At 71.3% G+C, this 56,300-nt stretch carries 47 protein-coding genes (2 of these 47 running past the window's edge); 24 read left to right on the top strand and 23 right to left on the bottom strand.

The annotated features are described in order from the left end of the window. A protein-coding gene (locus tag ACPCJR_RS10120; protein ID WP_391512040.1) for a sulfite reductase subunit alpha crosses the window boundary here: on the top strand, positions 1-1,012 show its 3' portion. The gene continues 593 nt to the left of window position 1, outside the view; the window shows 1,012 of its 1,605 coding nt (coding positions 594-1,605); the start codon falls outside the window, past its left edge; the stop codon is at positions 1,010-1,012. A gap of 133 nt (positions 1,013-1,145) precedes the next feature. Here ACPCJR_RS10120 and ACPCJR_RS10125 read toward each other — a convergent pair whose 3' ends face one another. Beyond that, positions 1,146-2,051, bottom strand: a complete 906-nt coding sequence (locus ACPCJR_RS10125; RefSeq protein WP_391512041.1) for a LysR family transcriptional regulator — start codon at positions 2,049-2,051, stop codon at positions 1,146-1,148. A 141-nt stretch (positions 2,052-2,192) separates the two neighbouring features. Between ACPCJR_RS10125 and ACPCJR_RS10130 the strand changes: the two genes are divergently transcribed. Beyond that, positions 2,193-2,807 (top strand): glutathione S-transferase family protein, encoded by a 615-nt coding sequence (locus tag ACPCJR_RS10130; RefSeq protein WP_391512042.1) that lies wholly within the window; start codon positions 2,193-2,195, stop codon positions 2,805-2,807. Positions 2,808-2,816: 9 nt separating this feature from the next. Continuing rightward, complete coding sequence (locus ACPCJR_RS10135; protein WP_391512043.1) at positions 2,817-3,737, top strand: pyridoxamine 5'-phosphate oxidase family protein; 921 nt, start codon at positions 2,817-2,819, stop codon at positions 3,735-3,737. Positions 3,738-3,759: 22 nt separating this feature from the next. Here ACPCJR_RS10135 and ACPCJR_RS10140 read toward each other — a convergent pair whose 3' ends face one another. Both ACPCJR_RS10140 and ACPCJR_RS10145 read right to left on the bottom strand, forming a co-directional pair. Beyond that, complete coding sequence (locus ACPCJR_RS10140; RefSeq protein ID WP_391512044.1) at positions 3,760-4,431, bottom strand: hypothetical protein; 672 nt, start codon at positions 4,429-4,431, stop codon at positions 3,760-3,762. A gap of 35 nt (positions 4,432-4,466) precedes the next feature. Next, positions 4,467-5,057, bottom strand: a complete 591-nt coding sequence (locus tag ACPCJR_RS10145; RefSeq protein ID WP_391512045.1) for a 2OG-Fe(II) oxygenase — start codon at positions 5,055-5,057, stop codon at positions 4,467-4,469. Positions 5,058-5,264: 207 nt separating this feature from the next. Between ACPCJR_RS10145 and ACPCJR_RS10150 the strand changes: the two genes are divergently transcribed. From ACPCJR_RS10150 to ACPCJR_RS10160, 3 genes are all read left to right on the top strand, one after another. Next, positions 5,265-5,582, top strand: coding sequence for a hypothetical protein (locus ACPCJR_RS10150; RefSeq protein ID WP_391512046.1), 318 nt, complete (start codon positions 5,265-5,267; stop codon positions 5,580-5,582). A 260-nt stretch (positions 5,583-5,842) separates the two neighbouring features. Then, a complete protein-coding gene (locus tag ACPCJR_RS10155; protein WP_391512047.1) occupies positions 5,843-7,957 on the top strand; it encodes an ABC transporter ATP-binding protein/permease in 2,115 nt (704 codons plus the stop codon). 88 nt (positions 7,958-8,045) lie between these two features. Next, positions 8,046-8,429, top strand: a complete 384-nt coding sequence (locus ACPCJR_RS10160; protein WP_391512048.1) for a nuclear transport factor 2 family protein — start codon at positions 8,046-8,048, stop codon at positions 8,427-8,429. A gap of 159 nt (positions 8,430-8,588) precedes the next feature. On the opposite strand, the gene ACPCJR_RS10165 is transcribed toward ACPCJR_RS10160, so the two are convergent. The 4 genes from ACPCJR_RS10165 to ACPCJR_RS10180 are packed head-to-tail and all read right to left on the bottom strand — an operon-like array spanning position 8,589 to position 12,696. Continuing rightward, complete coding sequence (locus tag ACPCJR_RS10165; protein ID WP_391512049.1) at positions 8,589-9,395, bottom strand: fructosamine kinase family protein; 807 nt, start codon at positions 9,393-9,395, stop codon at positions 8,589-8,591. Continuing rightward, a complete protein-coding gene (locus ACPCJR_RS10170) occupies positions 9,392-9,871 on the bottom strand; it encodes a low molecular weight protein-tyrosine-phosphatase (RefSeq protein WP_391512050.1) in 480 nt (159 codons plus the stop codon). Before ACPCJR_RS10170 ends, ACPCJR_RS10165 begins: the two co-directional genes overlap by 4 nt. After that, positions 9,868-11,736, bottom strand: coding sequence for a M24 family metallopeptidase (locus ACPCJR_RS10175; RefSeq protein WP_391512051.1), 1,869 nt, complete (start codon positions 11,734-11,736; stop codon positions 9,868-9,870). Before ACPCJR_RS10175 ends, ACPCJR_RS10170 begins: the two co-directional genes overlap by 4 nt. A 42-nt stretch (positions 11,737-11,778) precedes the next feature. Further along, a complete protein-coding gene (locus tag ACPCJR_RS10180) occupies positions 11,779-12,696 on the bottom strand; it encodes a 50S ribosomal protein L11 methyltransferase (protein WP_391512052.1) in 918 nt (305 codons plus the stop codon). Between the two features lie 329 nt (positions 12,697-13,025). Here ACPCJR_RS10180 and ACPCJR_RS10185 point away from each other — a divergent pair, with 329 nt between their 5' ends. Both ACPCJR_RS10185 and ACPCJR_RS10190 read left to right on the top strand, forming a co-directional pair. Beyond that, entirely contained in the window at positions 13,026-13,226 is a 201-nt protein-coding gene (locus ACPCJR_RS10185) for a hypothetical protein (protein ID WP_391512053.1), read from the top strand. 96 nt (positions 13,227-13,322) lie between these two features. Beyond that, on the top strand, positions 13,323-13,493 hold the full coding sequence (locus tag ACPCJR_RS10190; RefSeq protein WP_391512054.1) for a hypothetical protein: 171 nt from the start codon (positions 13,323-13,325) through the stop codon (positions 13,491-13,493). Between the two features lie 363 nt (positions 13,494-13,856). On the opposite strand, the gene ACPCJR_RS10195 is transcribed toward ACPCJR_RS10190, so the two are convergent. Then, positions 13,857-14,405 (bottom strand): hypothetical protein, encoded by a 549-nt coding sequence (locus ACPCJR_RS10195; RefSeq protein ID WP_391512055.1) that lies wholly within the window; start codon positions 14,403-14,405, stop codon positions 13,857-13,859. Positions 14,406-14,587: 182 nt separating this feature from the next. On the opposite strand from ACPCJR_RS10195, the gene argC reads away from it, so the two are divergent. The 3 genes from argC (at position 14,588) to ACPCJR_RS10210 (ending at position 17,436) form a co-directional block, all read left to right on the top strand. Beyond that, complete coding sequence (gene argC, locus ACPCJR_RS10200) at positions 14,588-15,538, top strand: N-acetyl-gamma-glutamyl-phosphate reductase (protein WP_391512056.1); 951 nt, start codon at positions 14,588-14,590, stop codon at positions 15,536-15,538. Between the two features lie 761 nt (positions 15,539-16,299). After that, complete coding sequence (locus ACPCJR_RS10205; RefSeq protein WP_391512057.1) at positions 16,300-16,827, top strand: MucR family transcriptional regulator; 528 nt, start codon at positions 16,300-16,302, stop codon at positions 16,825-16,827. A gap of 333 nt (positions 16,828-17,160) precedes the next feature. Further along, positions 17,161-17,436, top strand: a complete 276-nt coding sequence (locus tag ACPCJR_RS10210; protein WP_391512058.1) for a hypothetical protein — start codon at positions 17,161-17,163, stop codon at positions 17,434-17,436. A 176-nt stretch (positions 17,437-17,612) separates the two neighbouring features. Here ACPCJR_RS10210 and ACPCJR_RS10215 read toward each other — a convergent pair whose 3' ends face one another. After that, positions 17,613-18,617, bottom strand: a complete 1,005-nt coding sequence (locus ACPCJR_RS10215; protein WP_391512059.1) for an NUDIX hydrolase — start codon at positions 18,615-18,617, stop codon at positions 17,613-17,615. Between the two features lie 274 nt (positions 18,618-18,891). Here ACPCJR_RS10215 and ACPCJR_RS10220 point away from each other — a divergent pair, with 274 nt between their 5' ends. The 3 genes from ACPCJR_RS10220 to ACPCJR_RS10230 all read left to right on the top strand — a co-directional run bounded on the left by ACPCJR_RS10220 (position 18,892) and on the right by ACPCJR_RS10230 (position 21,278). Further along, positions 18,892-19,617, top strand: coding sequence for a thiamine phosphate synthase (locus tag ACPCJR_RS10220; protein WP_391512060.1), 726 nt, complete (start codon positions 18,892-18,894; stop codon positions 19,615-19,617). A 51-nt stretch (positions 19,618-19,668) separates the two neighbouring features. Continuing rightward, positions 19,669-20,475 (top strand): bifunctional hydroxymethylpyrimidine kinase/phosphomethylpyrimidine kinase, encoded by an 807-nt coding sequence (thiD, locus tag ACPCJR_RS10225; RefSeq protein WP_391512061.1) that lies wholly within the window; start codon positions 19,669-19,671, stop codon positions 20,473-20,475. 173 nt (positions 20,476-20,648) lie between these two features. Then, positions 20,649-21,278 carry an XRE family transcriptional regulator gene (locus ACPCJR_RS10230; RefSeq protein WP_331285687.1) on the top strand — a complete coding sequence of 210 codons (630 nt, stop codon included), beginning with the start codon at positions 20,649-20,651 and terminating at the stop codon, positions 21,276-21,278. Positions 21,279-21,386: 108 nt separating this feature from the next. Here ACPCJR_RS10230 and ACPCJR_RS10235 read toward each other — a convergent pair whose 3' ends face one another. The 5 genes from ACPCJR_RS10235 to ACPCJR_RS10255 form a co-directional block, all read right to left on the bottom strand. Continuing rightward, positions 21,387-21,998 carry an ABC-type transport auxiliary lipoprotein family protein gene (locus ACPCJR_RS10235; RefSeq protein ID WP_391512062.1) on the bottom strand — a complete coding sequence of 204 codons (612 nt, stop codon included), beginning with the start codon at positions 21,996-21,998 and terminating at the stop codon, positions 21,387-21,389. A 120-nt stretch (positions 21,999-22,118) separates the two neighbouring features. Continuing rightward, positions 22,119-23,201: an MlaD family protein gene (locus ACPCJR_RS10240; protein WP_391512063.1), complete on the bottom strand. Its 1,083-nt coding sequence runs from the start codon at positions 23,199-23,201 to the stop codon at positions 22,119-22,121. A gap of 77 nt (positions 23,202-23,278) precedes the next feature. Continuing rightward, on the bottom strand, positions 23,279-24,013 hold the full coding sequence (locus tag ACPCJR_RS10245; protein WP_391512104.1) for an ABC transporter ATP-binding protein: 735 nt from the start codon (positions 24,011-24,013) through the stop codon (positions 23,279-23,281). A 118-nt stretch (positions 24,014-24,131) separates the two neighbouring features. Next, positions 24,132-25,280 carry an ABC transporter permease gene (locus ACPCJR_RS10250; RefSeq protein WP_391512064.1) on the bottom strand — a complete coding sequence of 383 codons (1,149 nt, stop codon included), beginning with the start codon at positions 25,278-25,280 and terminating at the stop codon, positions 24,132-24,134. 48 nt (positions 25,281-25,328) lie between these two features. Beyond that, positions 25,329-26,498 (bottom strand): MFS transporter, encoded by a 1,170-nt coding sequence (locus tag ACPCJR_RS10255; RefSeq protein ID WP_391512065.1) that lies wholly within the window; start codon positions 26,496-26,498, stop codon positions 25,329-25,331. A gap of 213 nt (positions 26,499-26,711) precedes the next feature. Between ACPCJR_RS10255 and ACPCJR_RS10260 the strand changes: the two genes are divergently transcribed. Together ACPCJR_RS10260 and ACPCJR_RS10265 are read left to right on the top strand one after the other, a co-directional pair. Continuing rightward, positions 26,712-27,779, top strand: coding sequence for a hypothetical protein (locus tag ACPCJR_RS10260; protein WP_391512066.1), 1,068 nt, complete (start codon positions 26,712-26,714; stop codon positions 27,777-27,779). Positions 27,780-27,886: 107 nt separating this feature from the next. Further along, positions 27,887-28,327, top strand: a complete 441-nt coding sequence (locus ACPCJR_RS10265; protein ID WP_391512067.1) for a DUF1489 family protein — start codon at positions 27,887-27,889, stop codon at positions 28,325-28,327. A gap of 110 nt (positions 28,328-28,437) precedes the next feature. Here ACPCJR_RS10265 and ACPCJR_RS10270 read toward each other — a convergent pair whose 3' ends face one another. Further along, positions 28,438-36,339, bottom strand: a complete 7,902-nt coding sequence (locus tag ACPCJR_RS10270) for a hypothetical protein (protein WP_391512068.1) — start codon at positions 36,337-36,339, stop codon at positions 28,438-28,440. A 352-nt stretch (positions 36,340-36,691) separates the two neighbouring features. Between ACPCJR_RS10270 and ACPCJR_RS10275 the strand changes: the two genes are divergently transcribed. After that, a complete protein-coding gene (locus ACPCJR_RS10275; protein WP_391512069.1) occupies positions 36,692-37,057 on the top strand; it encodes an Hpt domain-containing protein in 366 nt (121 codons plus the stop codon). A gap of 219 nt (positions 37,058-37,276) precedes the next feature. After that, positions 37,277-37,597 carry a 2Fe-2S iron-sulfur cluster-binding protein gene (locus ACPCJR_RS10280; RefSeq protein ID WP_110351053.1) on the top strand — a complete coding sequence of 107 codons (321 nt, stop codon included), beginning with the start codon at positions 37,277-37,279 and terminating at the stop codon, positions 37,595-37,597. A 66-nt stretch (positions 37,598-37,663) separates the two neighbouring features. On the opposite strand, the gene ACPCJR_RS10285 is transcribed toward ACPCJR_RS10280, so the two are convergent. Continuing rightward, positions 37,664-38,839, bottom strand: coding sequence for a vWA domain-containing protein (locus ACPCJR_RS10285; protein ID WP_391512070.1), 1,176 nt, complete (start codon positions 38,837-38,839; stop codon positions 37,664-37,666). A 226-nt stretch (positions 38,840-39,065) separates the two neighbouring features. Between ACPCJR_RS10285 and ACPCJR_RS10290 the strand changes: the two genes are divergently transcribed. Both ACPCJR_RS10290 and ACPCJR_RS10295 read left to right on the top strand, forming a co-directional pair. Next, entirely contained in the window at positions 39,066-39,473 is a 408-nt protein-coding gene (locus ACPCJR_RS10290) for a hypothetical protein (RefSeq protein WP_391512071.1), read from the top strand. 339 nt (positions 39,474-39,812) lie between these two features. After that, complete coding sequence (locus ACPCJR_RS10295) at positions 39,813-40,349, top strand: MucR family transcriptional regulator (protein WP_391512072.1); 537 nt, start codon at positions 39,813-39,815, stop codon at positions 40,347-40,349. 707 nt (positions 40,350-41,056) lie between these two features. On the opposite strand, the gene ACPCJR_RS10300 is transcribed toward ACPCJR_RS10295, so the two are convergent. From ACPCJR_RS10300 to ACPCJR_RS10315, 4 genes are all read right to left on the bottom strand, one after another. After that, a complete protein-coding gene (locus ACPCJR_RS10300; RefSeq protein ID WP_350632040.1) occupies positions 41,057-41,791 on the bottom strand; it encodes a sigma-70 family RNA polymerase sigma factor in 735 nt (244 codons plus the stop codon). A gap of 234 nt (positions 41,792-42,025) precedes the next feature. Further along, positions 42,026-42,835, bottom strand: a complete 810-nt coding sequence (locus ACPCJR_RS10305; RefSeq protein WP_110351048.1) for a class II glutamine amidotransferase — start codon at positions 42,833-42,835, stop codon at positions 42,026-42,028. A gap of 45 nt (positions 42,836-42,880) precedes the next feature. Next, the gene (locus ACPCJR_RS10310; RefSeq protein WP_391512073.1) at positions 42,881-44,125 is read right to left on the bottom strand and encodes a hypothetical protein; all 1,245 of its coding nucleotides are present in this window, start codon (positions 44,123-44,125) and stop codon (positions 42,881-42,883) included. Continuing rightward, on the bottom strand, positions 44,122-45,963 hold the full coding sequence (locus tag ACPCJR_RS10315) for a DUF3341 domain-containing protein (protein WP_391512074.1): 1,842 nt from the start codon (positions 45,961-45,963) through the stop codon (positions 44,122-44,124). Before ACPCJR_RS10315 ends, ACPCJR_RS10310 begins: the two co-directional genes overlap by 4 nt. 467 nt (positions 45,964-46,430) lie before the next feature. On the opposite strand from ACPCJR_RS10315, the gene ACPCJR_RS10320 reads away from it, so the two are divergent. From ACPCJR_RS10320 to ACPCJR_RS10330, 3 genes are all read left to right on the top strand, one after another. Next, positions 46,431-49,034 carry an ATP-binding cassette domain-containing protein gene (locus ACPCJR_RS10320; RefSeq protein WP_391512075.1) on the top strand — a complete coding sequence of 868 codons (2,604 nt, stop codon included), beginning with the start codon at positions 46,431-46,433 and terminating at the stop codon, positions 49,032-49,034. Between the two features lie 198 nt (positions 49,035-49,232). Next, positions 49,233-50,420 carry a L,D-transpeptidase family protein gene (locus ACPCJR_RS10325; protein ID WP_391512076.1) on the top strand — a complete coding sequence of 396 codons (1,188 nt, stop codon included), beginning with the start codon at positions 49,233-49,235 and terminating at the stop codon, positions 50,418-50,420. 178 nt (positions 50,421-50,598) lie between these two features. Beyond that, positions 50,599-51,504, top strand: coding sequence for an MBL fold metallo-hydrolase (locus ACPCJR_RS10330; protein WP_391512077.1), 906 nt, complete (start codon positions 50,599-50,601; stop codon positions 51,502-51,504). Positions 51,505-51,945: 441 nt separating this feature from the next. On the opposite strand, the gene ACPCJR_RS10335 is transcribed toward ACPCJR_RS10330, so the two are convergent. After that, positions 51,946-53,436, bottom strand: coding sequence for an amino acid permease (locus ACPCJR_RS10335; protein WP_391512078.1), 1,491 nt, complete (start codon positions 53,434-53,436; stop codon positions 51,946-51,948). A gap of 246 nt (positions 53,437-53,682) precedes the next feature. On the opposite strand from ACPCJR_RS10335, the gene ACPCJR_RS10340 reads away from it, so the two are divergent. After that, positions 53,683-54,843, top strand: a complete 1,161-nt coding sequence (locus ACPCJR_RS10340) for a DUF6161 domain-containing protein (protein ID WP_391512079.1) — start codon at positions 53,683-53,685, stop codon at positions 54,841-54,843. A gap of 78 nt (positions 54,844-54,921) precedes the next feature. Here the strand turns inward: ACPCJR_RS10340 and ACPCJR_RS10345 are convergent, their stop codons facing one another. Both ACPCJR_RS10345 and ACPCJR_RS10350 read right to left on the bottom strand, forming a co-directional pair. Further along, a complete protein-coding gene (locus ACPCJR_RS10345; RefSeq protein ID WP_391512080.1) occupies positions 54,922-55,605 on the bottom strand; it encodes a TenA family protein in 684 nt (227 codons plus the stop codon). A gap of 28 nt (positions 55,606-55,633) precedes the next feature. Continuing rightward, positions 55,634-56,300 carry the 3' portion of a response regulator transcription factor gene (locus ACPCJR_RS10350; RefSeq protein ID WP_391512081.1) on the bottom strand. 23 nt of this gene lie beyond the right edge of the window, so 667 of the gene's 690 nt are visible here — the last part of the coding sequence; the start codon falls outside the window, past its right edge — the gene reads right to left on this strand; its stop codon occupies positions 55,634-55,636.

The raw sequence follows: 56,300 nt of genomic DNA on the forward strand, positions 1-56,300 counted from the left end.
CTTGGCGGACACGCCGATCACCTACGAGGCGGGGGACTCCCTCGGCCTGTTCCCCGCCAACGCCCCGGCGCTGGTGGATGCGGTGATCGCCGAACTCGGCACCCGGCCCGAGCGGATGATCGCCGGCAAGACCCTGCGCGACCGGCTGCTGACCGAGTATTCGCTCGGTGCGGCGCCGGACAACCTCTACCAGCTCCTCTCGCTGCTGACCTCGGGCGCGGCCCGCAAGAAGGCTCAGGCGCTCGCCGCCGGCGAGGACCCGGACGGCGATGCGGCCTATCTCGACGTGCTCGGCGCGCTCCACAAGTTCCCCGGTGCGCGCCCCGACGCCGAGGTCTTCCTCGAAGCGCTCGACGAGTTGCAGCCGCGGCTCTACTCGATCTCCTCCTCGCCCAAGATGGATGCCGGCCGGGTTTCGCTCACCGTCGACGCGGTGCGCTACAACCACCGCTCGCGGCTGCGTCTGGGCGTCGCCTCGACGCATCTGGGCGAGCGGCTCGCGGAGCAAACCAAGGTCCGGATCTACCTGCAGAAGGCACACGGCTTCGGCCTGCCACAGGACCCGTCCAAGGACGTGATCATGTGCGGCCCCGGCACCGGCGTCGCTCCATTCCGCTCCTTCCTGCGCGAGCGCGCGGCGACGAAGGCTCCCGGCCGCAACTGGCTGTTCTACGGCCACCAGCGGCAGGCGACCGACTTCTTCTACAGGGAGGAGCTGAACGGCCTGAAGGACGAGAAGGTGCTGACCCGCCTCTCGCTCGCTTGGTCGCGCGACGGCACGGAGAAGACCTACGTGCAGGACCGGATGCGCGAGAACGGCGCCGAGCTGTGGAAGTGGCTGGAGGGCGGCGCCCATTTCTACGTCTGCGGCGACGCCAAGCGCATGGCCAAGGACGTGGAGCGGGCGATCATCGACGTCGCCGCCCAGTTCGGCGGCAAGAACCCCGACGAGGCCGTGGCCTACCTCGCCGCCCTGAAAAAGACCGGACGCTATCAGGCGGACGTGTACTGAGGGGAGGGGCCTCTCCTCCTTCGTCATCGCGAGCGACGGCGAAGCGATCCAAGGGCGCCGCCTTCTCCGGAGGGGGCGGCGGGCTGGATGGCTTCGCCTCGCGTAACGGCGCGGGCGCGGCCTGCGGCCCGTCTCAAGCCACCGGGTTCACCCGCGGGTCGGCCCGCAACCGCGCCGCCGCCAGATCGACGAAGGCGCGGGTCTTGGCCGGCGCCCGGCGCCCCTCGGGGCTCACGACATGGATCGGCAGCGGCGCCTCCTCATGCTCGGCGAGGAGGATGCGCAGGCGTCCCTCCGCCACGGCCGCCGCGACCTGATAGGACAGGAGCCGGGTCACGCCCCATCCGTCGAGCGCCGCCGCGAGCGCCGCGTCGACCGTGCTGCAGGCGAGCCGGGGATGGAGCGTGACGCTCGTGCGCCGCTCGGGGCCGAAGCGCCAGTCCGGCAGCGCCCCGAGGCTCGTCGAGCCGATCACCGCGTGGTTGCGCAGGTCGCCGGGGGACTCCGGCACGCCGTGCCGCTCCAGATAGGCCGGCGCGGCGCAGACCACCCGCCGCACGCTGCCGACGCGCAGCGCGGTGAGGCCGGAATCGGCGAGATGGCCGATCCGCACGCCGACATCCACGCCCTCCTCGACGAGGTTGGCCACGCGGTCGAGGAACAGGGCGCGGGCCGAGACGGCGGGGTGGCGTGCCAGATACTCCGTCAGCACCGGCAGGACGTAGAGCCGGCCGAACTGCACCGGTGCGGTCAGCGTGAGCGTTCCCGTGGGCGTGGCGGTCGAGCCCGCGGCAGCGGCCTCGGCCTCCTCGAGATCGGCGAGGATGCGGCGGCAATCCTCGAGATAGCGCGCGCCCGCCTCCGTCAGCTTCACCGAGCGCGTCGTGCGGATGAACAGCCGCGCTCCAATCGCGTCTTCGAGCGCGGCCACGGCCCGCGTCACCGCCGGCGGGCTCATGGCGAGGTTTCGCGCGGCCCCGGCGAAGCCGCCGCTCTCGGCCACCCGCACGAACACCCGCATCCCCTGACAGCGATCCATCGCGACACCTCCCGAGCGGGCTGGAGCCTGCCGATTATTCCGCTGTACGCAACAGTCAGCTGCCAAGAACCGTGCTTCACGCCGCTTCGGATCGGCAGTCTCCTGTCTCCGCGGCCGATCCCGGCTAAAAGGAGACGCATCGTGAAGCTCTACAGTCTCTCGCTCTCGGGCCATGCCCACCGGGCGCGCCTGTTCCTGGCGCTGGTCGGTCAGCCCTACGAGACCGTCGAGGTCGACATGGCGGGCGGCCAGAACCATTCGGCCGACTTCCTGGCGCTCAACCCGTTCGGGCAGATCCCGGTCCTCGACGATGCCGGGATCGTCGTGCCGGATTCGAACGCGATCCTGGTCTACCTCGCCAAGAAGCTCGGCCGCGGCGACTGGCTGCCCGAGGATGCGGAAGGGGCGGCGCGGGTGCAGCGTTGGCTCTCGGTGGCGGCCGGACCCATCGCCTTCGGCCCGGCGGCCGCCCGCCTCGTCACGCTGTTCGGCGCCTCCTTCGACACCGGCGAGGTGATCGCCCGCGCCCACAGGATCCTGGCGCTGATCGATGCGGAGCTGGCCTCGCGCGATTGGATCGCGGCCGATCGCCCGACCATCGCCGACGTGGCGCTCTACAGCTACATCGCCGCCGCGCCGGAGGGGAACGTCGATCTGGCGCCCTACGGCCGCGTCCGCGCTTGGCTCGCCCGGATCGAAGCGCTGCCCGGCTTCGTGCCGCTCCCGGCCTCGCCCGTCGGCCTGAACGCAGCCTGAGGTCCGCTCATGAGCACGCAGCCACAGACCGCCTCCCCCTGGCACCGGGGCGAGGTGGCGCTTCAGGAGCGTGTCGGCCTTGCCGCACGCTTGGCCGAACTCGGACCGCGGGTCATCCGCGACCACCTGACCGAGCAGCACCAGAATTTCTATCCGCTGCTCCCCTTCATCGTCCTCGGGACGGTGGACCGAGCCGGCCGGCCCTGGGCTACCCTGCGAGCCGGCGAGCCGGGCTTCCTGCACGCGCCGGACCCGCGCCATCTGCGCATCGAGGCGCTGCGCGCACCCGACGACCCGGCCGAGGACGGCCTGGAGGACGGTGCGGGCGTGGGCCTGCTCGGGATCGAATTCGGCACGCGCCGCCGCAACCGCCTCAACGGCACCCTCCGCCGTGACGGCCCCGCGGGCTTCACGGTCGCGGTTGAGCAGAGCTTCGGAAATTGCCCGCAATACATCCGCCCGCGGCGCGAGACGCCAGCGGCGCAGGCGCGGCCCGAGGCCCCGGCGCCCGTCCTCTCCGACCGGCTCGACGGCCGGGCGAGGGCGCTCGTGGAGGGGGCCGACACCTTCTTCGTCGCGAGCTTCGTCGAGGACGGGGATGAGCGACGGCAGGTCGATGTCTCGCACCGCGGCGGGCCGCCCAGCTTCGTGCGGGTCGCGGCCGACGGCAGCCTCACGATCCCCGATTATTCCGGCAACCGCTTCTTCAACACGCTGGGCAACCTGCTGGTGAACCCGCGCGCCGGGCTCGTCTTTCCCGACTTTTTCGGCGGGGACCTTCTGCAGATGACGGGCCGTACCGAGATCCTGCTCGACCCGGCGGCGGCCGGCGGGATCGAGGGCGCCGAGCGGCTCTGGCGCTTCACGCCCGAGCGGGTCGTCTTTCGGGCGGGAGCCCTGCCGCTGCGTTTTCAGTCGGCCGCGGCGTGAACGGGCGCTCGGCCCGCTGGTCTCAGCCGGATTTGCGCCCGCAGCGGATGTAGTTCGCCTGTCCCTTGCCGCTCGTCCAGGTCAGCCGGTCCTGCTCGACGAGCAGGCGCACCTGCGAGGTCCAGCGCCGGCCGCGCTCGCTGCAATCGGCCGCCATGGTCCAGGCATTGCCCTCGCGGCGGTTGTTGCGGAAGCGGCAGATGGTGCGCCCGGCCTTGGCGCCCTCTTCGCTGATCGTGGCCGGCAGGAAGCCGCGGCGGCGCTGGCGCTGGCCGCAGGCCACGGGGGTCGGCCCCCACACGCCGACGAAGGCCGCGCGCTCCACCTGCGGCGCGACGGGCCGCGGCTCGGCGTCCGGCCTCACCATCTCCAGGGGCGGGGCGGGCGCGGCGACGGTGAGGACCCGCGCGGGTCCGGAGGGGCCGGCGGCGGGCGCGGCGACCCGCTCCGGCTCGGGCAGGCGCACCTCCGGCACGTCGATGCCGCCGCCGTCGCCGGAGACGTATCGGCTGTTCCCGGCCGAGGCCGCCACGGGACCGTCATCGGTGAGCACGACGACGGTGTAGGCGAACAGCGCCCCCCAGCCCGCGGCCAGGATCATCGGGATCGCCAGCCGGCGCCGCGCGGCCGCCGGGCCGGGCGACTCGCCCTCACCCGCGCCGGGCTTTTCCGCCTCGCGCGCTGCCTCCGTCATCGCCGTCCCCCCGGCATGCACTCCACCCTCGCCGTTCACCGCCCGAAAAGACCTTTTGAAAACCGCGCCGTCCGGTTGCGCTCGCGCGGCGGCTCGGCCGCATCCGTCATCCAGGCCGCCTGCACGACGCGGCGCTCGCCCTCGAACGATTCGTGGCCGTGCCGGGAAGGGTCGCGCTGCGGATGAGCGAACATCGTGCCCATCGTCGGCGGCGCCGCGACGGCGAAGGGCGTGTCGCCCCCGAAGCGGACGCGCCGGCGGCCCGCGGCGGGCGCCTCCCAGACTCCATCCATCCAGGCGTCGTCCATAGAGACGGGCAGCGCCCCGACCTTGGACGGCCCGTGCGCGCGGATCGCACCGTATTCGAGCTGGCTGCGCGTCATGATCGTGGTCAGCCGCGGGCAGGGGACGAGGTCGACGCCGAATGGGTCGCCTAGCATGGGGGAGAACGCGTCGCTTTCCAACTCGTCGATCGGCGCCTCGAGCCGGCCGTTGAGCGTCACTTCGTCCGCGGTGAGGTCACCCGGCCCGGTGACGGCGGCCCCGCCGGGGAGGCCGCTGCAGGGCTCGCGCGACGCCGGCGCGGCGCGCACCGCATCGGAATCGTAGATCGACAGGCACGCCATGGCTCGCTTGCCTCCCAGGCGAGAGGCGCACCGACCCTGGCGGGGCAGGACGCCAACCGGAAGCCGTTCGCGGCCCGGTTCCTGAGGGTAGACGCCGGGATTGCGGCAGAGGCACGGCGAGGAGCGCGGCAAGCTCTTCCCGCCGCTGGCAGAACCTGCCATGGTCAAGCTTGGCGGTCCCTGCTCACCGTCGACAGTCCCTGCGTGATGAAACCTGTCACCCTCGCCGTCCTCGGCTCGGCGCTGGCGCCCTTCCTGGCGCTGACCCCGGCCTATGCCCAGACGCGGGCCCCCGCGACGCGCGTGATCTGCGCGGAGGCGATGGCCACGGTGAAGGAGCAGGGCGACGTCGTGCTCAGCCTGGGCGGGCGCCCCCCGGAACGCTTCGTGCGCGACCGCAGCTTCTGCGAACTCACCGAGATCGCCGAGCTTCGCTTCGTGCCCACCCGCGACAACCCGCAATGCCCGATCGGCTACCGCTGCCGCGAGCCGGATTACGGCGACTGGAACTGGGACCCGAATTGAGGGCGGGCGCGTCCGCGCCGCGCTAGGAGACGGGTCCACGGTGTCGCACCTTGGCTCCCAGGGCGCTGGCGGCGGACCGGTCCGGCCCTCGACATGACCGAAATTTCACGTGACAGGAGCGGCGCGACGCCACGTTCTCGCCATGACGGCTGGCCACGGGCGCCGTGCCGGGCGCTGCGTTCGGCGACCGACCCCGTGGGCCGGCCCCCGTCACCCGCCCCGGGTGGGCGCGGACCGGCACAGCGAGAAGGAGTACCTGCGTGGCCGCACTCAAGAGCGGGCTCGGCATCCAGGCCGTGCTCACGGCGCTCGTCGCGCTCCTGCTGCTCGCCGCGCCGGGGCTTCCCTCGCCCCCGCTCTACGTCTCGCTGGCGGGCTTCGCCATGGCGGGCATTCTGATCGCCGCGAACAACCTCTCGGCCTATCTCAAGATTTTCGTCTCGGTCTACGGCGCCGGCTACCTGCTGTTGGCCGTGTCCAAGACGCTGGCCAATGCCGGAGCCCTGCCGGGCTTCGTCGCGGCCCTGCTCCCGCCGGACTTCGCCGCGACGGGCGCCGTCGTCTTCGGGGCCATCGTGCTCGCCGTCTCGCACTGGAAGCCGATCCGGGACATCACCCTCATCGCCGACCCCTATTTCGCGAACCGCGACGCGCCGAGCCGCGAGGTCGGCATGTTCCGCTGGTTCGGCACCACCGAGGGGCGAATCGGCCGCAATCTCGTGGCGCTGTCGATCTTCGTGAACTTCGCCGACGTCGCGCTGACCCTCGGGTTCAACTTCTTCTACCGCGACATGTACAATTCCCTGCAGGCCCTCGACGCGCCGGCCTTCTGGAATCAGGTGTTGTGGGTCTTCATCCCGCTCGCGACCCTCAACGTCGTGCTCGGCATGTTCGACCTCTACGTCGATTCCGCCCTGCAGCTGCGCTGGCGCACCTGGCTCACCCAGAGCCTCTATCAGCGCTGGCTCGGGGACGGCACGCATTACCGCATCCCCTTCACCGACGAGGACGCCGACAACCCGGACCAGCGTATCCAGTCGGACGTCAACAGCTTCATCGCCCAGACCACGACGCTCTCGACCCGCCTGCTCTCGCAGGCCGCGCAGCTCGTCTCGTTCATGGTCATCCTGTGGACGCTCTCGCGCGACTTCGTGCTGCCCTTCACGGACGCGGTGATCCCGGGCTTCCTGGTCTGGCTGGTCATCGCCTACGCGGTGGTGGGCACTTGGCTGACCCACCTGATCGGCAAGCCGCTCATCGGCCTCGATTACCGGCAGGAGCAGGTCGAGGCGGATTTCCGCTTCGCGCTGGCACGCAACCGCATCTACTCGGAGCAGATCGCCCTGCTGCGGGGCGAGCGGGCCGAGACCTCGCGGCTCAACACCCTGTTCCACGCCATCGTCGACAACTATGTCGGCATCATCTTCCGGCGCATCAAGCTGATCGCCTTCACCTTCAGCTACCGGCAGGCGAGCGCGGTCTTCCCGCTCATCATCGCCGCGCCCTCGTTCTTTGCCAAGAAGATCACCCTGGGCGCCCTGCAGCAGACATCGAACGCCTTCAGCAACGTCCAGAACTCACTGAACTTCTTCATCAATTCCTACACCATCCTCGCGGCCTACAAGGCGAACACCATTCGTCTGGGCTCGTTCAAGCGGGCGATGACGAAGGCCGAGGCCCTCGCGAGCGCGGGCTACGGGCTGGCCCAGGACAACGACACCGGGAGCGCCGTGACCGCCCGCGACCTCACCCTCGCCCTGCCCGACGGACGCGAGATCGTGCGGGCGGACACGCTCAGCCTGCCGAAGGGCGGCGCGACCCTGGTCAGCGGCCCCTCCGGCTCGGGCAAGTCGACCCTGTTCCGCGCGATCGCCGGCATCTGGCCCTTCGGCAAGGGCCGGGTCCACGTTCCGGCCGGGCAATCGGCGCTCGTGCTGCCGCAGCGGCCCTACATCCCGCTGGGGTCGCTGCGCGGCGCCGTGGCCTACCCGCACACCATCGACCAGTTCTCCGACGAGGCCATACGCGCGGCGCTGGAGGCCGCCCGGCTTCCGCAGCTCGCCGACCGGCTCGACGAGATCGACAACTGGGACCGGCGCCTGTCGGGCGGCGAGCAGCAGCGCCTCGCCATCGCCCGGGCGATCCTGGCCAAGCCCGACTGGCTGTTCCTCGACGAATCGACCGCCGCCCTCGACGAGGAGACCGAGGCCGAGATCTACCGGATGCTGCGCGAGACGCTGCCCGGCACGACCATCGTCTCGATCGGCCACCGCTCGACCCTGCACAAGCACCACGACCGGCGGGTCGAGATGAAGCCGACGCAGGACGGCCGCTTCGAGCCGCGCGCGCTGGAGGCTCCCGCCCCGGCGGAGTAGGGTCGGTACGCCTCGCGGTGACCGGCCCGGCGCGTCCGGGCCGGGCGACGCGGCGGACCGGCCCCCGCCGGCCAGCCGGAGCGACAGCATGAGCGATCTCGCGCGCAACAAGGCGACCGTCATCGCCTTCTACGAACTGATGTTCAACGAGTGCCGGCCGCGCGAGGCCATCGAGCGCTATGCCGGCGCGGACTACATCCAGCACAACCCGCACGTGGCCAGCGGCAAGGACGGCTTCATCGCCTATTTCGAGCGCATGGCGCGCGAATGGCCGGGCAAGCGGATCGAGGTGAAGCGGGCCGTCGCCGAGGGCGATCTCGTCGTGCTGCACGGTCTCCAGCACTGGCCGGGCGACCACGACTACGCCGCCATCGACATCTTCCGCCTCGACGGCGACGGCCGGATCGTCGAGCACTGGGACGTGCTGCAGATCCTGCCCGAACACTCCGCCAACGCGAACGGGATGTTCTGATAGGACTTCCGTTCGATGATCTCGGCTTTCACCTCGGGCCGTCATCGCGAGCGTGAGCGAAGCGATCCAGCCGCGCGACCTCTCCGGATCGTTCGGAGCGCCGGAGGGCTTCGGCTCCGCCGCGCCATGACGATTCGGGACGATCAGCCGGAATCGGTGTCAGACGCCGGCCGCCTCCAGCAGCCCCTCGACCATGCCGCGGTAGCCGGCACCGAACAGCCGCAGATGCACCAGCGCCGGCCAGAGCGTGTAGATCGGCGCGCGCTCCGCCTCGCCGGGCTCCGCCGCGCCGTAAGCCTCGCGGAAGGCCGGCCCCGGATGGCCGAACAGCGAGAGCATCGCCAGATCGACCTCCGCATGACCGTGATAGCAGGCCGGGTCGATCAGCCCGGTGACGCGCTCGCCCGCGAAGAGGACGTTTCCGCCCCACAGGTCGCCGTGGAGGAGGGCCGGGCGCGGATGCCGGGGCAGGCGGTTCGGCAGATCGTGCGCGAGCGCCTCTATCCGCCGGGTCAGGGGCGTGGGCAGGTGGCCGGCATGGCAGAGCAGGCGCCGTCCGCCCCAGAAGCCCGGCCAGTCGTCGCTCCCGGCATTCTCGATGACGACGGGACCGAAGGCGTAATCCTCCGGCCAGCCGTAGCGCGGACCGGAGGCCGCGTGCAGGCGCGCCGCGACGCGGCCGAGATCGGCCTGGGCGCCGGGCCCGGCCCCCGAATCGGCCAGGCGTTCGAGCACGAGGATCGCGTCATCGACCGCGAGGACGGACGGGGCCGGCACGCCGGCCGCCGCGATGGCCTCCAGCATGCGCGCCTCGGTCCGCGGCGCGGGGCCCGTTTTGGCCACCGCCTCGCGCCCGTCCTCCAGGCGCAGGGCCGCGCAGTGCGAGAGACTTCCGCCCGCCATCGGCCGCGCCTCGGCGAGCCGGCCGCCGAGGAGATCCGCCGCGCGGCGCGCGAGCTCGCTCATCCCGTCTCCGCGATGCGTCGGACCAGCGCCCGGGCGCCCGCCGTCACGTCGGCCCAGGTCGTCGCGAAGCCCTCGTCCGCGCCGTAATAGGGATCGGCCACGGGCTCGCCCGTCCGGCCCGGCACGTGGTCGAGGAGCAGGCTCAGCGCCGCCCGCGCATCCGCCGGGCGCAGGGCGCGCAGCCGGGTGAGGTTAGCGTGATCGAGGGCGACCACGTGGTCGAAGCGCTCGAAATCCGCTGCCGTCACCTGCCGCCCGCGGTAGCCGGAGATGTCGACGCCGTTGGCCCGCGCCACCGCGACCGCGCGGGGGTCGGGCGGCTCGCCCACGTGCCAGTCGCCGGTGCCGGCGGAATCGACACGCGTGTCCAACCCGGCCCGCTCCGCCTCCAGCCGGAAGGCGGCCTCGGCCAGGGGCGAACGGCAGATGTTGCCCAGACACACGAACAGAACGGAAGGGTTCGGCCGCCCGCTCACGCGCTCGCCTCGCCGAACGGCCGGGTCGCCGCCTCCAGCCAGTCGCGCGTCGCCCTGTCGAGATGCGGTGCGAGGCACGCGCGCACCCGGGCATGGTAGGCGTCGAGCCAAGCCGCGTCGGCGGCGCCGAGCAGCGTCGCGTCGATCAGGCGACGGTCGATGGGAGCCAGCGTCAGCGTCTCGAAGCCGAGCATCGGCCGCTCGGCCCCCGGAACCGTCCGCTCCTCGACCAGGATCAGGTTCTCGATGCGGATGCCGTAGGCGCCCGCACGGTAATAGCCCGGCTCGTTCGAGAGGATCATGCCGGGCTTCAGGGCCACCGTGCCGGTCTTGGCGATGCGTTGCGGCCCCTCGTGCACGGAGAGAAAAGCGCCGACGCCGTGGCCGGTGCCGTGGTCGTAATCGAGCCCCGCCTCCCACAGGCTCGCCCGGGCGAAGGCATCGATCTGCGCGCCCGTGGTGCCCTCGGGGAAGACGGCGCGGGCGATGGCGATGTGCCCCTTCAGCACGCGGGTGAAGCGCTCGCGCATCCCGTCCGTGGGCGTGCCGACCGCGACCGTGCGGGTGATGTCGGTGGTGCCGTCGGCGTATTGCGCGCCGGAATCGATCAGGAAGAGCTCGCCGGGCCGCGCGGTGCGGTCGGTGGCACGGGTGACGCGGTAATGCACGATCGCCCCGTTCGCCCCGGAGCCGGAGATGGTCGGGAACGAGACGTCGCGCAGCTCGCCGCCCTCGGCCCGAAAGTCTTCGAGGGCCTCGACCGCCCGGATCTCGCTCACGCCCTCTTCCGCCGCCCGGTCGAGCCAAGCGAGGAAGCGCGTCACGGCCAGGCCGTCGCGGCGATGGGCGGCGCGGGCGCCGGCGATCTCGGCGGCGTTCTTCACCGCCTTCATCGCGGTGACCGGGTCGGGGCCGGTATCGGCCACGCCGCCGGCCGCCTCGACGAGCCCCTTGAGCGCCGCCGCGCCCGTCGTCGCATCGAGGCGAACTCTGGCCGCGCCCGCGCTGGCCTGCGCGAGAGCCTCGGCGAAGGCGGCGCGCGGACGAAGGTCGGCCAGCGGTTCGAGGGCGGCGCGCAAATCCGCGTCGATCTCGGGCGAGGTGAGATAGAGCGCGGCCCGGCCCTCGCGGGGCAGGACGGCGTAACCGAGGGCCAGGGGCGTGTGCGCGATGTCGGCCCCGCGCAGGTTGAAGGCCCAGGCGAGGTTGTGCGGATCGGAGATCACCAGCGCGTCGAGCCCACCCTCGGCCAGCGCGGCGCGGATGCGGTCGAGCTTGGCCTCGCGGCTCTCACCCGCCAGCGCGTCCGGCTGGGCCGCGACCCGGCCGGCGGGAGGCTTGGGGCGCCCGGCCCAGACCGCGTCCACGAGGTTCGCCTCGACCGGGCGCAGGGAGGCTCCGGCCTTGGCCGCGGCCCGCTCCAGCCGGGCGACGCCGTCGACGGTGTGGAGCCAGGGGTCGTAGGCCAGAACCTGCCCGGCTTTGAGATGGGTGCCGAGCCAGGTTTCCGGGGTCGTCTCGGCCAGCGGCACCACGGTGATCGTGCCGGTATCGACCTGCTCGGGCGCCTGCAGCGTGTAGCGCCCGTCCACGAACAGGGCGGCCGCGTCGGCGAGCACCGCGGCCAGACCGGCCGAACCGGTGAAACCCGTCAGCCAGGCGAGGCGCTCGGCGTTGGCGGGCACGTATTCGGATTGGTGCTCGTCGGCCCGGGGCACCACGAAGCCGTCGGCGTGGATCTCGCGCAGGGCCGCGCGCAGGGCCTCGATCCGCTCGGGCCCCTTGGCGTGGCTCGGATCGTCGAAGGTCTGAAACCGGGGGCGGGAGCTTTGGCGCGCGTCGTTGGTCAGGGTTGCGTTCGTCATGGCGGAAGCCTAGCGCCTCGCGCCCGCCCGCGTCACCCTCGTTCAGCGCGGGCGGGGTGCGGCTCCGCCCCGGCGCAGCACCAGGGTCGCCCAGCCCTCGATCACGCCGGAGCGGGCGAGATGGAAGCCGCGATGGCGGTAGGTCGAGAGCACGCCGGGCACGTCGCGCTCGATCAGCCCGGAGAGGATCAGCACGCCGTGATCGGCCACCACGGCGGTGAGCGAGGGCGCGAGCCGTTTGAGCGGGCGGGCCAGGATGTTGGCGAAGACCACGTCGAAGCCGCGCGGCCGGTTCGCCAGGGCATGGCGCACGCCGGGCGCGTGGTAGAGGCGCATGAGCGGCCCGAGGCCGTTGAGGCGGGCATTCTCCCGCGCGGTCGTCACGGCCTCCGGATCGAGGTCGCCGGCCACGACCGGGATGCGCAGCGCGCGAGCCGCGGCAAAGCCCAGGATGCCCGTGCCGGTGCCGACATCGAGGACGCGGGCGGGGCGGCGCCGCTTCATCTCGGCCACGAGCGCCCGCAGGCAGCCCAGCGTGGTGCCGTGGTGGCCGGTGCCGAAGGCGAGCGCCGCCTCGATCTCGATGGCGAGGTCGTTGGGCCGCACGTGGTGCCGGTCGTGGCCGCCATGCACGAGGAAGCGGCCCGCGCGCACCGGCTTCAGCCCTTCGAGCGAGGCGCGCACCCAATCCTGCTGATCGATGGTCTCGAAGGCGGCCTCGTCGGCCTGGGCACCGACCACGGGGCGGATCAGCGCGCGGATCATCTCCGCGTCCGGCTCCTCCGAGAAGTAGGCTTCGAGGCGCCACGCCCCAGTCTCCTCGACCTCGAAGGCGGCCACCGCCGTCTCCATGGGGTCGAACATCTCGCCCAGAAGCTCGGTCATGGCACGAGCGGAGGGCTCGTCCGTGATCAGGCGCAGGACGTGCGTGGGACGGTGCGGCGGCAGACCTTCGAGCATGGGCCGCCCCTTACCATCCGTCCGCCCGCAGGGCCACGCATAACCGCAACATGCCCGCGCGCCTCCTGCTACGCGAACCGGCAGGCCAAAGCCGTGATCCCTGAAGCACAGGCAAGGACTTTATCGCCTAATCCTGCGGCATTATGTTTAATTTATAGACGAATTTCGTGGAACCGGGGTCGGGAGGAGACGTTCTCACGGGCCAAAGTGTTTCTCGCACAGACGCCTGTCAGGGCCGTCGCGGCTGTTGGCACGGCAAGCGGCGACCGGGTGTCTTGCGAGGGTTCGTTCGTTCCGCTCATCGAGGCGCTTCGAGTACCTGCCGCGTCATGACACCCAGACCCGCCCGTCCCCGCTCACCCATCATCGTCAAGCGCGAGCCGCGCGCCGACCGCCGCCGCACGGCGCGGCCGGACATCCTCGATGCGACCGCCCTCGAAGCGCCGCTGCCCGGCCCGCTGCTGGTGCTGCTGAGCCGCCTCCACCGCGCCGAGGCCAAGCCGGCCGGGGATTCGGACGCTGCCTCCTGAGGCGGGAACGGAACCCGGGCGCGCGCGCAACGCTTGTCACGGCGCTTCTGCCGAGCCGGGATGCGCGGTTCGCAAGATCGAGAAAAGGGTGATCCGATGGCGGTGGTGTCGTACACGATCTTCGAAGAGGGCAAGTCCGCCAAGGCGACGGGCAAGCCCGATTCGGCCAACCCCTACGAGGCCGGTTCGCAGGAGAGCCTGGACTGGCTCGAAGGCTACACGGCCGACGAGCCCGAGGTCTCCGCCGCCGGCCCCGACGAGGAGTAAGCGGGTCTCGGCCGGGGGCTGCGGAAGCCGCTCCTGTCCGCGCGATGTCCGCCTGGATTGAGCGGTCCGGCTTGCCCGGCGGAGCCCTCGCGCCGGCGTCGCAGATGCGGCGTCCGGCCGGCGATCCCGGAAACCGTCGTGAACCGCCGCGCCTGAACAGACGGGCCGCTCGCCGTTTTCCTCGGGTCTGACCACGGACGCGCGCCGCGCAGAGGAGCCGGGCACTTCGTGGGCTTCCTGCATAGCCCGAGGGTCCGGCCCTTCTTCGCGAGGGGTCGGGCTTCGTCGTGATCAGGACCGGGACACGTTCCTGAGGCGATGACGGGGAGGGATCGAACCGTCCCGCCATCGCTTTCCGGCTGCCTATGCGAGGGCCCGCTCCAGCTCGCCCTTCGTCATCTTCGAGCGGCCGGGAATGTCCTGCTTGCGGGCGCGCTCCATCAGCTGCGCCTTGGTCGTCCCGCCCTTGCCGCCCCTCGCGGCGGTCTTGCCGGTCTTGCCGCCCGTCTTCCCACCCGTCTTGCGGCTCGAGGCGGCCTTCTCGGCCACGTCGTCGGGCTGCTTCGAGAACTGCTTGCCCTTGGCGGAATCGGACCGCTTCTTGGCAGTCGAGCGTGCGTACTCGGAATCGGAGAGGGTCTCGCGGGCTTTCTTGGGCAGGTAGCGCTCGCCGGTCTTGCCGCTCTCGCGGCCGGACTTCGTGCCCCACTCCTCGTCGGTCCACTGCTTGAGGTGGTTGTCGTCGGACTTCTTGCCCGCGTAACCACCGCCCTCCTTCTTGTATTCACTCGTGGCCATCTGTGCCTTGCGAGCCGACCACTGACCGGGCTTGCCGCCCTTGGAGGATTGCGTCACCTCCTCCTTGACCTTGTCCCAGAGCTTGGGGTCCGTCTTCTTCGCCGTACCAGCCATCGATTTCGCCTCCTGAGCGACATTTGGCTGTCAACAGAAGGCGGCATCCTCGGTTCCGGCTGGCCCCAGGCAGGACCGGCCGCGACGGGCGTTGACAGGAGGAGGGGAAGCTTCCACCTGCGCGCCATCGATCCCCCATCGACCCCCAGTGCCGGACAGATCCGGACGAACGAGGATCCGCGATGTCCGAAGGCGTCACCGCCACCGCTCCGAAGGTGTTCATCGACGGCGAGGCCGGCACGACCGGGCTCGGCATCCGCGAGCGCCTCGAACGCGAGGGGCGGGTCAGCGTCGTCAGCATCCCCCACGAGAGCCGCAAGGATGCGGGAGCCAAGCGGGCCATCCTCGAAGAGGTCGATCTCGTCGTGCTCTGCCTGCCCGACGAGGCCTCCCGCGAGACCGCCGCGCTCGCCGACAGCCTGCCCGGCGGCGGCCCGAAGCTGCTCGACGCCTCCACCGCGCACCGGATCGCCCCGGGCTGGGTCTACGGCTTTGCCGAGATGGCGCCGGGGCAGGCCGACGCCATCCGCGCCGCGCGCCGGGTCGCCAATCCCGGCTGCTACCCGACCGGGGCGATCGCGCTGCTGCGCCCGCTGGTCGAGGCCGGGCTGATCCCCTCGGATCACCCCGTCAGCATCAACGCGGTGAGCGGCTACAGCGGCGGCGGCCGCAGCATGATCGAGGCCTACGAGCGGGGGGAGGGGGCGCCGTTCCAGCTCTACGGCCTCGGCTTCGGCCACAAGCATCTTCCCGAGATCGAGGCCTATAGCCGCCTCACCCGGCGGCCGATCTTCATCCCCTCCGTCGGCAATTTCCGCCAGGGCATGCTTGTCAGCATTCCGGTCCATCTCTCGGCGCTGCCGGACCGTCCGACGCCGGGCGATCTCGAGGAGGCCCTGGCCGCGTGGTACGCGGAAAGCCCGCTGGTGCGGGTCGTGCGCGGCGCCGAGGAGGGCGCGCACCGCGAGCGCCTCGAACCGGAAGCCCTCAACGACACCGATCGGCTCGAACTGCGTGTGTTCGGCTCCGACAGCTACGGTCAGGCGGTACTGGTCGGCCGGCTCGACAACCTCGGCAAGGGCGCCTCGGGCGCGGCCGTGCAGAACCTCGGACTGATGCTCGGCCTCGATTGATCCGGGCCGCGCTCCGTCGCGCCAAGATGCGGCGGAGCGCAACTCATCCCTCGGCAAGGATAGGGCCGGACGCGACGCACGTCCCGATCGTCTCCGAAACCGGCCCGCGGCTGCTTTTCGTCGCCGAGACTGATCCGCTGGCCGAACTCGGGCCGCCATCACTGGAAAACGCCGTTCCTACGCCTCGCGCCACCGCGTCAACGCGACCTGCCGTACCTTTCGATGCGGTCTGCGCCGCCGAAATCTGCCTGCAGGACCCGCCACGATCGAACACCGACTGAATCACGTCGGCGTGATCGGCGCGACAAGAGAGTCAGCGAGCTGAAAACATCCCGGTGCATTTCGGAAATCCACAGAAAATACTGAGAGCCGCGGCAGGACGCCGCACCCGTAGGCGTCGGCGGGCGGGTCGTGCCTGCCAGCCAGGGGCAGGGTCGTTCGGTCAAGCCGGCCGCTCCACCGCAGGTCTTCGGGCAAAAACGGCAAGCTCTTGAGGTTGCGTCGTTTTTTGAACAATGAATGCTCAAATATCAACATATGTAAGTTTCATTCCAGACCAAGGATACCACTGAAAATGTGAGGTTTGTCATTTATCGAACGAAGGCCGGAACGATGATTTCCATGGCGAAGTGCATAGAAATGCCGGCCTCGCTGCATTTTCTTTCAGCTGCAACCGCGCGCATTCAAGCTCTCTATCTTGCTCCTTTGAAAACCTGAGCTTACCGTCGATGCGCTAATCCCCTGTCGAAGAAGATTGCGCCATGGACACCAGCGAACAAGACGCGGAAACAGCCCGCCTCGTGACCCTGACGGCAGATGTCGTCTCGGCCTATGTCAGCAACAACCATGTTCAGAGCGCCGAGCTGCCGAAACTTCTCGGAGAAGTGCACGAGGCGATCCGAGCCGTGAGCACCAGCGGCCGGCCCTCGGCCGAGACGGGGCCGCCCAAGGCGACGCCGCAGGAGATCCGCAAGTCGATCAGCCACGACTTCCTGATCAGCTTCGAGGACGGCAAGCCCTACAAGACGCTGCGACGCCACCTGACCCTGCGCGGCCTCTCGCCGGAGCAGTACCGCGCCAAATGGGGCCTGCCCAACGACTATCCGATGACCTCGGCGAGCTATTCCGAGCAGCGCTCCGAACTCGCGCGGGCGCTCGGCCTGGGCCAGCAGCGGCGCCGGGCCTCCGATCCCGAAGTCGAAGCGGCACCGGAAGCCGCGGCGGCGGCCGAGCCCGAGGCTGCCCCGGAGAAGAAGCGCCGCGCCCCGCGCCGCAAGAAGGACGATTAGAGCATCGTCCCGAAAGGTGGCTGCCGGCTTTCGGAGAAAGACGATGCGAAACAAGAGGCTGGAACATCGTGGCGGATACGATATCCGGCAAGATGTTCTAGGCGTCTTTCACGAACACCCGCTGCGCCCTCGCCACGAGGTCGAGGGCGGTCCGTGTCCGGGCCTTCCTTCGGGCCGCTCAAGGCGGATCGGCCGTCCCGGGCGGAACGGGGCGGCCCGCCACGTTTCGCTCCCGGGCGTCATCCCGGGTCGGGACGCCGCCCGGCGATGCGTCGGGGGCGGTTGAGGGAAGCGGACTGAGCCGGCAAACGCCCGCCTCGGAGGCGTTCGCCGATGATTTGGTCGCACAAGCGCGTGTCCGAGGACGAGGTCCGCTCGATCACGCTCCTCTTTCGCGAGCAGGCCGTGTCGTTCGATCCGAGCGGCCAGATGCTCCTCATCGCTGTGGCGGAGGAGGGACGGAGCCAGCACCTGTGGGTCCGCGTCCCGGACCTCGATCTGCTGGCGCCCTATTACGGCTTCAGCCTCTGCACTCGCGCCGAGCTTCCCCTGGCGCCCGCACTGCTGGCCGGCTGTCCCGAGCAGTTCGCACGCCTGTTCCAGTCCTGAACGGTCTCATACGATTTCCGTTTGATCGCTTCGGTTTCTTCCCTCGTCCTTGCGAGGCGGAGCCGAAGCAATCCAGGGCGCGGCCCTGTCCGGACAGGTCGCGCCCCTGGATCGCTTCGCTGATGCTCGCGATGACGGAGCGGGGTGAAGGCCGAGGCGATGGACCGGAGACGAGATCAGGCCGGGCGCCGGGTCGGGGTGAGCCGCACGCCGGGCGCGGGGCGCTCCAGCAGCACTTCGCGGCGGAAGCGCACCAGCCGGGCCGGGCGCCCGGCATTGCCGCTGGTCAGCGCCTCGGTCTCCTCGACCAGCCCCTGCTGCGCCACGAGCCGGCGGAAGTTCTGCTTGTGCAGCCGCGTGCCCGAGAGCGCCTCCACGGTGCGCTGGAGCTGAAGCAGGGTGAAGGCGGGCGGCATCAGCTCGAACACCACCGGGCGATACTTGATCTTGCCCCGCAGGCGCCCGATCGCGGTGGCCAGCACCCGGCGGTGGTCGTGGGCCATGGGCTGGCCGGTCACGGCGATGTCCTCGGGTACGGTCGCCCCGGCCTGGCCCTTGGCCTCGGGGATCAGCCCGGCCTCGAACAGCAACTCGTAGCGCTCCAGAACGCGCTCCTCGTTCCAGGCGCCGCCGGCTCCGAAATTGAGTCCGACCCGGTCCTCGCGCAGGCGCCGCAGCTTCGCGTCGGAGCCCGCCGCGACCCAGGCCATCAGGCGCGGCTCGATCTCGGCCAGCGCCGCGGGACGGCCCTCGCGAAAATCCTCCCAGGGCAGGTAGCGGTACCAGTTGCGCCACGCCGCCTCGGCCAGACCCGCCGGTCGCAGCTCCCGCACCAGGGCGAGATAGGCCACCGAGAGCAGGTGGACGCCGTGCGGCCCATCCTCGCGGTCGCGGTCGCCGAAGGTGTAGAGCTGCTCGACATAGCCGAGCCGCTGATGGGTCTGCTGCTCGACCCAGGCCCGCAGGCCGCGCTCCAGGGTGGCGTGCTCGGGCACGAGCGGCCCGGCGGGCAGGGCGGTCTCGCGGCCCTTCGCCTGCCCGGAGACCTGCACGGTCAGCGCGCGCGGCTCGCCGTCCGTCGCCGCGACGATGACGGCGACGAGGCCCACCGACGAGGCGCTGTCGCTGCGGATCCCCGCTCTCGCCGCCGCGGCGGCTTTATCCGGTTCGGCCGTGCTCATGCGGATCGTCGCGGCCTCGAGCCCATCTCCCCGGGACATCCCACCGATGGCGGGATCGGTTCGGCCTGCCCTCCTCGCTCTTGCCGGATCGGCCCCGGCAGCGTCAACGCGAGGCCGGGCCTCATCCGCAGGCCATTTCGGGTGCGGCCCTTCCACGATCCGCCCGAATCCGCCGCTCGCGGCCTCCCGCCGATGCTGCTAGATCGAAGCGCAACATCGGTCGGAGCGGCGCGGGGGTGGGTGGCATGGCGGCTGGACGGCGGGGAGAGTGGGCATGAGCGTCGGAACCGGGCTCGGCCTGTCCCGGCCCGCGATGCCGGTGGCGGTGGATCTGCGCCTCTACGGCATCCTCGATGTCGGCGTGCTGGGCGGCGACGCCGGCGCGCTCGCCGAGCTGGCGGCGGAGGCCGCGGCGGGAGGCGCCACCCTGCTGCAGTACCGCGAGAAGGATCTCGACGATGCCCGCGCCGCGCTCACCCGCATCCGGGCCATCCACGCGGCGCTGAAGGGCCGCGCGCCGCTCCTCGTCAACGACCGGGTCGATCTCGCGCTGGCCGCCGGCGTCGAGGGCGTGCATCTCGGCCAGTCCGACCTCCACCCGGAGGAGGCGCGCCGCCTGCTCGGCCCCCGCGCGGTGATCGGGCTGACCGTGAAGACCGGGGCGCAGGCGGACGAACTCTACCGCCTGCCCATCGACTACGCCTGCATCGGTGGCGTCTTCGCCACCACGAGCAAGGACAATCCCGATCCGCCGGTGGGCCTCGACGGACTGCAGCGGATCGTCTTCCGCGCCCGCCTCGCCCGGGGCAGCGGGCTGCCCGTCGGCGCCATCGCCGGGATCGACGCCAGCAACGCGGCCTCCGCGATCCGGGCCGGCGCGGACGGGGTGGCGCTGATCGGCGCGCTGTTCAAGGGCGGGTCGACCGAGGCCAAGGCCCGCGACCTGCGTGCCCGGATCGACGAGGCGCTGGCGGCACGCGCGGGCACGCCACCGCGTTAGCCCGTGCGTGCGCACGATCCGGACGCCGTCAACGTGAGGGGAAGGAGCGCCATGACCGCCATCGCCGTGACCATCGCCGGCTCGGATTCGAGCGGGGGCGCCGGCATCCAGGCCGACCTCAAGACTTTCGCGGCCCTGCGCGTCTACGGCGCCAGCGTCCTCACGGCGCTCACGGCCCAGAACACCCTTGGCGTGCAGGCGATTCACGACGTGCCCGCCGACTTCGTGGCGGCGCAGATCGACTCGGTCTTCTCCGATCTCGCCGTCCGTGCCGTGAAGATCGGCATGCTCTCGCGGCCCGAGACCATCCGCGCCGTGGCCGACGGCCTGCGGCGGCACGCCTCCGGCATCCCGATCGTGCTCGATCCGGTGATGGTGGCCACCAGCGGCGACCGGCTGATCTCGGGGGAGGCGGTCGAGATCCTGCGCAGCGAGCTGATGCCGCTGGCGACCGTCGTCACACCCAACCTGCCCGAGGCCGCGACGCTCCTGGGGGAAGCGGAGGCGGGACACGAGAACGAGGCGGTCGGGCAGGGCCGCCGGCTGGTGGAGCGGGGCGCGCGGGCGGTGCTGATCAAGGGCGGCCACGGCGAGGGCCGCGAGAGCGTCGATCATCTCATCGGCGGGGACGGGACGCTGCGCCGCTTCGCAGCCCCGCGCATCGAGACCCGCAACAGCCACGGCACCGGCTGCACCCTCTCGGCGGCGGTGGCGGCGGGTCTCGCCAAGGGGCAGGGGCTCGCCGAGGCGGTCGCCGGCGCCAAGGCCTACGTCACGGCGGCGATCCGTGCGGCGGATTCGGTTCCCGTCGGCCAGGGCCACGGTCCTCTGCACCACTTCCACGCGCTCTGGTCCTGAGCATTCCGGCTTGAGGAAACGACTTCCCTCCTCGGAATGCGTTTGACAGATCAAACGTTCGTTCGAATAAAGGAACGAAATTCGGTGCCCGACCCGATCCGCTCGAACCGGATGCGCCCCGCGGCGCTCCGAGCGCGCAGCGTTTCGCAGGGCATTCTCAGCGGACCGGCGTGATGGTGGACATAGCGGCAAGCCTCGAGCGGGGACGACCCAAGGATCTCGTCAGCGGCGCACAGGTGCTCTCGGGCCAGCTCGGCAAGACGATCCAGCGGCTGCGCAAGGCCTACAACCTCTCCCTCTCCGAACTCGCCGAACAGTCGGGGGTAGCCAAATCGATCATCAGCCAGATCGAGCGCAACGAGACCAACCCGACGCTCGCCACGATCTGGCGCTTGAGCCAGGCGCTCGACGTCTCGATCGAGCGGGTGCTCGCGACCTCGGACGAGGAGCCGTTCATCGAGCGCTTCTCGCGGGCCGACACGCCGCGGCTGGTCTCCGACGACGGCAAAGTGCGCCTCGCCATCATCGGCTGGATCAAGACCGTCGAGTGGCTGCAATGGTACGACGTCACCGCCGATGCCGGCGGCGTGCTCGAATCCGACGCCCACCAGCGCGGTTCGGTCGAGTCGCTCTCGGTGCTCGAGGGCAGCTTCGAGGTCGAGGTGGCGGGAGACGTGCAGCGCGCCAACGCGGGCGAGACCCTGCGCTATCGCTGCGACCGCCCGCACAGCATCCGCTGCCTCGGCGATGCGCCGGGCCGGGCGACGATGGTGGTCATCATGAAGGCCGCGGTGATGGAGTGAGGGGCCTCTAGACCATCGTGCCGGATATCGTATCCGGCACGATGGTCTAGCCTCTTGTTTCGCATCGTCTTCTTCCGAAAGCCGGCGGCCACCTTTCGGAACGATGCTCTAGCGCCCCGCATTCACCCAGCGCACGAGGTCGGCGAGCACCTGGCTCAGGGCCGCATCGAGGCCCGCGGCGGCGCTCTGCGGATCGACCTTACCGACCGGCACGCGGGCGGTGAAGACGCGGGCGTTGACCACGCGGCCGCTGCCGTCGGCGATGAGCTTGGCCGAGAGGTCCACCACGGCCTCGCCGGTGCCGGAATTGATGTCGAACTCGCGAATCTCGCTGACGAGTTGGTAGTCGGACGGCACCTTGTCGCCGGGCCGCGAGACCGAGCGCAGGCGGCCGGTATTCTCTAGGCTCTGGATCACCCGCGCCTGGATCAGGCGCGGCAGCCGGTCGGCCCACTGGCCGCCGCCGAGGAAGGACAGGGAGCCGCCGGGCTCGCGCACGATGATGCGGTCGGCCTCCATCGGCTGCAGGCCGACGGGCTCGGACACGACGATGGAGCGCGCGGTGCCCCCGGCCCGGGGCTGGCCCGGCAGGGCGGCGAGGTCGAAGGTCAGGGGCGTGCCGCCGCCGCCGCAGCCGCCGAGGAGGGCGAGCGAGGCCAGGAGCGCACCCGCGCGCAGGCCGCGGCCGGGCAGGGCAGGCGAGAGAAGGAAAGGCGTCATACGCGCGGGCACCGTCCATTCGCCGAAGAGGCGACGAGCACCTCCTCTAGCAAGCTCGAGCTTACGGCAACGCTCAAGCGGCGCAGTGCGTGCCGGCACATCATCCCCGCCGGTGGCCGCTCAGCGGCCACCGTTGTATTCCGGCAACGACGGCTTGCCGCCGAAGATGACCTGGGAGGGATCGCGCTCCAGGCTCTTGGCGGCCCGGTTGAGGCTGTTGAGCGTGCGCTGGCCGTCGCTCGACAGCGCCTCGACCTCGCGCCGGCTCGATCCCGAGAGGCGGTTGAAGCTCGTGGAGATGTTGGCGGTGCGCTTGTCGAGGTTCTCCGAGAGCGCGCGGAAGGCCCTGCCCGCATCGCGCACGGAGATCGCCGCCTCGCGGATCTCGGCGAAGGTGCCCGCCCCCTGCTGGCCCGAGGCCGAGCCGAGGAAGCCTTCGGCTCCCTTGAGGACGCCGTCGATCCGGTCAGCGGAGGCGCTGAGCTTGCCCGCAAGCAGGCGGGCGTCGTGCAGGCCCGCTTCGATGTCGGGGCCGGACTTGGCGAGCGCGGCCGAGAAGGTGTCGGCGTTCTCGATCACCCGGTTGAGGCGCTGCCCGTCCACGGCCTTGACGAGGCCGGCGATGGAGGGGCCGGCCTCGGCGAGCGTCTTGGAGAAGGACTCGACGTTGGCGAGCGTGCGGTTGATCGCGCCCTCGTTGCCGGCCACCACCTTGTCGAGGCGCTGAAGCACGTCGTCGGCCCGCTGCGCGATCTGCTTGGCGGCCGCCATCATGTCCTGGATGTCGCTGGAATCGGCGAAGATCGTCGGCATCTTGTCGCCCGAGCCCGGGGTGAGCGCGGGCGCGTCGGCGCTGCCGCCCGAGAGCGCGATCTGCGAGACGCCGGTCAGCATCGCGGAATCGAGCCGCGCCCGGGTGTCGGCGCGCAGGGGCGTCGAGGGATCGACCTGCACCACCGCGACGACCCGGCGGGGGTCCTGCGGCAGCAGGCGCACGTCGAGCGCCTCGCCGACCTTGATGCCGTTGAACGACACGGTCGAGCCCTTGGCGAGCCCCCCGACCGAGCCGGAGAACACGATGCGGAGCGCCTGGGTCGCCTGCCCCCGGGAGCCGCCCTGGAGCCAGAACACGAAGCCGAAGGCGGCCAGCACGACGCCGATGGTGAAGGCGCCGATCAGTGCGTAGTTTGCGCGAGTCTCCATCGGCTCAGCTCTAATCCCGATCCGTGGTCCGGGGGCGGTGCGAAACCGCACCCCGGGTCTGCGCGGCCCCGCGGCGCTCAAGCATGGGCGTAACCCGGCTGCGCGGCGCTCGCGGGGGCGGCGAGCGCACGGGCGCGCTTGCCGTGGAAGTACGAGCGCAGCCAGGGATGGTCGCTCGCCAGCATCTCCTCAATGGTGCCCTGCGCGATGATCCGGCCGTCGCCGAGCGCCGCGATGCGGTCGCAGGCGGTGTAGAGGCTGTCGAGATCGTGCGTCACCATGAAGACGGTGAGCCCCAAAGTCTTCTTCAGAGTCGAGACGAGGTCGTCGAACTCGCCCGCGCCGATGGGATCGAGGCCGGAGGTCGGCTCGTCGAGGAACAGGATCTCGGGGTCGAGCGCGAGCGAGCGGGCGAGCGCGGCGCGCTTGATCATGCCGCCCGACAGCTCCGAGGGGTACTTGTCGGCGGCGTCGGGCTTGAGGCCCACCATCTCGATCTTGAGCCGGGCGAACTCGTCGAGCAGGCGCTCGGAGAGCTTGAGATGCTCGCGCATCGGCATCTGGATGTTCTGCTTGACGGTGAGGCCGGAGAACAGCGCCCCCTGCTGGAACAGCACGCCCCAGCGCTGCTCGAGCTGACGCCGTCGGGCGATGGTCAGCCCGTCCACGTCCTCGCCGAAGATCTCGATCGTGCCGGAGCGCTTCGGCACGAGGCCGAGGATGGTCCGCGTCAGAACCGACTTGCCCTGGCCGGACGGGCCGACGAATCCCAGGATCTCGCCGCGGCGGATGTCGAGGTCGAGCCCCTTCATCACCGTGCGGTGGCCGAAGCCGACCACGAGGTCGCGCACGCGGATGATCGCGTCGACCTCCGGCCGGGCCGGGGAAGCATCTGTGAGGCTGATTGCCAAGTCGTCCGTCCGCGCGGCTCTAGAAATTGATCGCGGCGAAGAAGACCGCGAAGAGGCCATCCAGCACGATCACCATGAAGATTGACTTGACGACTGAGGCGGTGACGTGGCGGCCGAGCGACTCCGCCGAGCCCTCGACCGCGAAGCCCTCGATCGTCGCGATGATGCCGATGGTCAGCGCCATGAACGGCGCCTTGATCAGTCCGACGGCGAAGTGGTGGAACGAGACCGCCGCCTGCAGCCGCGCCAGGAAGGCGTCGGCGGTCATGCCGCCGTAGATCGCCGCCGTGAGGCCGCCGCCGGCCAGCGCCGCCAGCGAGCCGAGAAAGGCGAGCAGGGGCAGGCCGATCACCAGGGCGAGGATGCGCGGCAGGATCAGGATCTCGACCGGGTCGAGCCCCATCACCCGCAGGGCATCGACCTCCTCGCGCATGCGCATGGAGCCGATTTCGGCGGTGAAGGCGGAGCCCGAGCGGCCCGCCACCATGATCGAGGTCAGCAGCACCCCGAGTTCGCGCAGGATCAGCAAGCCGATCAGGTTCACGACGAAGCTCTGCGCACCGAAGCGCTGGAGCTGGAAGATGCCCTGCTGCGCGACGATGCCGCCGACGAGGAACGAGATCAGGACGATGATCGGCACGCCGCGATAGGCGACCTGCTCCAGCTGGTTGACCAGCGCCGCGGTGCGGAAGGTCTGCGGCCGGCGCGCGACCCGGCCCGCCGCGGCCACCACCTCGCCGAGGAAGGCGAGGCCGGCCAGGATCTCGTTGCCGCCGCGCACGACCCGGCGTCCGGTCCCGTCGAGTGCGCGCAGCAGCGGGTTGCGCGCGTCCTTCGGGGCGGGCTCGGGCTCGCGCAGGCCCATCTCGCCGAGCAGGATGCGGTGCTCGGGCCGCGCCCCCGCATAGGCGAGTCGACCGCCCGCCGCCTCGATCTCGGCCCGGGTCCGCTCCAGCACCCAAGCGCCCAGGGTGTCGAGGCGCGCCAGCCCGCTGAGGTCCACCAGCACGGCGTGGCTGCGGCCGTGGGCAGCGATGCGGGCCGAGGCACTCTCCACCGCCGGCCCCTGGTCCGCCGTCCAGCGCCCGTGCAGGACGACGCGGCCGCTGCCGCCGTCGAGGTCGGCGCCCGCTTCGTCCGTCGCGCTCTGGCCGTCTGCGATCCGCACGAAGCCGCTCCCGCTGCCGCCCGAGGGCGGATCTCTCCTCAAGCGTTTCTATACCGCATCGCGGGAGCCGGCGCCAAACCGGCGGGCCTCACGGTCGCGCCGTGCCAGCACCACGAGGCCGAGGCCGGCGAGCGCCAGCGGCGCCATCATCAGGAAGGTCGTGGGCCCGCCGAGCGAGCGGTAGCTGGCACCGCAGGCCAGCGTCGCCAGGGCCGAGACCAGGGCGGTCGAGGCGCCGACCGTCCCCTGCGCCCGGCCGCGGGCCCCCTCCGGGCTGAACCCGGAGACCGCCGCCATGGCGCCGAGATGCGTCGCGCCGAAGGAGAGGCCGTGCAGGAGCTGGAGCGGCAGGAGGAGAGCCAGCTCTCCCTCCGCCCCGTAGAGCCCGACGGCCCGCACCAGGGCCGCGCCCCCGCCCAATGCCAGAAGCCGGAACGGGCTGCGCCAGCGGGCGGGCCAGCGGCCGACGAGGGCGAACAGCGCGATCTCGGCGGCGACGCCCACCGCCCAGAGCGTGCCGATCCAGGGGGTCGAGACGCCGTGCCGGGCCCAGTCGAGGCTGCCGAAGGCGTAGACCGCCGCGTGGCTCGCCTGGATCAGCGCCGCCGCGCCGATGGAGAGCCGCAGCACCGCGGGCAGGGGCGGGGCGGCCGCCGAGGCCGGGCGCGGGGCGAGGGCGGGCGCGGGATCGCGTCCGGCCGCGGCCACGAGGGTGGCGACGAGGGCGAGCCCGGTCAGCAGCAGCGGCACCGCGACGCGATCGCCGAGCAGGCCGAGCAGGGCGCCCCCGGCGAGGTTCGCCGCCAGGAAGCCGACCGAGCCGCACATCCGGATGCGGGCATAGTCGATCCGGCGCGAGCGGCGGGCGGCGGCCAGCGTGAGGTAGTCGATGCTCGGCACCAGGGGCGCCTGAGCCACCGCGTTCAGGACGATCAGCAGGCCCAGCATCGCCACCGCGAGGGCGGCGGCCAGCGGCATCAGGGCGTAGGTCAGGGCCAGCACGAGGCTGCCGGCGACGAGCAGGGTGCGCGGGCGCACACCCCGATCGATCAGCCCGGTCAGGGGCCGCGTGGCGAGGACCTTCGTGGCGATCGGCAGGGCGAGCAGCAGGCCGATCAGTCCGGCATCGAGTCCGAGCCCGCCGAGCCAGACCGGCATGAACGGCATGGCGATGCCGATCTCGACGAAGACGACCGTGTAGAGCAGGCCGAGCCGCACGGGATCGGGCTCGGGGGAGGGCGGTGTCGCTGGCGGGGATGTCGCTGGCACGAGGTCGCGGCGAAGTCGGCCGCCCGTCTGATCGTCGACGCTTCGCGAAGATGCGAGACGCGACCGAAGCGTAAGCCGCCGTTAAAGCGATCGTGTCAATCTCACCCAAACCGTCGATTGTCGCGGCGCTCCCTTGCCGAGCGCCGGGTCTTGCGGGGTGTGATGTCGAGTTCCCGTTCCCTGACGCCGCTGGACGCGTCGCAATACGATGCCATCGAGGACGCCGTCCGCGAAACGGAACGGGGCCGGTGGTTTCTGTCGGAATATGCCCGGCGCAACCGCAACGCGGATACCGAGGTGCTGCTGGACGCGATCCGGCGCATCGAGAACGTCGTCACCACCGAGCGGCCCGACGATGTCGGCCGATTCCGGGGCGACCTCATGGAAATGGCCGACGCCATCGCCCGCACCCGGGCGGAGGTGGCCGCGCTCTCCACGCCGGACCAGGGCGAGAGCCGCCTCACCGTCGCCTCCGAGACCCTCGACGCCATCGTGCGCGCCACCGAGCGGGCGACCTCCGACATCCTGGGCGCCGCCGAGGCGGTGCAGGAGGCGGCCTGGACCCTGCGCGAGACCGGCGCCGACTCCGCCCTGTGCGACGCCCTCGACCGGCACGCCACGCAGATCTACACGGCCTGCTCGTTCCAGGATCTCACCGCGCAGCGCACGAGCCGCGTGGTGCACACCCTGCGCTACCTCGAGAACCGCATCACCTCGATGATCGGCATCTGGGGGACCTCCGACGATACGGTCGCCGGCCTCGACGAGGGCGGCCGGGTGCGCGCGGAGGCCGGCCCGGTCCTCGACGCCGCCCTCGACCAGAGCGACGTCGACCGCTTCCTCGACATGGAAGGCGCCGCCCCTGCGCCGGCCCCGTCCGCCCGCGCGCCCCTCTCGGCGGTGGCCCTGGACGACGACCTCGCCTTCCTGCCCGAGATGCCGGAAGCGGCCGCGCCGGCTCCCGAGCCGGTGGCGATGTCCGCCGAGCCGGTGGCGGACGCGCCCGTCCTCGTCGACGAGAGCGTGGCCGTCCTCGACGTGCCCGAGATCGAGGCGGCGTTCGCGGAGGCCGCGCCGACGCCGGATCTCGACGCGCCGCAGACGGTCGCGGCCGAACCGGCTCCCGATCGGACCGCGGGGGCAAAGCCTCTGGCGGGCGACGACCTCGCCGCAGCCTTCCCCGATCTCGACAGGCTGAGCATCGAGGAGAAGATCGCCCTCTTCGCCTGACGGAGAGGGCAGGCGCGCGGTCTGCGGGGACCGCCGCTTCCCGCCGCGGCGCCGGCGCGAAATCGGGCCGCCACTTCGCCCGCCGATGCGTTATAGGGGCCCGCGTCATGGCCCTGCATCTCCTGAAGCTGTGCGTCGGCCCCTCCTCCATCGAGGAGCTGGAGGCGCGCATCGCGCACAACCGGGCGGAGGCGACCCGCCTCGGCGCCGACCCGTCGACCGTGCACGTCACCCGCATGTTTCCCAAGCGGTCGAAGGCCATTGCCGGCCAGGGGTCGATCTACTGGGTGATGAAGGGCACGCTGAGCTGCCGCCAGCCGATCCGCGCGCTCGAACCCGTCACCGGGAGCGACGGCATCGAGCGCTGCCGCCTCGTCCTCGACCCTGTCGTGACGCCGGTCTCGCCCCGCCCCTGCCGTCCGTTCCAGGGCTGGCGCTACCTGGAGGCCCGCGACGCGCCGGCCGACCTCGACCGGGCCAGCGCCGGCGAGGTCGCCGAGATGCCCGAGAGCCTGCGCCGGGAACTGGTGGCTCTGGGGCTGATCTGAGCGCCGGACGCGCTCGCCGACGCGCGCCTGTCGAAACGGCCGCGCCGCTCGATCGTCTCGCCTTCGCCTCGCGGTGACGGAGCGTGCCCCGTCACCGCGTCGGCGTTTCCTCACACCTCGTCGAACCGGCCGCTGGCATGCGCGAGCATGGTGTAGACCTTGCCCGTCTCGGAGGTGAGGTAGGCATCCGCCCGCTTGGTGTCGCGGTCGTTCTTGGTCACCTCGCCCAGCAGGCGCTCGAACTCGCCGACGTAGCGGTCGACCGTGCGGCGGAACTCGGCATCTGCCCGGTAGCGGCGCTGGATCTGCTCGAAGGTCCGGCGGCCCTGCGTGGTGTAGAGCCGGTCGTCGAACAGGTTCGGCTCGCCCTGGCGGTAGCGCTGCCAGAACTCGACCGAAGCCTGATGATCCACCATCCGGGCGATGTCGGTCGAGATCGCGTCGAGCGAGATCCGCTCCACGGCCGCCGGGGCCTCGGGCGCGGCCGGGGCCGGCGTCGGCGTGGACTCGCCGGCCTCGTCGTCGATGGAGGCGCGGGTCAGGAGGTCGGACAGCCAGCCGCGGTTGTCGCGGGTGCCGGGCCGCCCCTGGACCGGAGCCGGATTCGCCGGACGGACCGGGGCCGGATTCGCCGCCCCTTGAGGCCGTGCGGCCTGGGGTTGCGCCGCCTGGGGCCGGGGCGCCGCCGGGGCCGGGCTGCGGGCCGGCGGGGGCGCGGGCTGCGCCGCGGGCGCAGGGGCCACGGGCGCAGGGGCCGCGCGGCCGGCCTCCGCCGTGCGGCGCTGCTCGACTGTGCGGGCCTGGGCCACCGGCTGGGCCACGTCGATCGAGCGGTTCGAGCGGGCGACCAGCGCGGCCAGCTCGTTGAGCGCGTCGATCTGCTCGGCCACCACACGGCGCATCTCACCGGTGGCGTCCTGGGTCTCGCGGGGCAGCTCCAGCACGCCGCGCTGCAGATCGGCGCGGGTGGCGTCGAGTTCGCGGCGGATTTCGGCGGCCATCTCGTTGAGCCGGGTCACCGACTCGCCGAAGCGGCCGGAGGCGTCCGCGAAGCTCTCCATCATCTTGGCCGAAGCCTCCTCGATGGCGCCGCGCACCGCTCCCGCCGTGCGGGCGCTCTCCGCGTCGGCGCCGCTGCGCAGGCGCTCGAAGTCGCCCGCCACCGCCGCACCCGCCTCGCGGGCGGCCTGGGTGAGGCTCTCGCCCAGCTCCCGCGCCCGGGCTTCCGCCGCGCGCAGGGTCTCCTCGACCACGCTGCCGAAGCGGCCGGTCTGCGCCTCGATGACCTGGCTGCGCTCCTCGATGCGGGCCAGGACCGCGTCGACCACGGCCTGCCGGCTCGACAGGCTCTCGGCGAGGCGGTTCTCCACCGCCTCGAGACTGCCGGCGGCCTCGGTCAGCGCGCCGACATGGGTGCCGGTGCGCTCGATCAGCGCCTGACCGCTCGCGTCCAAGGTCCGCGCGAGGTCGGAGGCCTGGGCCAGCGCGCCCTGCGAGGCGTCGCGCAGGGCGACCACCTGGGTGGAGACCCGATCGGAGGCCTGGGCCGTCTCGGCGGCGATCCGCTCGACGGCCGACTGGATCTCCTCGACGCGGGCGGCGAGTCCCTGCTCGACGGCGCCGAGTTGGGTCGAAGCCCCGCCCACGAGCTCCTTCAGGCCCGCATTGGCGCCCTCGATCCGCGCCAGGAACCCGGCCACGTCGCGGCGCACCCGCTCGTGGGCCTCGCCGAGGGTGCCGGCGGAGGCCGCAGCCCCCTCGTCCAGCGCGGCGCGCAGGGCCTGGGCCGCCTCGACGGTGCGGGCGACGATGGCGTCGGTGCGCTCGCGCAGGGCATCGACCAGGGGCGTGCCCTTGTCGCTGAGCAGCCGGTCGAGGGCCTGCTCCTGCTCCGCCAGCGCTCGGGTCAGGTCGGCCGCCGGCCCGTCGATGAGGCGCGACAGCTCGGCGTTGCGCCGGTCCAGCGCCTCGGCGAGCGCGTCGGCATGTTCCTGGACCTGGGCGGCGTGGCGGCGGGCGCGCTCGTCGAGCATGCCGTTCATCCGGGTGATGCCCGCCTCGACTAGGGCCCCGTAGGCGTTCTGGCGCTCGTCGAAGCTCTCGGCGAGCGCCGCCTGCCGCTCGGTGCGCGCGTCGAGGGCGGCGACCATCCGGGCCGTGCCGCCGTCGATCAGGGCCGCGTAGGCCTCCTTCTGACGGTCGAAGGCCTCGGCCAGGACGGCGTGGCGGCGGGCGCGCTCCTCCAGCGCGGCCACCATCCGGGCGGTGCCCTGCTCGATCAGGCTCGTGTAGGCCTCCCGCTGACCCTCGAAGCCCTCGGCCAGGGCGGTCTGATGCCGGGCGCGCTCGTCCAGGGCCGCGATCATGCGGGCCGTGCCCTCCTCGATCAGGGCCGCGACCGCCTGCTGGCGCTCCTCGGCCGACTCGATCTGGGCGACGTGGCTGCGGGCGCGCTCCTCCAGGGCGGCGCTCATCCGCGCCGTGCCCTGGTCGATCAGGGCCGCGTAGGCGTCCTGGCGCTCGTCGAAGGCCTCGGCGAGGGCGTCGGCGCGGCTGGCGACCACGGTGGCGAAGGCGCGCAGGCGCGCGTCGATGCGGCTGGTGAAGGCCTCGCTGCGGGCATCCACCGATTGCGACAGCGTGGCGGCCTGGGTCTCCACGAGGCGGGCGAACTCGCCGCCGCGGCTCTGGACCAGACCGTCGAGGCTGCGCATGCGCTCGTCGAACACCGCCGTCATCGCCTTGGTCTGCGCGTCGAGGCGGCCGGTCAGGGCCGTCGAGCGGTCGTCGACCAGGGTGTCGAGGGTGGCGAGGATCTCGTCGAACAGGGTGCGCAGTTCCTGCGCCCGGGTCTCGACGGTGCGCGCGATCTGCTGGCCGCGGCCGTCCACGAGGTCGCCGAGCACGCCCAGGCGCTCGTCGAACAGGGCGGTCAGAGCCTTCGTGCGGGTCTCCACCTCGCCGGTCGCGCGGCCGATGCCGCCTTCCAGCGTCTCGACGAAGGCGCGGGCACCCTCGCGCAGCGCGTCCTGAAGCGGCTGGACGCGGCCCTGGAAGCTCTCGTCGAGCGCGCCGGCATGGGTCTGGAGCAGCCCGCGGATCTCGCCCGCGCGGCGGTCGAGCACGTCCTGCACCGCACGGGTGCGCTCCTCCAGCGTCGCCCGCATGTCGTCGGTGCGGTGATCGAGCATCCCGCGGATCTCGTCGGCCCGGTGGTCGAGCACGTCCTGCACCGCGCGGGTGCGCTTCTCCAGGGTCGTCCGCAGATCGTCGGTGCGATGTTCGAGAAGCCCGCGGATCTCGCCGGTGCGGTGGTCGAGCATCGTGCGGATCTCGCCGGCACGGCTGTCGAGCAGGTCCTGCACCGTACGGGCCGGCTCCTCGAGCGCCGCGCGCAGGGCGTCGAGCCCGGCATCGAACTCGCCGCGCACATGGCCGGCGCTGCCGTCCACGAGGCTGCGCAGGTCGTCCGTGCGGCTGTCGAGCGTGGCGCGGATCTCGTTCGTGCGGGTGTCGAGCACGTCCCGCACCGTGCGGGCGCGCTCCTCCAGCGCCGCGTCGAGCGCGCCGAGGCCAGCATCGAGCTCGCCGCGCACCCGGCCGGCACCGCCCTCGATCAGGCCGCGCAGGTCGTCGGTGCGGCTGTCGAGCGTGGTCCGGATCGCCTGGGCGTGGCCGTCCAGCGCCTGGCCGAGGCGGCCGGCGCCATCGCCGAGCAGGGCGTCGAGCTGGCCCATCACGTCGCGCAGGCCGGCCAGAAGGCTGGTGCCGCGGCGATCCAGCAGGGCGGCGAGCGAGGCGCCGCCCTGATCCAGGGCCTGCCCGATCTCCGACAGGCGGGCATCGAGCCCGTCCAGGGCCGCGCGGCCGCGCTGGTCGAGATCGGCGGAGAGGGCGCCGCCGCGCTCGTCGAACAAGTGGGCGAGGCTCTCGGCCCGCTCGTCGAACAGGCGGGCGATCGCCTCGACATGGCCGCCGAGCGCCTGGGCGGCCCCGCCGCTGCGGTTCTCCACCAGGGCGACGAGGTCACGGATGCGGCCGGTCAGCTCGCCGTCGATGGTGCGGGTGCGGCTCTCGATCAGGCGCACGGCCTCCAGGGCCTGGATGCCGAAGGTCTCGTCGAGCTGGCGGGCACGCTCCTCCAGGGTACCGGTCAGGCCGTCGAGGCGGGCGACCACGCCGTCGTCCAGGCGCTGCGCGCCCTCGTCGAGGCGGCGGGCGAGATCCTGCGTGCTGCGGTCGAGGCGCTCGGAGATGTCCGCCGCGCGAGCGGCGAGGGCGTCGCCCACCGCACGGCCGCGCTCGGCGATGTCCTGCGCGGCGCCGTCGGCGCGCCGGTCGAGGTTGCCGGCCAGGGTGCGGTTGCCGTCCTCGAGCGTGCGGGCGATCTCGGCGGCGCGCTGCACCAGCGCCTCGTTGAGCGCGGTGGCGCGCGCGCCCAGCCGGGTGTCGACATGGCCGAGCAGCGAAGCGAAGCGCTCGTCGATCTCGGCGGCGCGCTGGGCGGACAGGGCTTCCATTTCCGTCAGCCGCGCGCCGACAGTCTCGCCGGCGAGGCGGGCGCGCTCGGCGAGGGACTCGGCCAGGGCGTTGCCCTGCACGGCGATGATGCGGTCCACCTCCGCGAGGCGCGATCCCAGGGTGTCGCCGAGCGCCTGCGTGCTGCCGGCGATCCGGTCGGCGAGGATGTCGCCGCGGGCGATGGTCTCCTGCAGGGCGGCCAAGCGGCTGCCCAGCGCCTCCTCCACCGCGCGGGCGCGGCCATCGGCGGTCTCGACGAAGGCGGCGTGGCTGCGGTGGAGCGTGTCGCCGACGCGCGAGACGTGGCCGGCGATGGCGAGCATGACCTCGCGGCCGGTGCCCTCCAACCGGGCCTGGGCCTCGTCGGACTGGTCCGCGATCAGCGCGGCGGCGCCGCGGCCGTGTTGGCCGAAGCCCTCCTCCAGGGCGCCGAGCCGGGCGGAGAGGTCCGAGCCGACCCCGTCCGCGGTGCGCGACAGGGTTTCGGTGACGGCAGCGCCCCGGGCGGCAATCTCCTCGCCGAGGCGGCGCAGCGTCTCGCGCAGGGTCTTGAGCGAGTCCTCGGTGCGGTCGCCGACCGCGCCGCCGGTCTCCTCGGCCGCGCGGGCCAGCGCCGCCGTGGCCTCGGCGCTTCGGGCGGCCAGCTCCTCGCCGACCTGGGCCAGGGTGTCGCGCAGGGCGCGCAGCGCGTCCTCGGTGCGGCCCTGCACCGTGCCGCCGGCCTCTTCCGCCGCGCGGGCCAGCGCCGTCGTGGCTTCGGTGCTGCGGGCGGCCAGTTCCTCGCCGACCCGGGCGAGCGTGTCGCGCAGGGCGCGCAGCGACTCTTCCGTACGGCCGCCGACTTCGCCGCCGACCCGCTGCGCCGTCCGGGCGAGCGCATCCGTCGCCTCGGCGCCGCGGGCGTCGATCTCCTCGGAGATCTGACGCAGGAGATCGCGCAGGCCCTGCGCCGACTGGTCGGCCCGGCTGCCGATCTCGCCGCCGGCCTGGGCCGCCGTGAGGGAGAGGGCCACGGTCGCCTCGGCGCCGCGGACCGCGATCTCGTCGGCCACCTGCCGCAGGAGATCCTGGAGCGACTGCATCGACTGCTCGGTGCGCGTGCCGACCTCGCCGCCGGCATGGGCGGCGGCGAGCGCCAGCGCGCCGGTGGCCTCGGCGCTGCGGGCCGAGAGTTCGTCGGCCATGCGCTGGATCGCGGCGTGGAGCGCCTGCGAGGCGGCCTCGGTGCGCCCGTCCAGCTCACCCCCGACGCGCTCGGCGGCGCTGCGGAAGCGGGTCACCACGTCGTCCGAGCGGGTCTCGACGGCGGCGGCGGCCTCGTCGGCCGCGCGGCGCAGGGCGGCGGCGGCATCGGCGAAGCGCGCCGCCATGGCGTCGGCCTGCGCCTTCGCGGTGCCGGTGGTGTCCTCGGCGGTGCGCAGCAGCAGCGCGGCGGATTCGGTCGCCCGGTCGGTGAGCGTCCCGCCCAGGGTCTCGGAGGCGGCGCGCAGGCGGCGCTCGGCCTCCTCGACGCTGGCGCCGACGGCGGCGGTCGCCGTCTCGGCGTTGCGGCGGATGCCGTCATGGGCCGTGCCGGCCTGGATCTCGAGATCGCGGCCGAGGCGCTCGATCGTCTCGCGCAGGCTCTCGGCGGTGCCGCTCGCGCGGTCGGCAAAGGCGCTTTCGAGGCCGGCCAGGGCCTGCTCGACCGTCGCGGCGGCGCCCGCCGCCCGTCCGGTCATGAGTTCGGCCACGCGCTCGCCCGCGGCGTCGAGCCCCGCGGCGAGGGCGCCGCCCTGGACGGTGATGGTGTCGTCGACGCGCGAAGCCGCAGCCTCGATGCGTCCGGCCAGTTCCAGGCCGCGGCCATCCATGGTGTCGGCGGCGCGGGCGGCGGCGGCCAGGAACGCGTCGCGGACGCGGTCCAGGCGGGTCGAGAAGTTGTCGGCCACGCTGCCGGCGGCGAGCGCCAGGGCGGCCTGCGCGTCGCGGCCGCGGCCCTCGATCAGCTCGGAGACGCCGGTGCCGGCGGCCTCGATCTCGGTGCGCAGCGAGGCGCCGCGGGCGGCGATGTCGTCGGAGATCGCCGCGCCCGTGGCGGCGAAGTGGCGGCTCAGGCCCTCGCCGGTCTCGGCGAAGCGGGCGGTGATCGTGCCGCCGGTCTGCGCGAAGCGCTCGGTCAGCTCGTTGCCGCGCGAGAGGAAGGCGTCCTCCAGGCCCTTGGTCGAGCGCTCGAAGGTCTCGCGCACGGCGCCGCCCTGGCGGTCGAGGGCCTCGATCAGGCTCGCGCCGGTCTCGGAGAGCGACTTGGCCACGGAGCCGGCATTGTCGGCCAGCGTCCGGGTCAGGGCGCCGCCGGTGCGCTCGAAGGCCTGGGTCACCTCGTCGGCGCGCTGCTGAAGCGTGGCGGTCAGCGTGCCGCCGATCTCTTCGAGGCCGCCGCGCACGCCCTCGCTCGTGGCGTTGAGCTGGCGGATCAGGTCGTCGCCGCGCGTCGAGACGTTGCCGACGACCCGCTCGCCGACCTCGCTCAGCGCCGCGGTGATCTCGGTGCCGCGGGCGTCGAGCGCGCCGGTGACGCGCTCGCCCGCGCCGTTGATGGCCGCGACGATGCGCTCGGCGGCGCCATCGAGTTCGGTCGACAGATTCTCGTGCGAGCCGGTGATGGCCCCGCGCACCCGGTCGGCATTGGCGACGATGGATTCGCGCTGGGCGATCAGCTCGTCCACGAGGGTGCGGATGCGGATCTCGTTGTCGGAATAGGCCCGCTCCAGGGTCGAGATCTCGCCGCGCACCAGGGTTTCGAGTTCGCCCGCCCGGGCGAGCGCCCGCTCCACGCCGTCGCCGACCGCGGCGACCTCGCGGCGCACCGTCTGCGACATGGTCAGCACGGCGTCGGTCGAGAAGCTTTCCGGCTCGGCCAGACGGATCGCCACCTCGCCGACGGCGCGGGCGACGAGGCGCATCTCGTGGGCGCGCACGGCCAGCATCGCCGTGATGAGGAAGAGCACGATCGGCCCGGCGATGGCGGTCGCCACCACCGCCGCCTGGAGCGCGGTGAGCCCCGTGATGAAGGCCTTCAGGTCGCCGCCGGACTGGTTCCAGGCGAGCGCCACGAGGCCGTTGAGCCAGAGGAAGGAGGCGATCCCGGCCACGAGATAGGGCTTGCGCGACGGGCGCACCCGCAGCGTCTGCTGCAGGATGCCGATGTTCTGGCGGTCGTCGTTGGCCACCAGCGAGCGGTCCGGCGGCAGGAGCCCGCCCTCGCGGCGCGAGCGCCCGCGCTCCGGCGGCGGCAGGTCGGGGGCGGCCGTGTCGATGTCGAGGTTCGGGGTGCGGCGGTTCCCGGCCTCGGCGAAGGGATCGGTCAGGGGATCGCCGTCGCCGACATCGGGCAGGCGCGGCTCGACGCGGGCGTTCTCGCCCGGTGCCGGGATGTCCAGATTCAAAGCCTGCTCGATCGCGGAGAGGGCCGCCTCCGCCGGATCTTTCAGCTTCTTCTCGGTGGCCATGCAACGCCTCGTACGCATCGCCGTCCACCGGGGAAGCCGCGCCGTCGCACGCGCCCTCCGCAGTGGAGACGGATTTACCCGAAGTCCTCGGGAACTCTAGACCCTTGGATCACGCCCCCGATACCCGATCGGGCCGGCGCACCCAAGAAACCTTAACGGAATGGTTACCACGCCGGGCTCCGGCCGCGGACGCCCGCTTCAAGTTCTGACGCGGGAAGCCTTAAACGGGTACGGGCGCGCCGAGCCTGCGCTGTGGATAGCGTCCGCCGCCCACAGGCCGATCGCGGGAACGGGGCGCGTCGGCGCCCATTCCGGCACCCAGAACTCCCCGCAGATCCTCGCGAGACCGGATGTGAGTGAACAGGACCAGCCCGCCCCACTGCTCGACCGCGGGCATCTCGACGCGCAGACCTTCGGCGACGCCGATCTCGCCCGGGAGGTGCTGAGCCTGTTCGAGGATCAGTGCCGCCGCCTGCTGCCGCCCCTCCTCGACGAGGCCCGCCCCGTCGGGGAGCGGGCAGATCTCGCCCACACCCTCAAGGGTGCGGCCCTCGGCGTCGGGGCGATGCAGGTGGCGCGGGCGAGCGCGGCGGTCGAAACGGACTTGCGCAACGGCGGACCGGCCTCGGGCACCGGCGGAAAGGCCGGACTCGCGACCCTGCGGACGGCGGTCGCCGAGACGCTGGCGGCGCTCGGCGGCCTCGGGCTCGAAGCGTAGGGGCTCGCCGCATTCCGCGCCGACGGGCCGCGACATCGGCCGGTTTCCAGAGCCTCGCGGAGCCGGCCGTCGCCGAGGAAGGCGGACGGGCCGCACGCCGACGGGCGCGACGGAAAAGCGCCGGCTTCCCGCTTGCTTTCTGGCGCCGCCGCCCGCAAGCAGACGCCACGCCGCCCCTGAAGGATCGCAGGCGGACGCCGACACGTCCCGGAGCCAAGTATGCCCAAGATCACCTTCGTCGATCACGCCGGCACGGCCCGCACGATCGACGGTGAGGTCGGCTCGACCGTCATGGAGACGGCGATGCGCAACAACGTCCCGGGGATCGACGCCGAGTGCGGCGGGGCCTGCGCCTGCGCCACCTGCCACGTCTACGTGGACGAAGCCTGGGCCGACAAGGTCGGGCCGGCCGAGCCGATGGAGCAGGACATGCTCGACTTCGCCTCCGACGTGCGCGCGACCTCGCGCCTGTGCTGCCAGATCCGCGTCAAGCCCGAACTCGACGGGCTCGTCGTGACGACCCCGGCCCGCCAGGGCTGAGGCGGCCTGGCCGGACGGCGATCAGGCCTTGCTCCCATCGGTAAGCGCGACGGGCCGACAGGCGTCCTAGCGCAGCAGCGCCCGCATCGCCCCGTCGAGCCCTTCCAGCGTCAGCGGGAACATCCGATCCGAAACGATCCGGCGCACCATCCCGATGGACTGCGTATAGGCCCAGTGCTCGGCCGGAACGGGATTGAGCCAGACGGCCTTCGGGAAGTGCTCAAGGACGCGCCCGAGCCAGACCTCCCCCGCCTCCTCGTTCCAGTGCTCCACCGAGCCGCCGGGATGGGCGATCTCGTACGGGCTCATGGAGGCATCGCCGACGAACACCACGCGGTAATCCGACGGATAGGTGCGGATCACGTCGAGGAGCGGGATGCGCTCGTCGTGGCGGCGATGGTTCTGCGTCCACACCGCCTCGTAGGGGCAGTTGTGGAAGTAGTAATGCGCAAAGTGCTTGAACTCGGAGCGCGCGGCCGAGAACAGCTCCTCGGCGAGTTCCACGTGCCAATCCATCGAGCCGCCGACATCAAGGAAGAGCAGCACCTTCACCGCGTTGCGCCGCTCGGGCCGTAGCCGCACGTCGATGAAGCCCTTGCGGGCGCTCTCGCGGATCGTGCCGTCGAGATCGAGTTCGTCGGCCGCCCCCGTGCGGGCGAAGCGGCGCAGGCGGCGTAGCGCCACCCGCATGGAGCGGGTGCCGAGTTCGCGGGAATCGTCGAGATCCTTGAACTCGCGCCGGTCCCAGACCTTCACCGCGCGGAAGTTGCGGTTGCCGTCCTGGCCGATGCGGATGCCTTCCGGGTTGTAGCCGTAGGCACCGAAAGGCGAGGTGCCCCCGGTGCCGATCCATTTCGAGCCGCCCTGGTGACGCTCCCGCTGCTCGGCGAGACGCTGCTTCAAGGTCTCGAACAGCTTGTCCCAGCCCAGCGCCTTCAGCTCGGCCTTCTCTTCCTCCGTCAGGTGTTTCTCGGCGAGCTTGCGCAGCCATTCCTCGGGGATCGGCGCGGGCTCGACCGCCTCGCCCATGAGCTCCAGCCCCTTGAACACGGAGGCGAAGACCCGGTCGAAGCGATCGAGATGCGCCTCGTCCTTCACCAGAACGGTGCGGGCTAGGAAGTAGAATTCCTCGACGCGCTTGCCGGCCAGGTCGCGCTCCATCGCCTGCAGCAGCGTCAGGTACTCACGCAGGGAGACCGGCACGCGGGCCTCGCGCAGGCCCGTGAAGAAGGGGAGCAGCATAACCCCTAAACGCCCGACCCGGGCCGGCGGGTCAAGCCGGGGCCGCGGACGGATCGGCGCGCGGCGGGTGGGCCCCAGCCGGCGCGACTCCTGTGGACGGCGCGGGAATCCGGTGGATATCCGGGCCCGCCCGCCTTCGGGGTGGGACACAACCGTCATCGCAAGACAACTAGAGTCCCCGCGTCAACGCAGGATGCGTCCGTGACTTGAAGACTGGATAGCCGCCATGCCCGTGGTCTTGCGGTCCTTGAGCGATTTCAAGAAGTTCCTCCGCAAGCCCGGAGCGACCCTGCAGATCGTCCAGAATACCCTCGTCGATCGGCAGGACGAGGCCTCCCGCGCCGCCTATCGCCGCAAGGGCCTCTACGAGCCGCGCACGCTCCGGGCGATGTCGAAGAAGGCCGCCGTGTTCGACGTGCAGGGCCACGAGACGACGGTGTGGCTCTACTGGGATCGCGGCACCCGCAACTGGCGCTTCTCCGGCGACACCGTGACGATCCCGCTCAACGCCGCCCTCGGTCCGCCGGACGCCGTGGTCTATCGCTGCTCCCTGCCGGACGAACCGAAACGAGCGGCACGGCGCCGGACGGCGGCCGCGCGCGGGAACGGACAGACGCTCCAGGCGTCCCCGTAGCATCACCGTTTTACGCACCCCCTAGGCTTCGCAACTTAGAGCGACCCGGCGGGACCTTCCGAGGACGCAGGCTAGTCCACGCGCCATTCTCACGATTTGTTGAGGAAGCCGAATCAAGTGGACGCGGCGAGCAGATTGATCGAACCTCAGCTTGTATGAGTCACCTTAAGCAGCGATGTAGCTGGTTCCGACGGCGCCTGATCGGCGAAAATATCGCCCTGACGGGATTTTTTCCTCAGTTTTGCAATCGCTTTCCGGGAAAACAGGCGAAAACGGTCTTGAAACTTTCGTCCATCCTTTTAGTTCAAAAGAACGAGGGGCAAACCAGGATCTTTTGAAATGTCGGATATCAGTCAGGTTCCAGAACTCGACCGGATCGAGCTGGCGGCGGATCTCGTCTCGGCCTATGTCTCGAACAATTCTCTTCCTTCGGCCGAGCTGCCGGCGCTGATCACGCAGGTCCATGCCGCGCTTCTCGGCCTCTCGGCCCCGCAGGCCCCCAAGGAAGAAGAAGTCGAGCGCGCCACCTCGGCTCAGGTCAAGAAGTCGATCACGCCGGACGCGCTGATCTCGTTCATCGACGGCAAACCCTACAAGACGCTCAAGCGGCACCTGACCACGCACGGCCTCGACATCGAGGGCTATCGCCGCCGCTACGGCCTGCCGACGGATTACCCGACCGTTGCCTCGAACTACTCGGCCGCCCGCTCGGCGCTGGCCAAGGATCTCGGCCTCGGCCAGCAGCGCCGCAAGCCGTCGGCGAAGACGGCCGAGCCGGCCGACGAGGTGGTGTCCGAGACGCCGTCCGAGCCGCGCCGCAAGAGCGCCGGATCGGGCGAGGGCCGCAAGACGGGCGGACGCCGCAAGGCCGCGTGAGCGGATATCGGCCCGGCAGGGCTCGTCCTGCCGGCCGGTCCTTCGCGCTCTTGGACGGGGCCTCGGCGTGGCGGTCTCAGCCCACGCGGACGCGAGCCGCACCGTCCGCGGGCGCTTCGGCCTACGGCCGGATCGGTCTCATCGCGGCGTTCCGATGATCGACCTCGCTCCGACGGAACGTGCCTCACGAAACTCCCGGTCATCGACCGCCCTCGCGCCGATGGCGCGACGGGAGTTCTGTGAGAGACACGAAAAACCGGACGCCCCGGTCCGGTGATCGCTGTCGGGACCATCCCCGACGCGGTCGGCTGTGTCGCGCCAAGCGTTGCAACGCCTCCGCCGCAAGGGGCGGCGACCGATCGGCACCCGAAGCGTTTCCGGAAAGCGTCGGACTCGGCCCCGGAACTCTGCATGCCGGTACCGCTGACAGCGTTTCCACCCGATCGCCTCGGATCGTCACGGCGAGGCGGAGCCATCCAGCGCTCCGAACGATCCGGAGACGTCGCGTCCCTGGATCGCTTCGCTTTCGCTCGCGATGACGTCTCAGGCTACAGCCCAAGACCATCAAACGGACGCCGTATGGGATCGTGCGGTTGACGGCTTCCTCGCTGCCGTCTCACGGACCGCTCTTCGAAGTCGGCGGCGGGCGGGGCGCTCGCCCCGCCTTCGGAGTCTGGAGTCCCTTGAATCCGCTTCGCCGGCGCGCCTCAGGCGTCCGGCATCGCCGACTGGATGAAGCGGTCGGAGCCGAGATCTTCCTCGTCGTAGCCGAGAAGCTCCGCCAGACGCCCGCGGGCGCGGCTGACGCGGCTCTTCACCGTGCCGACCTTGCAGCCCATGATCGTTGCCGCCTCCTCGTAGGAGACACCTTCGGCGCCGACCAGAACGAGCGCTTCGCGCTGATCCGGCGGCAGCTTGGCGAGCGCCGATTGCAGATCCTCGACATCGAGCCGGTCGCCCTGATGCGGGGCGGTGGCGAGGCGGGCGGCGTAGGAGCCGTCCTGATCCTCGACCTCACGCACGCGCTTGCGGTGATCCGAGTAGAAGATGTTGCGCAGGATCGTGAAGAGCCACGCGTTGAGGTTGGTGCCCGGCTGGAAGCGGGCGCGGTGCTGCCAGCCCTTGAGCAGAGTGTCCTGCACGAGGTCGTCGGAGCGGGCCGGGTTCGAGGTCAGCGACAGCGCGAAGGCGCGCAGGGACGGCACCGCGGCCAGGAGTCCGTTGCGGAATTCCGGATCGATCCGCTCGCCCTGCGCCTTCAGCGCGCCTTCGAGCTTGGCGATCAGTTCCGCGAAGCGGGACGGGGTGTCCTCGCCCGCGCCGAGCGTATCGTAGACGCTGCGCAGGTGATCGCCGAGATGGCTGCGGATCGTATCGGAAAGCTTGGGACGGCCGTCAGTCATCGCGGGACGATCCAGGGTCGCTTCGGTATCGTTGCGCATCGGGCTCTTCGCGATCGGGGCGTTTCGGCATTCATCGGCACCGCACGGCGCTCGGAGCGTGGCATCGCGCGGCATTTAACATAGTTGTAGCGCATCCCCCGTCCCAGCGCACCCGCGCCGCGCGAATTACTGTCACGCTTGCGCACAGGGATATCGGGCCGCCCCGCTCTGATCAGATGTTGGCCCGATGCTGGCCCGAAAATGCGGCAAATCCGCAGCACCGTCCCGGCGGGCTCAGGCCGCGCCGCGCAGTTCCGGCGCCCGGCGCCGCCGCGCCTTGAGCAGGCGCACCGCGCCGTCGGTGAGCACCAGGGTGTCGCCGCGCTCCAGTTCGGTCCAGGTCTCGTCCCGGGTCAGCGCGCGGGTCGCGATCATGGTGACGATGTCGGTCTCGGTGGTCTCCTGCGCGAAGTCGACCCGCCAATCCTCGTCGATCAACGTCGCCGTGCCGAAGGGCGCGCGGCGGGTGAGGTAGCAGAGCCGCTTGCCGCAATGGGCGTAGAGCGCGCGGCTGTCGGTGAGCAGCATGTTGAACACGCCCCGCTCCGACAGGATCTGCGCGTATTCCGCGATCGCCGCCTCGAGGGTGGCGGATCGCGGCGGCTTGGGGAAGCGCTCCTGCAGCTGCGACAGGATCCAGCAGAAGGCGTGCTCGCTGTCGGTGGTGCCGACCGGCTCGAACCGTCCCAGCGGCAGGCGCTTCACGCCCTTGAGCTGTCCGTTATGGGCGAAGGTCCAGCGGCGGCCCCACAATTCCCGGGAGAAGGGGTGGGTGTTCTCCAGGCTGACGCGCCCGCGATTGGCCTTGCGCACGTGGGCGACGACGATGCGGCTCTTGATGGGGTAGCGCCGCAGCAGCTTGGCGAGTTCGGAGCGGGCACTCGGCTCGGGATCGTGGAAGCAGCGGCAGCCGCGCCCCTCGTAGAAGGCGATGCCCCAGCCGTCGGCGTGCGGGCCGGTCTCGCCGCCGCGCCGGGCGAGCGCCGCGAAGGAGAACCGGATGTCGGTCGGCACGTTCGCGCTCATTCCGAGCAATTCGCACATGGTCGTCGGAGGATTTTCGCGCGGGATGCACAGGGGAGGGCGAACCTAGGAAGGTTCGGGCGGGCGGACAACCGGTTTGCGCCGCATGTCCCCCGGCGCCTCGTCTTTCCTCGCGCCCCTGGCGCCCTTGCCGCCCCGCTCGCGCCCGGGCCAGGCGGGCGTGACGGCCAGCCCCGGCACGAGGCGCCGCAGGGCGGGCGTCAGGCCGGCCGCGAGCCCGGCGACGCCCGCGAGCGCCAGGACATCCGTGAGCGTGATCCCGAAACCGTCGCGAAAGGCGGGGGTGACGAACCATGCCAGCTCCGCGAGATGGACCGCGACCGCCAGCGCGGCCACGAGCCGGGTCCGGTTCTCGCCGGGGCGCAGCGTCAGGATCGCCGCGAGCGCGGTCACCGTGAGGCCCGCGATCGCCAGGGCGCGACCGGGCAGGCCGGAACGCAGGCGGTACCACGCGGCGGCCTGCGGGTCGGCGGCGGCGTCGAGCATCAGGAACTGCACCGCGTGCAGCCCGACCCAGACCAGGAGCAGCACGGCGAGCGGGGTGAGCCGGTCGTGGCGCCGCCGGGCGGGGCCGATATCGGGCGGCGCCACGAGGATCGCGGCGGCGAGCGCGAGGCTCGACCACGCGGCCATCACGAGGAGGCCGAAGGCGCTGGCGTGGAAGCGCCCGTCCGCCCCGGCGCCCACCGCCATGACGAGATCCCAGGCGGCCAGGGTCCCCACCACGGTGTGGAGGCCCAGCCCGAGCACCGCCCGGCCGTCGTCGATGCGCCCGGCCTTGGCCCAGGGCTCGCCGCCGCGGCGGGCGAAGAGCAGGGCGAGCCCGGTCCAGAGAGCGAAGTAGAGGCTGAGGCGCCCGGCAAGGAGTGCGTCGGAGAACCAGAGCGCGGTCAGCGCACCGTCCGATCCCGGCGGCGCGACCGCGGGATAGAGCCGGGCGGCGGCCGGCAGCAAGGGAAGGCTGAGCAGGGCCGCCACGGGCATCAGCACCAGGAAGCCCCGCAGGGTTTCCAGAAGCGCGGTCTCGGGCTGCGGGCGCCACGCATCGGCCCGCTCGATCATGATCACGACGGGCAGGGCGCCCGCGGGCAGCGCCAGCAGGCAGGTCCAGGCGAAGAGATAGGCGGGGGCGAGTTCGGGCAGGCCGGCGAGATGCCAGGCGAGGAGCAGGCAGCCGGCGCCCGCGGCGAAGACGGCGGCCGGGCGCCGGGCGGGATCGCGGAAATAGGCCGCAGCGGATTTCGCCCCCGCCGCCTTGCGGGCGGCACCGCCCTTCTCCTGCACGCTCACCGCCGCGGCCCCGCGGCGGCGCTTCCGCCGACGGCGAGGGGCCGCCCGGCGCCCTCGGGCAAGCCGTTCAGCCGGCGCAGCAGGGCAGCCGTGTTGGAGCCATCGGCCGAGGGGGCGACGGTCAGGACGAAGCGTCCGGCCAGGGCGGAGGAGGGGGCCGCGCCCGCCTCCCGCCGCAGGGCATAGCAGAGGGCCGCGACGAGGCCGAGCGTGCCGCCCGCGGTCGCCGCCGAGAGGACCGGCACCGCCAGCACGGCCCAGGACAGGACGGCGGCGCCGGCCCCGTCGAACGCGCGCGCGCCCTCCGCCGCCCGGACGGCCAGGTAGGCCACGGCCCCGAGGCCGGCGCCCCCGAGAGCGGCCCAGCGCAGCCGCCATCCGACCCGATGCAGCGCTTCGGCGGCCTCCGGCATCGGCACGGGGCCGAAGGCGTCGAGGCGCGGCGGCCGGTCGAGGACCGAGAGGCTTCGCACCGCCTCCGAAAGCCCGGCCTCCGAGCGGAAGGTGGCGGCCAGCCGTCCCCCCTGAGGCTCGGTCCCCGGCTCGGGCCCGCTCCCGGCCGCGTCGGAGGCCGCACCGGGATTGCGGGCCAGGGCGAGTTGCCGCGTCTCGGCGATCGAGACCGGCGGCACGAGGCGGTAGACGAGGAACAGGCCGAGAGCGAACACCCCGATCGCACAGAGGGCGGCGGCGGCCGGGCCGAAGGCCGCCAAGAGAGTCTCCGACCAGGCAGCGTCGGCGGTCGGCGCGGCGGACCGCGCGATCAGCCCGTGATCCGCCCCGAGGCCGATGGCGACCAGGGCGCCGATCAGGCCGAGGGCCGTCGCCTTGCGCCGCACGGTGCCGATCCAGAAGAGTTGCGACGGGAGCAGGCCGACGAGCATGAGCATCCAGAAGGCAGGAGCCCCGTCGCCGACGAGCCGGCGCGTCAGGTGCGTCCGCTCCGCCGCGCCGCCGTAGAGGAACGCGGCCACGCATTCGGTGACGTGGCAGTAGAGGGCCGCAAGTCCGAAGGCGAGGATCAGCCGGCCGAGGATGTCGAGATGGCGCCCGGTGACGAGGCCGTCGAGGCCCTGAACCCGGCGCAGGGCCACGGCCAGCGCGGCGGTCAGCCCCGCCCCCGACAGCACCGCCTCGACCAGCAGGGCGACCGGCAGGAGCGTGTCGTGCCGGTCCGAGCGCAGGGCGGTGGCGACGGCCAGGTCCGTCAGCACGGCCACGGCCGCGAGGATGCCGAGCAGGGCGAGCCCGCGGCAGGCGCCGTCCCAGACGCGCCACTGCCCGGCGGAGCCCCGGAAGCCGCAGGCGGCCAGCCGGTAGAACCGGCCGCGGCGGCTCGCGGCTCCGGCAGGGCCGCCTTCGGCGAGGCGGTCGCGCAGAAGGGCCAGATCCGGCAAGAGCGCTGCGCCCCAGACGCCCGCGCTCGCGGCCAGCAGTGCCGCGAGACTCATCGGATGGACCGAGGCGGGAAACAGGGCGGCGAGGCTGGCGCCGAACAGGGCCGCCGTCTGTGCCAGCCGGCCGATGCCGCAGCGCCACTCGACGCCGGCCAGGAGCAGCAGCCCGCAGATCATCAGGCAGCCCGAGGCAAGCCCGATCCACCAGCCCGCTCCGCCGGCGCCGAGAGCGGGGACCGGCAGCACGAAGCGCAGGGCGGCACAGGTCGCGGTCAGGGCGAGCGCCCCGGCGGCCGCGAGGCGCCACTCCCGTCGGGCAGGGGTGAGCACGACGCCCGCGAGCGCCGCACCGATCGAGGCGACGGTTTCGTCCGGGCCGATGACCGGCGCACCGTAGAGGGAATCCGCCTCGCCCGCGGGGGATAGGCCCGTCGCGCTCATCGGGCCGGCGGCCTCGCGGCAGCCGGAGTGCTGACGAGGAGAGGGAAAGGGTCGCGCGAGGCCATCCGAGGTCGTCGATCGAGAGAGGAATCCGCAACCCGAGCGGCACGAGGGCGGGCGACAGGGGCCGGCCGCGCCTGCGAACTCCATCCGGATGACGCGCGAGAGCCCGTCTCGGCCAGCCCCACGGGCACGAGAAGCGCACGCCCCCCGCGCGCCGTGTGCTCTCCCGCACTAAAGAACGCCGCCCCGCCGGGATTGCAATGCGACGGTCCGGCGCCGCGGGCTTGCGTCGCCCCGTTTCCGTGCGAAGAGAGCGGTCCGTCACGACCTCCGAACGAGCCCGCACCACCCTTCCAGGATCCGGCAGGAGCCGGCAAGAACCGCACCGTCCTCCCCTCACGCCGCGAACCTTCAGATGCCGCACCCCACCGCAGCGAACCCGTCGCCGGGCGTCCGGACTGCCGATGGAGCGTGATCCCGTCCTGTTCGCCTGGGCCTCGTCGCCGCGTCGCCACGCGGCGGCCCTGGGGCTGGCGGTGGGCCTCGGCGGTCCCCTGGCGCTGTTCGTGCTGCTCTGCCTGCGCGACCTCATCGCCGTGCTCACCCGCAGCGGCCCGGACTTGCTGCCCTTCCTGCGGATCGCCCTGCCGCTGCCCGGCCACCACGAGAGCGAGGCGCCGATCCTGTTCCAGGGCTGGAGCCTGCCGCCCTCGGAACTGCCGCTGATCGCGCTCAGCGCGCTCGCCGCGGCGGCGCTGCTGCTCGCCGCCCTCGGGGGCGTGGTTGCCTTCCTCTGCTTCTCCGTTCAGGCCCGGGCCACGGCGCGGCTGCGGGCGCGGGCCACGGAGGCGATCCTGGCCTCGCCGCCGGGCGCCCGCGAGGATCTGCGGGCGCTGCCCGGCCTCGTGGGGCAGGCGCTGGCGCAGATGGGCCCGCTCACCGCGGTCGGGATCGTGGTGCCCGGTCTCACCCTCGTGGCGATCCTGCTCGCCCTCGTCATGGCGGAACTCGCCGCGCCGCGCCTCGTGCCGGTAATCGCGCTGCTGCTGGCCGCCGTCGGCCTCGCCCGCGCCCTGCTCGCCAGCCGCTCCGCCGCCCGCCGGAGCCTGCGCCGCGCCGACACCGCCGCGACCGAGGCGGGCCTGCGCGACCTGATCCGGCGGATGCCCGCGGTGCGCGCCCACGGGGCCGCGGCGTTCGAGCGACGCCGCCTGGGCCTGCGGGCGCGGGCGGCCCGCTCGGCCCTGGTGCGGGCCGAGGCGCGGCTCGCCTATGCCCGCGCGCCCGCCTTCGCCCTCATCATCCTCCTTCCGGCGCTCCTCGTGGCGACCGCCCTCTGGCAGGGGGAATCCGCCACGGAGGGCGACAACGTCCTGCCCGGCGCGTTGGCCGCCGCGGCCGGGGCCTTCACGATGGCCGCCGTGCTCGTCGGCATCAGCCTGCGCCTGTGGACCCAGCACCGGGCGGTGGCGCCGCTGTTTCGCACCATCGCCGAGACGCTGGGCGCCCTGAGCCCGCGCCTGCCGGGCGACGGGCAGCGCCGGGCGGCGCCCTTCCCCCAGGCCGGCCACCTCGCGGCCCGGGGCGTCGGCGCCTACGATCCCGGCAGCGGCGAGCGGCTGACGGGCGTGGATCTCGACCTGCCGATGCCGGCCCACGTGGCGATCGTGGGCGCGCGCGGCAGCGGATCGCGGGCGCTGGCCGCCCTGCTCGCCGGACAGATCGAGCCGACCGCCGGCGCCGTCACCTATGGCGGCACGGATCTGCGCGCCTTCGATTCCGCCGAGCGGGCGCGGCGGTTCGCGCTGGCCGGCTCCGAGGCGATCCTGATCGAGGGGACGCTGCGCCAGAACCTGCTCTACGGCGCCCGCAGCGGCGACCGCGAGGCCTCGGGGCTGGCCGAGCGCATCGGCATCCTCAAGCTCACCGGGCTCGACGCCTTCGTCTACGAGCGGGGGCTGGAAGCCTCGGTCGACCCGGAGGACGATCCGGCCACGGCGCAAGCGGTGGTGGCCGCCCGGCAGGCCGTGCGCGAGGCGCTGGCCCGCGAGGGCATGGCCCGGCTGGTCGAGCCGTTCGACCCCACCCGCTACAACCATCAGGCCGATATCGGCGAGAACATCCTGTTCGGTGAGGCGGTCGGGCCCGCCTTCTCGCAGGCGCGGCTCGCCGCCCATCCCTATCTCCGCGCCGTGCTGGAGGCGGAGGATCTGACCCGCCCGCTGGTCGATGTCGGGCTCCAGGTCGCCCGCTCGACCGTCGAGATCTTTTCCGACCTGCCCGACGACCATCCCCTGTTCGAGACCTTCTCGCTCTTCCCGGCCGCGGAGCGGGGCTATTTCGAGGATCTCGTCGCGCGCCAGCCGGATGCACGCGGCTTCCGTCGCGGTCCCGCCGGGCACCGCGACCGCGAGCGGCTGATCGGGCTGGCCCTGCGCTACAGCGAGACGCGCCACCGCTTCGGCCTGATCGACGCCGCGCTCGAGGAGCGCCTGGTCGCCGCGCGCCACTCCTTCGCGGCGATGCTGCCGCCGCGCTACCGCGAGAAGATCGAGTTCTACGATCCGACCCGGCTCACGGCGGCCGCGAGCCTGGAGGAGAACCTGCTGTTCGGGCGCATCACGCAAGGCGAGGCGGGCGCCGAGGGACGGGTGCGCAGCCTCGTGCGCCGGGTGCTGGCCGAGCAGGGCCTGGAGCCGACCGTCTACCGGCTCGGCCTCGCCGCGCGGATCGAGGCGGGTGCGGCGGGCGCGGGCCAGGGCCAGCGCGCGGTGCTGGGGGAGGGCGCGATCGGGCCGCGCGAGCGCGTCGCGATCGAGTTCGTGCGCTGCCTCGTGCGCCGCCCCGACATCCTCGTGGTCGGCCTCACCCTCGACGACCGCAAGCCCGACGAGATCACCGCCCGGGTCGAGCGCCTGCGCGCCCTGCGACGCGGCGCCGGCCTGATCGTCTGCCTGCCCGACGAGGCGACGCTGGCCCGGCAGGCGCCCTTCGACGCCGTGCTGCGGGTGGAGCGCAACACGGTACTGGAGGGCCATCCGGCGGAGCCGGCCCCGCTCCCCGCCTGATCGTCGCCCCATGCTTGCCAGAGCCCGACGAAATCCCGCAAATCCGCCCCAAAGCGCGGGCACGACTCGGCCGCGCCGCCCACGGGCGGCACCGGCGGCGGGCCGGACTCCATCGAGACGGTGCATGCTACCTTCGGACGGCCCTCGACGCGGCGGGACCGGGTTCCCCGCATCACCCTGCGCGCGGCCGGACCGCAGATGAGATCCCGCTTTCGCGCCCTGCTGCCGGCGCTCGTCGGGCTGCTGATCCTCGCGGGCTTCGCGCCCGCCGCGCGGGCCGACAAGGCGCGGGCGCCGATCCCCGCCGCGACCCTGGCGCTGATGGCCGCGCGCGGCACGAACGCCGCCTCGCCGATCGTGCTGCGGGCCTATAAAAAGGAATCGGAGATCGAGCTCTGGAAGCGCAACGCCGCCGGGCGCTACGTGCCGATCAAGACCTACCCGATCTGCCGCTGGTCGGGGCAGCTCGGCCCGAAGACCAAGACCGGCGACCGGCAGACGCCGGAAGGGTTCTACACCGTGGCCAAGAGCCAGATGAACCCGAACTCGCGCTACTATCTCTCCTTCGATATCGGCTACCCCAACACCTACGACCGGGCGCACGGCTCGACCGGCTCGGCGGTGATGGTGCACGGCGTCTGCTCCTCCATGGGCTGCTTTGCCATGACGGATGCCGTGGCGGGCGAACTCTTCGCCATCGCCCGCGAGGCCTTCGCCGGCGGGCAGGGGGCGTTCCAGTTCCAGTCCTTTCCGTTCCGGATGACCGCCGCGAACCTCGCCCGGCACCGCACCGACCCGAACATGCCGTTCTGGCGCCAGCTCAAGGAAGGTTCGGACCGCTTCGAGGCGACGGGCGAGGAGCCGGCGGTGAGCGTCGCGGGCGGGCGCTACGTCTTCGCGCCGTCAGCCGATCCGGCCAAGGAAGCGGCCTTCGCCGCCCTGCACCGGGACGAAACGCAGCGCATCGCCGCCCTCGTGGAGGAGGGCGCGGCCGCCGTGCGCACCACCTACTCGGACGGCGGCCAGCACGCCTTCTGGGCGGCGCGGATCGGCCAGGGCGTTCCCGTCGGCGAGATCAGCCGGCCGGAGGCGCTGGCCTATGCCGGCCAGGAGGTCGTCTTGATCCCGGCCCGGCGCAAGGCGCCGCCCCCGCCGCCGGTGCCGGAGACGGTCTGGGCCGTCTGGATCGGGACGGACAGCCCCTCGCTCTCCGTCCGCACCGCCGATTTCGTGCCGCCCTACGCCGGTGCACCCCGCATGGCCGAGCCAGTCCGGCGCTACGCGCAGACCTGGCCGAGCCTCGTCCGCGCCGCGATCGAGGGCCCGCTGCCTCCGCCGGACCTCACCGGCGCGCCGCTGCCGGTCGAGCGGGTGGCGCAGCGCTGATCGAGAGTCGTTCGAAACGGCGTGTGCGGGCACGCACACGCACCCGAATGGCGGGGCCCCATCTCAACGCGGTACACTCCGTGCCCGATGAGGGGCCGAAGGACCGCCGCACATGCGCGCGGCGGCGCCGCTGCCACCCGAGAACGCCCGGCATGAGGCCGGGCATTGGTGCCGATCCATGACCCTGCCACATCCAGCCAAGGACGACTCCCTCGTCCTTCGTTTCTGGGGCGTCCGCGGCTCGACGCCGGTCAGCGGCCCGGAAACGGCCGAGTTCGGCGGGAATACGCCGTGCCTGGAGATCCGTTGCGGGGATCGCCTCTTCGTGATCGATGCGGGCTCGGGCCTCGGTGCCTTCGGGCGCGGCTGCCGCGAGGGCCTGCCGCGGGATATCGACCTGCTGTTCAGCCACCTGCACCTCGATCACACGGCGGGCCTGCCCTTCTTCAAGCCGGCCATCATGGATTGCAGCCACACGATCCACACCTATTGCGGTAATCTGGACGGGGCGAGCGCCGAGGATGCCCTCGGCCGCCTGTTCTCGCCGCCGCTCTTCCCCGTGACCCTCGACGTGCTGCCCTGCACCTTCAAGCATCACGGCTTCCGCGCGGGCGAGCCGCTGACCTTCGCCGACGGCAGCCGGGTCGACACCATCCTGCTCGACCATCCCCAGGGCTCGACCGGCTACCGCTTCGACCATGGCGGCAAGCGGCTCTGCATCATCAGCGACATCGAGCACGGCGCGAACTGGCCCGACCCGGAGCTGTGCCGCTTCGTCGAGGGCGCCGACCTGCTCGTCTACGACGGCATGTTCACCGAGGGCGAATATCCCTGCTGCAAGGGCTGGGGCCACTCGACTTGGCAGAAGGGCGTGGAACTGGCCAAGGGCGCGGGCGCCAAGGCGCTCGCCATCATCCACCTGCACCCCGCCCATTCGGACGCGCAGTTGCGGAAGGTCGAGGCGGAGATGCAGGCCGAGATGCCGACCGCCTTCATCGCCCGCGAGCGCCAGTCGATCGAGGTGGGCCGGCCGATCGTCCCCCTCGCCGAGCCGCCGGTGCTGGCCCTCGCCCGTCGGGCCTGAGGGCGCCTCAAGAGAAGAGGAGCGGCAGCGCGCGGCCTGCGGATGATTTCGGGTAGCGCTGGAATGTCGTCGGCCCACGCGTCGCGCCCGACGGCCGCAATCCCGTGATCCGGACCGGCTGGATCAAGGACAGTGCGAGCCCGGCGCGCTTCGTCACCGCACTTCCCAAGGCCGAATAGAAAAGACCCGCCCGACGTGAACCGGACGGGCCTTTCGAGATCGAGGCGACCGGCTCGACCGCCTCTCGATCAGGGAGGGGCGGACCGCCGACGCATACGATTGTCCGTTTGATCGCTTCGGTCTCTTCCGTCGTCCTTGCGAGGCGAGACGTAAGCAATCCAGGGCGCGGCCCTGTCCGGACAGGTCGCGCTCTGGATCGCTTCGCTGACGCTCGCGATGACGGAGAGGGGCGAAGGCCGAGCCGATCAACCGGAGACGATATCAGAGAGCCGTCGTCGCGCCCGCGCCCTCCTCGCGGCCGATGCGGCTGTGCTTGCGGCTCCAGGCGAAGTAGATCACGAGGCCGATCGCCAGCCAGATGATGAGACGCAGCCAGGTGTCTCCGTCGAGCGAGAGCATCATCCCGAGGCAGAACAGAGCGCCGAGGATCGGCACGAACGGCACCAGCGGCGTGCGGTAGGCGCGCGGCGCGTCGGGCTGAGTACGGCGCAGGATGACCACGCCGGCGCAGACGAGGATGAAGGCGAGCAGCGTGCCGATGCTGGTCATGTGGCCGAGCTGGGAGATCGGCAGGAAGCCGCCGAGCGCGCTCGTGAACACCATGAAGAACAGGTTCGAGCGGTAGGGCGTCTTCCACTTCGGGTGGATGGCCGAGAAGAAGGCCGGCAGCAGGCGGTCCTTCGACATGGAGTAGAACACCCGGCTCTGGCCGAGCAGCAGCACGAGGATCACGGTCGAGAAGCCGCAGATCACGCCGAACGTCACGAGGCTCTTCAGCCACGGGAAGGGGGTGGCGGCGATCGCGGTGTTCACCGGGGCGGCGTCGCCGCGCATGGCGTCGTAGTGGACGAGGCCGGTCAGCACGCCCGCGAACGCGATGTAGAGCACCGTGCAGATCGCCAGCGAACCGAGGATGCCGATCATCATGTTGCGCTGGGGGTTCTTGGCCTCTTGCGCCGCGGTCGAGACCGCATCGAAGCCGACATAGGCGAAGAACACCACGCCGGCCGCCCGCATCACGCCGCTCCAGCCGTACTCGCCGAAGGTGCCGGTGTTGGCCGGCAGGAAGGGGTCGTAGTTCTGCGCCTTCACGTAGAACAGGCCGACACCGATCACGGTGGCCACGACGGCGAGCTTGAGGATCACCACCGCGCCGTTGACCCGGGCCGATTCCCGGATGCCGATGATGAGCAGGCTGGAGGCGGCCACGACGATCAGGATCGCCGGCACGTTGACGAGGCCGTGCGCCACCGTGCCGTCGGCGAGCTGGTAGGTCTCGAAGGGCGAGTGGACGAGCGATCCCGGCAGGTTGATGCCCAGGGTGTCGCGCATGAAGCGCGTGACGTAGCGCGACCAGCTCACCGAGACGGTGGCCGCGCCGACGGCGTATTCCAGCACCAGATCCCAGCCGATGATCCAGGCGATGAACTCGCCCATCGTAGCGTAGGTGTAGGTGTAGGCCGAACCCGCGACCGGGATCATGCCGGCCAGCTCGCTGTAGCACATGCCCGCGAGCGCGCAGCCGATCGCCGCGATGGCGAAGGAGAGCGTCACCGCCGGGCCCGCATGCTCCGCCGCGGCGATGCCGGTCAGCGAGAACAGCCCGGCCCCGATCACCGCGCCGATGCCGAGGCCGATCAGGCTCCAGGGGCCGAGATGGCGTTCCAGCTTGTTCTCGCCGGACTCCGCGTCGGCGTTGAGCCGTTCGAGCGTCTTGATCCGAAAAAGGTCACTCGCCAAGCCCGACGCCATCTTCGCCCCTCTTCTAATTCTGGCCGGGATGCGCGTCTCGTGCTCCCAACCTGCCTTCGTCCTGCAAGCTATAGACCGAACCCGAGTCTGCTGCACGCGCAACCGAAAAATGCAACAACAACGTGGATAGGAAGAGGGGGAAGAGACGTTTTTGCAGCCAAGCAGTTGCTTGACGACGCCAGGACGCGTTATTCAAAAATGAGAAAGCTAGCGAAATTCATTCGTTAATACTAGAAAGGCGCCATCGTGGCAACATTTGAGAACATAACTAGTGTTTTTTCTAACGAAACCTCTTTCCAGCGTGTGTCCGAGGCGAACGCTGCAGCCAGAGATCAGATTGATACTTGGATAAGTACAATAGAAAAAATCGTCAAATCACTAAATTATCATAATTCGGGCGTAAGCATAGAATATTTAGACCAGCTCAAATCTTATATAGCTACTAATAAATCAGTTTTTTCGGTCAATGAGACAGATTCCGGATACGTTGTCAGCGGAGAGCTTCCTCTAATCACAAAAATAGGCAGCACACTCGACAGTTTTATCGCGAGAAAACCTGTCACGATGTTTGGAGTAGTTTTCGCCGAAAGTGGAGACATCAGAAAAAAATTACAACAAGGAACAGTCATTGCAGATGCCGTAGTGATGCTAGCCGGAGCGTATACTGCGATTCAAGAAGTAGAAAATGTTGTTGGCGAGGCAGTCAGCAAAATTGGCACACACAGATCTACGAAAGATTCGGAGTACAGCGCCGCTTTAACCGACCTTGAAAACAGAGTTAATCTAACGACAAGTACCGCACAGCAGACAATCGAGGATATAAAATCACAAGGTAACATTTTCACGAACTCCAAATCCGAAGAAGTGAAATCATTCCTCGAGAAAGCAGAGAGGCAACTTGAGGCTACAAAAAACTTGGTTTTAGAAACAGAATCATTGAAAACAGCTAGATCGATTTGGCACTCGAAAACCGCCAAGCATCGCAAATTTTATGGCGCCGGTCTGGCAATCATTATATTGACAGTAATTTCAATGCTGGCAATTATATTTTATAATTTAGAAAACATACAGAGATTTATTTCCACATTCCAAAAACCAGATAAAGAATTACCCTATGGAGTGATTGTACTATTGATCATTCCGGTGCTTTCCATTGCTTGGATTCTCAAAATGATCAATAAATTTGCAACAAACAACTTGATACTAGCAGAAGACTCAGAGCAAAGAGAAGCTATGATTGACACTTATTTTCGACTGGTCGGAAATCCAGACGCAAAGATGGAGCCAAGCGATAGAATTTTAGTATTGAATGCAATTTTCCGTCCACTTCCTGGACAACAATCGGACGACCTTAACCCACCCAATCTAGTTGATGTAGTAAACAGCGCTACAGCAAAAAGGTCATAATCGTAAATCTGGGAACTAATCAGATTTATCAGGCTCGAAAACTTCAAGGCTAACAAGGGCATTAAGCCCTAAAAACATTCACAATTTCCATATCCTGCCAATATAAGCCCCGTCCCAGAATCCGTATTCGAGGCGGGTGGCGTGGGCGTAGGCGGCGTGCATGCGGGCGCGCAGGGCGGGGGAGGCCGGTTCCGCCGCCTCGTCGGTCGCCGCGATCATCGCGGCCACCGCCTCCCCGAACTCCTCGCCGGCATAGGTATCGATCCAGGCGCGGTAGGGATTGTCCGCCTCCGCGCGGGAAAAAATGTCGCGGCCGACCTCGGCGTAGATCCAGAAGCAGGGCAGGAGCGCGCCGAGCACGACCTCGTAGGGCTCGGCGTAGGCGGTGGCCGTCAGCCACGCCACGTAGTGGTCGCAGGCCGGCGAGAGCGGCGTGGCGGCGAAGGCCGCGGCATCGATGCCGAAGTCGCGCAGGAAGCCGCCGTGCAGCGCCCGCTCGACCACGATCGCGGTCTCGGCGCCGCGGGCGAACTGGACGATCCGGTCGGGATGGGGCGCCTTGGCAGAGGCGAGCGCCAGAGCTCGGCCGAAGCCGATGAGGTAATGCGCGTCCTGCACGATGTAGCGGCGGAAGCGCTCGCGGCTCAGCGTGCCCGCGGCGAGCTCCGCGTTGAAGGGCATCGTGCGGATCGTCTCGTAGGCCGCGCGGTTGCGGGCCCACGCCTCCTGCGAGAAGCGCCCGGCGGGAGGGGAATCGGCCAAGAACAGCGCTCCGTCGTTCGAGAGACAATCAGCCCTGCCGCTGCGCTTGCGTCACCGCCACGTGGATCAGCTCGGCCAGCGTGCGCACCCTGAGCTTCTGGCGCATCTGCGAGCAGGCGTTGGTCACGGTCTTGTAGCTCACCGAGAGGTCGGCGGCGATGGCGCCGTAGGACTTGCCCTGGGCGAGGCGGGCGAGGATCTGCTGCTCGCGGGGCGTGAGCTGCGTCTCCGGCGTGCGGCGCGGATCGGCGCGCAGCATCGCGACCTCGGTGGCGAGCCGCCGGTCGAGGAAGACCTCGCCCGCGCGCACCCGCTCGAAGGCCTGGAACAGCTCGTTCGAGGCGTGATCCTTGAGCACGTAGCCCAAAGCGCCGGCCTCCAGCGCCCGCGAGACGATGACGGGATCGTTGTGCATCGAGAAGACGAGCACGCGCGTCTCGGGCTCGATCCCGCGCATGCGCCGGATCAGGGCGAGGCCGGCGAGGCCGCTGCCCTGGAAGGTGAGGTCGCAGATCACGACCGGCGGGCGCAGGCGGTGGAAGGCGCGGTAGCCGGAGACGACGCCGGTGGCCTCCACCACGGTCTCGATCCCGGCATCCTCCAGCACGCGGCGGCAGCCCTGCAGGACGATCGGGTGGTCGTCGATGACCAGGACGGGGCCGGCGGCCCCCTTGCTCGCGGCGGCGCGGGTCATG

This window comes from Methylobacterium sp. NPDC097929 (assembly GCF_049543375.1).
Lineage (GTDB): Bacteria > Pseudomonadota > Alphaproteobacteria > Rhizobiales > Beijerinckiaceae > Methylobacterium.

Coding starts and splice junctions, on each gene's coding strand:
- ACPCJR_RS10205 (WP_391512057.1), top strand. CDS start 16,300: ATGGACACCAGCGAACAAGACGCGGAAACAGCCCGCCTCGTGACCCTG.
- ACPCJR_RS10265 (WP_391512067.1), top strand. CDS start 27,887: ATGGCCCTGCATCTCCTGAAGCTGTGCGTCGGCCCCTCCTCCATCGAG.
- ACPCJR_RS10195 (WP_391512055.1), bottom strand. CDS start 14,405: ATGGCTGGTACGGCGAAGAAGACGGACCCCAAGCTCTGGGACAAGGTC.
- ACPCJR_RS10125 (WP_391512041.1), bottom strand. CDS start 2,051: ATGGATCGCTGTCAGGGGATGCGGGTGTTCGTGCGGGTGGCCGAGAGC.
- ACPCJR_RS10245 (WP_391512104.1), bottom strand. CDS start 24,013: ATGAAGGGGCTCGACCTCGACATCCGCCGCGGCGAGATCCTGGGATTC.
- ACPCJR_RS10320 (WP_391512075.1), top strand. CDS start 46,431: ATGGAGCGTGATCCCGTCCTGTTCGCCTGGGCCTCGTCGCCGCGTCGC.
- ACPCJR_RS10280 (WP_110351053.1), top strand. CDS start 37,277: ATGCCCAAGATCACCTTCGTCGATCACGCCGGCACGGCCCGCACGATC.
- ACPCJR_RS10135 (WP_391512043.1), top strand. CDS start 2,817: ATGAGCACGCAGCCACAGACCGCCTCCCCCTGGCACCGGGGCGAGGTG.
- ACPCJR_RS10290 (WP_391512071.1), top strand. CDS start 39,066: ATGCCCGTGGTCTTGCGGTCCTTGAGCGATTTCAAGAAGTTCCTCCGC.
- ACPCJR_RS10235 (WP_391512062.1), bottom strand. CDS start 21,998: ATGACGCCTTTCCTTCTCTCGCCTGCCCTGCCCGGCCGCGGCCTGCGC.
- ACPCJR_RS10145 (WP_391512045.1), bottom strand. CDS start 5,057: ATGGCGTGCCTGTCGATCTACGATTCCGATGCGGTGCGCGCCGCGCCG.
- ACPCJR_RS10285 (WP_391512070.1), bottom strand. CDS start 38,839: ATGCTGCTCCCCTTCTTCACGGGCCTGCGCGAGGCCCGCGTGCCGGTC.
- ACPCJR_RS10260 (WP_391512066.1), top strand. CDS start 26,712: ATGTCGAGTTCCCGTTCCCTGACGCCGCTGGACGCGTCGCAATACGAT.
- ACPCJR_RS10180 (WP_391512052.1), bottom strand. CDS start 12,696: ATGCTCGAAGGTCTGCCGCCGCACCGTCCCACGCACGTCCTGCGCCTG.
- ACPCJR_RS10185 (WP_391512053.1), top strand. CDS start 13,026: ATGACACCCAGACCCGCCCGTCCCCGCTCACCCATCATCGTCAAGCGC.
- ACPCJR_RS10315 (WP_391512074.1), bottom strand. CDS start 45,963: ATGAGCGCGACGGGCCTATCCCCCGCGGGCGAGGCGGATTCCCTCTAC.
- ACPCJR_RS10140 (WP_391512044.1), bottom strand. CDS start 4,431: ATGACGGAGGCAGCGCGCGAGGCGGAAAAGCCCGGCGCGGGTGAGGGC.
- ACPCJR_RS10305 (WP_110351048.1), bottom strand. CDS start 42,835: ATGTGCGAATTGCTCGGAATGAGCGCGAACGTGCCGACCGACATCCGG.
- ACPCJR_RS10165 (WP_391512049.1), bottom strand. CDS start 9,395: ATGAGCGAGCTCGCGCGCCGCGCGGCGGATCTCCTCGGCGGCCGGCTC.
- ACPCJR_RS10160 (WP_391512048.1), top strand. CDS start 8,046: ATGAGCGATCTCGCGCGCAACAAGGCGACCGTCATCGCCTTCTACGAA.
- ACPCJR_RS10300 (WP_350632040.1), bottom strand. CDS start 41,791: ATGCGCAACGATACCGAAGCGACCCTGGATCGTCCCGCGATGACTGAC.
- ACPCJR_RS10175 (WP_391512051.1), bottom strand. CDS start 11,736: ATGACGAACGCAACCCTGACCAACGACGCGCGCCAAAGCTCCCGCCCC.
- ACPCJR_RS10190 (WP_391512054.1), top strand. CDS start 13,323: ATGGCGGTGGTGTCGTACACGATCTTCGAAGAGGGCAAGTCCGCCAAG.
- ACPCJR_RS10330 (WP_391512077.1), top strand. CDS start 50,599: ATGACCCTGCCACATCCAGCCAAGGACGACTCCCTCGTCCTTCGTTTC.
- ACPCJR_RS10335 (WP_391512078.1), bottom strand. CDS start 53,436: ATGGCGTCGGGCTTGGCGAGTGACCTTTTTCGGATCAAGACGCTCGAA.
- thiD (WP_391512061.1), top strand. CDS start 19,669: ATGACCGCCATCGCCGTGACCATCGCCGGCTCGGATTCGAGCGGGGGC.
- ACPCJR_RS10240 (WP_391512063.1), bottom strand. CDS start 23,201: ATGGAGACTCGCGCAAACTACGCACTGATCGGCGCCTTCACCATCGGC.
- ACPCJR_RS10270 (WP_391512068.1), bottom strand. CDS start 36,339: ATGGCCACCGAGAAGAAGCTGAAAGATCCGGCGGAGGCGGCCCTCTCC.
- ACPCJR_RS10215 (WP_391512059.1), bottom strand. CDS start 18,617: ATGAGCACGGCCGAACCGGATAAAGCCGCCGCGGCGGCGAGAGCGGGG.
- argC (WP_391512056.1), top strand. CDS start 14,588: ATGTCCGAAGGCGTCACCGCCACCGCTCCGAAGGTGTTCATCGACGGC.
- ACPCJR_RS10295 (WP_391512072.1), top strand. CDS start 39,813: ATGTCGGATATCAGTCAGGTTCCAGAACTCGACCGGATCGAGCTGGCG.
- ACPCJR_RS10210 (WP_391512058.1), top strand. CDS start 17,161: ATGATTTGGTCGCACAAGCGCGTGTCCGAGGACGAGGTCCGCTCGATC.
- ACPCJR_RS10230 (WP_331285687.1), top strand. CDS start 20,649: ATGGTGGACATAGCGGCAAGCCTCGAGCGGGGACGACCCAAGGATCTC.
- ACPCJR_RS10220 (WP_391512060.1), top strand. CDS start 18,892: ATGAGCGTCGGAACCGGGCTCGGCCTGTCCCGGCCCGCGATGCCGGTG.
- ACPCJR_RS10150 (WP_391512046.1), top strand. CDS start 5,265: ATGAAACCTGTCACCCTCGCCGTCCTCGGCTCGGCGCTGGCGCCCTTC.
- ACPCJR_RS10325 (WP_391512076.1), top strand. CDS start 49,233: ATGAGATCCCGCTTTCGCGCCCTGCTGCCGGCGCTCGTCGGGCTGCTG.